We start from the raw sequence: 57,671 nt of genomic DNA, 5'->3' as shown, positions 1-57,671 counted from the left end.
CCGGAGCCTCATCGACGGCCGACACAGCCGCGTCAGGAGCAGCGGCGGGGATTTCTTCGGGAGCATCGGATCGCACCTCCGGTTGGAACGCCGCGCGATCGACAAACGCTTCGGCGCCAACGGCGTCCTCGATTCCAGGTTTGACGCTGATGGATTCAAGATCCGCGCGACCGGCATCGGTCGCGTCGGTTTCGGGCGCGGGCTCGACCGGCGACGGAATCGGCGGTTCGATCGCGGCGACCTTTTCGGGCTCGCTCACAGGAGTGACTGGAGCGGCCGCGAACGGGTCGGCCGCGGACGAATCCGCAAACGGTGAAGGAATCGGCGACGGAATCGGAAGTTGGTCCGCCGTTGCCGGCGCTTCCGGGACCGGGACAAATCCGATCGGCGCGCCGACGATCGTCGGCGACATCGACGGATCTTCATCGCTCGCAACGGCCACCGGTGTGAGCGTTATTCCGCAGTACGAACAGAAGGTATCTAGATCAGCGACTTTCTCGCCGCACTCTGGGCAATTTGGCATTGTTTTTTGTTGCGCCTGTTAAAATCAAAATCAATTCTGATTTGCACTGAACCTCAGGAATGTTTTGCCGACGATTATCTCGTCGCCGGTCCTGAGCACGTGCGGGTTCCCTGGAATCAAACGGCGTCCGCGATTGACATACGTTCCGTTCGTCGAGCCGAGGTCCTCGATCGAATAACTTCCGTTGCGAAAAATGATCCGCGCGTGGCGCCGCGAGATCTTCGCCTCAGGATCGAACGCATCGAGATCGACGTCCGGAAAAACTCCGTTGTCCGCATCCCAGCGGCCTATATACGATTCCTCTGCCGAAAGCTCAAACTCCTTGCCGACCGATGTTCCGCGCTCGATCGTGAGCGTCGCGTGGACACCCTCGGCGCGGTTTGGATCGCCGCCGTCGCCTGTGTGCGGCTGAACCTGCTCGATGATCGGTTCGACCCCGATCGAGGTCACGCTCGCGGCTTGAAAGGACGGTTCGGGAATCGGCGGCTGGTAGCTCGGCTGTACAAAGTTATTATTAATGCTGCTCCCCGTGCCCAAGCCGGTTCCGCATTCGTCGCAATAGAGCGACCCGTCAAGATTCTCGGTCCCGCAAGTTTGGCATTTTATCATCTCAGTTTTCCTTGCGATCAGTAAGTACTTAAAGCAAGTGCCATTTTACCCTTAAAACCGGAGTTCGTAAATCGGAAACCGAACCGAGTTTCGGGCTTTTGGCATTTTTTGATGCGGCGAAACGGGTGTCGCCTTGAAGTCACTTTTTTGAAACTTACGAAAATTTCCAGACGTAATACTGCCGAGACGCTGAGCTTTCAGGAAATTTGCGTTAACATCGAAGTTAATTTCAGTATCAACTACTTACAAGAGGAACTTTAGAAATGGCAGTCAGCCGAAAAGGAAAATTCATCATTGGCGGAAGCATCATCGCACTTTTGCTGATCATTGTCGTTGCCGGCGTTTTCGCTTCGCGAAAGGACACGCCCGAAGTGACGGTCGTGAAGATCGAAAAACGGAAGGAGTTGCGCTCGATCGTTACCGCTTCCGGCGAGGTCCGGCCGATTCAGTTCATCAACTTGACGAGTGAGGTCCAGGGGCGGATCGAAGAGATATATGTCAAGGAAGGCGACGCGGTTTCGAAAGGCACGCCGCTTGTGAAACTCGACCCGACACAGCTCAACTCAAGCACCGACGCGCAGTTGTCGGCTTTGCAGGCTTCACAGAGCGATGTCCAGATCTCGCGTTCCCAGATCATTGCCGCACAAAACCAGCTTTCACAATCGCAGCAGGGACTGACCGCATCGCTGGCGTCGGTCGATACGGCTCAGCAGCAGGTCAGTTCGGCGCGCCAGAACGTGGTCGCGGCCTCGACCGACGTCGAACGTGAAGAGGTCAGTTTGACAACGGCGAGCCGCGAGTTGAAGCGAACGACGGACCTTCTCGAATCGGGCGTGGCGTCACGTTCGGAATATGATGCGGCCAAGGACCGCGTCGACCAGGCCCAGGTTGCGCTGCGGAACGCGCAGTCGCGGCTCAAGTCCGCGCAATCGGCGGTCAAGGAAGCCGAACTTCGGGTGACGGAAGCGAAAGCGCGTGCGAATCAGCAGGAAGTTGCGGTGCGCGATGCGCGGCGAAGCGTCGAAACCGCGAATTTGTCCGCCGGTTCAAGCCAGAGGCGATCAGAACAACAGGCAGCGGTTTTCCGCGGACAGCGAACGCAGCGCGACAAAACGCTGCAGGTCGCGCCGATCGCCGGCGTGATCGCGAACATCCCTTCGAAAGTCGGCGAATTCGCGGTGGCCGGCCTTTCGACGACTTCCCTTCTGACGATCGCCGATATGTCGTCGATCAATGTTGAGGTGAAGGTCGACGAAACCGAGATCGACAAGGTCGAAGAAGGCCAAAAAGCGAAGATCAAGGTCGACGCGTTCGGCGAAAAGGAACTGATCGGCGAAGTGACGCAGAAAACTCCGCTTGCGGTCGGTAAATCGCAAACGACGGGCGGACTTTCAACCAACATCAACGTTCAGGAAGCAAAGGAATTCAAGGTCGTAATCCAACTCAAGGACATCCCGAAAGAACTCCAGGAAGGACTTCGTCCGGGTATGAGCGCGACGGCGACGATCACGACGAAGACGGCCGAAGACCTGATCGCGATTCCGCTTCAGGCGGTCATCGAAAAGAAACCTGAGGCCTCGCCTTCGCCGACGATTCAAGGTGACGTCCAGATGCCGGCCGAAAAGCCGAAGACCATCAAGGGCGTTTATGTCCTCGAAGGAAACAAGGCGAAGTTCGTCGAGGTCACGACGGGCATCACCGGCGAATCGGACATCCAGATCCTCAGCGGACTCAGCGAGGGCCAGGAGGTGATCACCGGTCCGAGCAGGATCCTCAATACATTGAAAGACGATACGGTCGTCAAGAAACAGGTCAAGAAGGAAGGCGAGAACGCGAACAAGTCGTAGCGATGTACAAGTTTATGGAAAACGAAAACGGGCACGGCGAAGAACAGAATCTGCCGCCGGTAGGCGAGGCGTTGATTTCTATGCGGAACATCTGGAAGACCTACCAGATGGGAACCGAGCAACTGCACGCGCTTCGCGACGTCTCGTTTGACGTCAAGAAGGGCGAGTACCTGGCGATCATCGGCCCGTCGGGTTCCGGAAAATCGACGCTGATGAACCTTATCGGCTGTCTGGACTCGCCTTCGAAAGGCCAATACTGGATCAACGGCCATCAGGTTTCTGAAATGACCGACGATGAACTGGCCAAGATCCGAAACAAGGAGATCGGGTTCGTTTTCCAGACTTTCAACCTGCTCGCGCGGGCGACGGCCCTGCACAATGTCGAGCTGCCGCTGATCTACGCGGGGCTGCGTTCGGTTGAACGCCACGACAAGGCGCAGGCTGCCCTCGCATCGGTCGAACTCGGCGACCGCGTGATGCATCGACCTAACGAACTTTCGGGCGGACAGCGACAGCGCGTCGCGATCGCCCGCGCTCTCGTCAATCATCCGTCAATTCTTCTCGCCGATGAACCGACGGGCGCGCTCGATTCGAAGACCAGCGTCGAGATCATGGCGCTTTTTGAGAAACTCCACGAAGAAGGAAACACGATCATTCTCGTCACCCACGAGCACGACATCGCATCCCGCGCGCACCGCATTCTGACGATCCGCGACGGCCGGATCGAAAGCGACGAGCGTGTAAAATAAGCCAAGTCCGGTCATAAGTTTCAAAAGCGTCCGTCTTGACGACATTGGTTTCGACCGGGCGCTCACATCAAGCATTTCCAAAGGGCGGCCGGAAACGAGAGGCTTCCGGCCCTTCTCTTTTTCCCGAATCGATTTCGTCGGGTTCTCACCGCGACCCATTTGCACCATCAATTCTCGCAGCGTCACCGTTTCCGCCCCGCGAGGCGCCCCCGATGAAACGTAAGTTTTTGTAAATCTCATACTGAAACTTAAACAATCGTTCGCGACTCGCGTAAGATTTGAGTATGGGGTTGTTTGCGGGCGTCACGCTGTTCAAGGAATCGTTCAAACTCTCGTTGTTGAGTTTGCGGAGCCACAAACTGCGCACGTTTCTGACCCTTCTGGGGATCATCGTCGGCGTCACGTCGGTAATCGCGGTGATGACGATCATCAGTGGTCTCGATCAAACGGTCTCAAGCGCGTTCTCGTCACAAGGTTCGACCGCATTCAGCGTTTCCAAGCGTCCGCTGGTGATCACCTCGCGTGAGGATCTGATCAAATACAACAAACGCCGGGATGTGACCCGCGAGGACGCGGAGGCGATAATTCGCCTGTGCCGCAATTGCTGGCGAGTCGGGATGGCGGTCAACGGGATGGGCCTCGTCAAACACGGCGAAAACCGCTCGGAAGGAGTTTCCGTCAGGGGGTTGACGCTGTCGATGTTCGATATCGAAAACGTCGTCATTCAATCGGGACGCCTCTGGACCGAAAATGAAGGAAATGCCGGGCGCAATGTCTGCGTCATCGGCACCGATATCATTGAAAACCTGTTCCCCGGCCGGACCGTCGATTCGGTCGTCGGTGACGAGGTGCGCGTTGACGGGATTCCCTTTTCGATTCTCGGGGTTGCCGCGCCGTTCGGAAAGGTTCTCGGTTTTTCGCGCGATAATTTTGTTTACGTCCCCTTCCAGTCGGCGCAGAAGATGTTCGGCGCGCGCGATTCGATCACGGTTCACGTCCAGGTCAGCGATTCCGATGTTTTCGAAACAGCCAAAGACGAGGTGCGGACGATAATGCGCACGCGGCGAGGCAAATCGTTCGGCGACGAGGACGACGGCGTATCGATCGAATCGCAGGACGCGTTCATCGGCATTTACCAAAACGCGACTTCGGGAATCTATTTCGCGACGTTCGGCGTGGCGGTCGTTTCGCTGGTCGTCGGCGGAATCGTCGTGATGAACATTATGCTCGTTTCCGTGACCGAAAGAACGAAAGAGATCGGGCTCAGGAAGGCCGTCGGCGCCCGGCAGCGCGATGTGATGCAGCAGTTCCTGATCGAAGCGGTGACGGTCACCGTACTCGGCGGCGCGATCGGAGTGGTGACCGGTTACGGACTGGCTTTTCTGCTGTCGTTCCTGATGGGTTTTCCGGTTCTGATCAGCATCAAGTCGGCCGTCCTCGGCGTGACGGTCTCATTCGTGGTCGGACTCATCAGCGGACTCTATCCGGCCTGGCGAGCGTCGCAACTGAGCCCGATCGACGCAATGCGCAACGAATAAAACGATAGGGGATTTGGGATGTGCGATTTGGGATTGGGGATTTGGGATTTGGGATTTGGGATGTGCGATTTGGGATTGGGGATTTGGGATTGGGGATTTGCGATTTGCGATTTGCGATTTGCGGCGAGTCAGTACCGCCTGCGTGAGCGGGCGGGCGGGCGTTGGGATTTGAGAGTTAGCCCTGGAATTTAAAATGACAACAATCCGAAATCCCAAATCCAAATTCCGAAATTGAGATGACTTTCGATGACCTGAAAGAATCCGCCGTTATGGCCCTTGCGACTTTGCGGGGCAACAAACTGCGTTCGAGCCTGACCATTCTCGGCGTCACGGTCGGCGTCTTGACCGTCCTTTCGATGGTCTCGATCATTCAGGGACTCAACAAGACCTTCGCCGAGCAGATCGAGTCGCTCGGATCGAACACGATCTTCATCTCGAAATTCAGCCCGAGTTTCGGCCGCCCGCCGGGACAGGAAGAGCGGCAGCGCAAAGAGTTGACGCTCGATGACGCCGACGCGATCCGCAACGAGTCACAGTCGATCATCGGAGTCTCGCCCTTGCAGCGCAAGATCGCGACCAACATTCGTTTCCGGGAAAAAGAGACCGAAACACCGATCCTCATCGGTGTCACGCCGTATTATGAATTCACGCATTCGCAATACATCGGTTACGGCCGATTCATCAGCGACACGGACGTCCGCGAACGCTCGAACGTCGTCATCCTCGGACGCGACGTCGTCAAGGCCCTGTTCGAGAACGAGGAACCGCTCGACAAGGAGATCAAGATCGCCGGCACGCCATTTCGGGTAATAGGCGTGATGGAAACTCTCGGTTCGTTCTTCGGCCAATCGCGCGACAATTCGGTCTTTGTTCCGATCACGACCTATCAGAAATACTATCCCGAGTTGAATCCGCCCGAGACGATCTTCGTTATCATCGTCCGCCCGAGAACCCGCGCCGAAGTTGCGAGCGCGATGGACGAGATCCGCGACATCCTGCGCCGCCGAAGACAAGTTCCGTCGGACCAACCCGATAATTTCGGACTTTCGTCACAAGACGCGCTGCTCGACGTTTATAACCAGCTCACCGGCGCGACATACCTTGTTTTGACGGCGATCTCGGCGGTCGCGCTGATGATCGGCGGCATCGGCGTGATGAACATTATGTTGGTTTCGGTGACCGAGCGGACAAAGGAGATCGGGATCCGCAAGGCGGTCGGCGCGACGAAGATCAGCATTCTCGCGCAGTTTCTGATAGAAGCGGTGATCCTGACCGGTATCGGCGGCATCATCGGACTGATCCTCGGCGAACTTCTCAGCTTTCTGATCAACGCATACTCGCCGCTTCCAGCGTACATTCCCGTCTGGGCGATCCTCGTCGGGCTCTTCGTCTCCGCCGGCGTCGGCATCGTCTTCGGACTTTATCCCGCCTGGAAAGCCGCGAAACTCAACCCCATCGACGCGCTGCGGTATGAATAGGTTTGGATTTGCGATTTTCGATTTGCGATTTGCGATTTGCGAGATTCCAGGGATTTCAGGGATTTCAGGGATTCCAGGGATTCCAGGGATTCCAGGGATTTCAGGGATTCCAAGGATTCCAGATTCCAGGGATTCCAGATTCCAGGGATTCCAGATTCCAGGGATTCCAGATTCCAGGGATTCCAGATTCCAGGGATTCCAGATTCCAGGGATTCCAGATTCCAGGGATTCCAGATTCCAGGGATTCCAGATTCCAGGGATTCCAGATTCCAGGGATTCCAGATTCCAGGGATTCCAGATTCCAGGGCTTCAAGGGATTTCGAAGATCACTCGAATCTCCTCGAATCTATCTGGAATATCTGGAATCTGGAATCCTTAATCCTGAATCCGGAATCCTGAATCCGGAATCCTGAATCTGGAATCTCCGGGATCCCAAATCAAGATAACTTTTCGTTCCGGGTTGCGTAATAGTCTACGGCTTCTCTAGGATTAGTTCAGAATGAATTTTTCGGAAACAATAAGGCTGGCCTTTGCGGCGATATGGGCGCACAAACTGCGGTCGTTCCTGACGTTGCTCGGGATGATCATCGGCGTCACGGCGTTTATGCTGGTTTTGTCGCTTCTGCAGGGTTTCAATGCCTATGTCGACGAGAAGATCGCCGGAATCGGTTCGAACTCATTCACAATTCGCCGTTTTAGCTTCGACGACTTCAAAAACACCGACACCATCGCCGAAGCCCAGCGCCGAAACAAAGAGCTCACGTTTGACGAACTCGATTACATCCGCGAACGTTCGCAGCTCATCGGAAAGATCGGCGCGAAAGCGCTCCCGAATTCAGCCGAACTCAAACGCGGCAACGAAATCTTGCGCGACGTCCAAATCGAGGGAATGGAGCCGGTCATCGGCGAGATCGCCAACGTCGATATCGCGTTCGGCCGTTTCTTTACCGAGGCGGAGAACACGAATGCCGTGCGTGTCGCGTTCATCGGTTCCGAGATCGCCGACAAGCTCTTTCCCAATGGCGACGTCATCGGTCAGGAATTCACGATGCGCGGGATTCCGTATCGGGTGATAGGAGTCCAGACGACGAAAGGAACGGTGTTCGGGCAGTCGCAGGATCTTTTCGTTTGGCTCCCGATCAAAACGTACGGCGCGAACTTCGGTGGGCTGACGCGAGGCCGCGGCCTTTATTTCGAAGCGACCGCCGCTTCGCCGAAACTCTTCAACGAGGCGGTCGAAGAAGTTCGTATGCTCCTGCGGGTCAAACGCAAACTTACGGGCAACGAGCGCGACAATTTCGGGATATTGACGCCGGACGCGATCGCGAGCCTGCGTGATTCGATCCTGCGGCCGATCTTCATCGTCATTCTCGCGGTCCCCGCGATCGCCTTGCTCGTCGGCGCGATCGTGATTATGAACATTATGCTCGTTGCCGTCACCGAGCGAACGAAGGAGATCGGCATCCGCAAAAGCCTCGGCGCGCGGCAGGCTGACATATTGAAGCAGTTTCTGATGGAAGCCGCGACGCTTGCGGCGATCGGCGGAGTCATCGGACTCGTGATGGCCAAACTTCTGGGTATGATCGTAACCGCCTATGTGCTTCAAACGGTGATTCCCTGGTATGCCGCGGTGATCGCGATCAGCGTTTCGGCGATCGTTGGAATTCTTGCGGGCATCTTCCCGGCCTGGAAAGCGGCGCGGCTTGATCCGATCGAAGCGTTGAGGGCAGATTGATATGTTTCTCATGACCAACGCGTTTTACGAAAACATGAAGATGGCCTTCCAGACCTTGCGGGCCAACAAACTGCGATCGTTTCTGACGATTTTCGGCGTGATCATCGGGGTCATCACCGTGATGCTTATCTCGTCGATCATCTCGGGCATCGATATGGCGGTCAAGAAACAGGTCGAATCGTTCGGTACCCGCTCGATCTTTCTTCGCAAATTCGATATCAAGGCGATCAACACCGGCCGGCGTTCGCAGGAAGAACGAATGCGAAAACCGTTGACGATGGACGACGCCGAGGCGATCAAGGGACTTTCTTCGGTCGATGTGTCGGTGCCGTTTCTCGACATAACGAACAACTTCTTCGGTCAAAAACTGCTCGTTTCGGGCGGCAACGGCAAGACCTCGTCGAGTGTGCGCCTGCAGGGAACCCTGCCCGACGTCGAGCGGACGAATACCGTTATTCTGCAGGAAGGGCGCTGGTTCACACGCAACGAATCCGAAGACAAAACGGACGTCTGCCTGATCGGATCATCCGTTGCCGAGGCGTATTTCCCGTTCGGATCCTCGATCGGCGAGACCCTTGAGGTCGGCGGCCGCGTTTTTCGCGTCATCGGCGTTCTCGAGAAGAGGGAGCAGCTATTCGGCGGCGGCAGCGGCAGCAACGATCAGAACAACGTCATTTATATGCCCATCGGATCGGCTCTGCGGCTCAAGCCGTTCGCCGACGACCTCTTCCTTCTGACCGTCGCGAAAGAGGGCCAACTCGAACTCGCCAAGGATCAGGTTCAGGATCTGATGCGTGTCCGGCGCCAGGTTCCGTTCGGCGAGCCGAACAACTTCGGGATGGAGACCGCTGCGGGGATCATCGAGCAGTTTCAGTCGATCACGGCCGGCGTCGCATTGGCGATGATCGTGATCTCATCGGTCGGGCTTTTGATCGGCGGCATCGGAGTGATGAACATTATGCTCGTGTCGGTCACCGAGAGGACGCGCGAGATCGGGATCAGAAAGGCGATCGGCGCCAAACAGTCGGACATCCTGCTCCAGTTCCTGATCGAGGCCGCGACCTTGACGGGTTTCGGCGGGCTCGTCGGACTACTGATCGGATGGAGTTTGACGTTTCTCATCGCTTTGGTCTTCCCGTCATATGTCCCCTGGTGGGCGCCGCCGCTCGGATTTGGCGCGAGCGTCATCATTGGCATCGTCTTCGGCCTTTTCCCGGCCTGGAAAGCCGCCCGCCTCGATCCGATCGAATCGCTCCGCTACGAGTAAGAATTCCAACCAAGCGCAATGTCCAAGAAAAAACACGAAGGACAATCCGTTCCTACGTGTTTTGATAATAGTGAGAAGTTGAAAGTCACAAATCCAACTATCACCTTTCAACCACCAGCTTTCATCTATTTCGAAGGATCGATTCGTTGTTTCGCACACCTTCATAAAACAACAACGACCAATCCGTTCCTTCGTGTTTTGAGAACAGACAGCAATTGAAAGTATTGAAAGGCGATAGTCACAAATCCGACTATCGCCTTTCAATTATCAACTTTCAGTTATTTCGTCGGACCAATTTGCCGTTTCGCGCACCTTTCGGTCATCGATGACACGATCGAATCCGCAAGCGTTTTCGCGAGCCCGCGGCAAGAACTAACCGAAGATCGCGACCCATCCGACGCGGATCGCAAGGAAGAACAAAGAGATCGTCAAAACGACCGCCCACCCTGCGCCGCTTGAGATCTTGGCAACGCGACTGAGTCCGATCGCCGCCAGAGCCAGCCCCCAGATCGCGAACAGATCGATCGCCGACAGGACCGAATTCAGCACCGGAGACTCTTTCAAGTCAAGGAACATCGTTGGATTTGCCGAGACGAGTCCCTGCTGGCTTGAACCGAGGTCGATGTCGTCGACCGGCTTCAGAAACAAAACAATGAGGTTTGCGGCCATCGAGACGATCGTTGGCGGCAGAGACGAATAGGTCCACACGGAAACGCTCTTGAGAAATCCCGCCTCGCCTCCCATCGCGTTGGCGCCGCCCCAGTAGAGCAACCCGCCGAGGAACATCCCGATGACTATCACGACCGGCGTCACACCGTAAGTGATGTACTTGGCGACCGTAGACGACTGCATTTCAATTTGCTGCGCCTTTTGATCCGCCGGCATTTGCTGAGCGCGGCTGCTCGCATCAAACTGCGCGGTGACGATCTTCTTCAGTCCGACCTTTTCGATAAACGAGATCTGAAAGGCGCTGATCGACAGGGCAATCAAAATCATCGCGAAAATAAACCGGGGCTTGCGTTTGAGATCATCGAAAGTCGAGCCGGGATCGAAAAAAACGTTGCCGAGCGTCGCAATCTCGGACATTTGCGCCGGTTCTTCGTGTTTGATCGTTTCGGGCAGCGGCGGTTCCTGCCATTCGTTGGTCGGTTCTTCCATTTTGTTCTCCTGATTTGTTTGAATTAGAAAAGCGTCTGAAAACCATACGAAAACCCCGCCGAAACCGTTTCAACTAATAGCCGTCCGTGCGAATGCAGGCGGCGAAATGCCCCGGCGAGATCTCGCGCAATTCGGGTTCGACCCGCGCACACTCGTCGGTCGCGATCGGGCAACGCGTCCGAAAACGGCAGCCGGACGGCGGATTGATCGGCGTCGGAACGTCGCCTTCGAGGACGATCCGTTCGCGTTTCTGTTTCGGATCCGGGATCGGGATCGCCGAAAGCAGGGCTTTGGTATAGGGATGAAGTGGAAGCTCGTACAGTTCCTTCGCGTCCGCGATCTCGACGATCTTCCCGAGATACATCACTGCGACCCGGTTTGAGATATGTTCGACGACCGCCAGTCCGTGCGAAATAAAGAGGTACGTAAGCCCGAACTCGGCTTGAAGATCCTGCAGAAGGTTCACGACCTGGGCCTGGACCGAAACGTCGAGGGCCGAGACGGGTTCGTCGGCGATGATCAGTTTCGGGTTGAGCGCGAGCGCCCGCGCAATGCCGATCCGCTGCCGCTGACCGCCCGAAAACTCGTGCGGATAGCGATTCATATAGTCCGGATCAAGCCCGACCTTGCGCAAAAGATCGGCCACCTTTTCGCGGCGGTCGTTCTTGTTCCCGATCTTGTGTATCAACAGCGGTTCGGAGACCGTTGCGAAGATCGACAGACGCGGATTCAAACTCGCGTAAGGATCCTGAAAAATGATCTGCATTTCGCGCCGCAGCGCCTGCATCTGGTCGTGCGGCAAATGCGTAATGCTCTTGCCTTCAAAGAAGACTTCCCCGCTCGTCGGTTCGTGCAAACGCAGCAGACAGCGGCCGACGGTCGATTTGCCGCAGCCGGATTCGCCGACGAGCCCGAGTGTTTCACCGGCCAGAATATCGAACGAAACACCGTCGACCGCGCGCACGAGGTCGTCGGAATCCTCGACCGGAAAATGCTTGACGAGGTCGGTGACGCGCACCAACTCGTGTTTTTGTGTTTTCGCTGAGCTTTCCTGCATTCGTTCCTAATTGACCGGAGTTGGGACGTCCGGCGCGACGCTGTACAACACACATCTGACGCCGACATCATTCTCCAGCCGGTAAAGCGGGATCTCGCCGCGCGTGCATTCGTCCTTTCGAAACGCGCACCGGGGCGCAAAATGACAGCCATCCGGCAGACTCGTCGGGCTCGGCACCGTTCCCTCGATCGTCTGCAGCCGCTCGACCTTTTCGAGATGGTCGGCGCTTAGTTTCGGGACGGAACGCAGAAGCCCCTGCGTGTAAGGATGCTTAGGGTTCTCGAAGATCTCGTCAACGCCCGATTCCTCAACGATCTTTCCGGTGTACATCACGGACACGCGGTCGGCGACCTCGGCAACAACTCCGAGATCGTGGGTGATCAGCAGAACGGCGAGTTTTCTCGATTGACGCAACCCGTGAAGCAGTTCGAGTATCTGCGCCTGGATCGTCACGTCGAGCGCCGTCGTCGGTTCATCCGCGATGAGCAGTTCCGGGTCGCAGGCAAGCGCCATCGCGATCATCACACGCTGGCGCATACCGCCCGAAAGCTGGTGCGGATAGTCCGAGACGCGCCGTTCGGGCGACGGGATCGAAACCTCTTTCATCGCCGCGATCGCCGCATCCCAGGCGTCTTTTTTATTGAGTTTCCGATGGAGCCGCAACGCTTCGGCGATCTGCTCGCCGACCGTATAGACCGGATTGAGCGACGTCATCGGGTCCTGAAATATCATTGCGATGTCGTTCCCGCGTATCTCGCGCATCCGCTCGTCGGACGCGGTCGTCAGTTCCTCGCCCTTGAAGGTCATCGAACCGGCGGCGATCTTCCCCGGAGGCGAGATCAGACGCATCACGGATAGGGCGGTGATCGATTTTCCGCAACCGGATTCGCCGACCAGTCCGAGCAGTTCGCCCTCATCGATATGGAAACTGACATCGTTGACCGCGCGCACCAAACCGGCGCGGGTCGGAAAATGTGTCTGGAGATTTTTGACTTCGAGTAAATGAGACATCAGCGGATCCGATTTTCGCGATCGAAACTCCCTTCAACGGGCGCAGACGATCCGAAGTAACCGTTTGCGCCGGCAAAAAAGTTGCACCGGCCCAGCTTCTAGCATGCAACTCTTTTCATCGCTTTTTCTTCCAACAGATGTTATCATTTTTTGCTAACTTTTGTAGTTCCCAGGGTAAATCAGGAGATTTTAGTAGTGAAAGGAAATTCGACTCTGCCAAGTGTCTTCATTCTCTTCGTTTTCTCAATTTCAAACGTTTTTGGACAAACCGGCGCGGTTACGAAAGTCAATCCGCGGCCGATCGAAGAATCGAAGACGGCGGCCAAGACGGTCAAACCGGTGACGGTCGAGAATATCGAAGCCGACTTTTCCGAAGCGCTTTCGATCATCGAGGCGAACCACGTCGACGGCAAGAAACTCGATTACAACGACGTTTTCAAATCGACCATCGATTCGATGCTGCACACGCTTGACCCGCATTCGAATTACTTCGACGCGAAGGAAAGCGAACAGTTTCGAACCGATCAGAGCTCGCGTTATTTCGGGATCGGCGCGACGATCGGTGATCTGACCGATGGCGACGGCAAGATCGTCGCGACATTCATCAAGGCGACCTTCGAGGGCGCTCCGGCACACCGCGCCGGGTTGCGTTACGGCGACAAGATCGTCGAGGTCAACGGCGTCTCGATGCTTGGAAAGCCTTTCAACGAAGTCCGCACCTTCCTGCGCGGCCCACGCGGAACACTGGCAAAGATGGTCGTTGAGAAATACGGAACGGGCAAACGAGAGACCGTCGAGATCATCCGCGACGCGGTGCCGCAGCCTTCGATCTCGGAAGCATATATGATCCGGCCGGGCGTCGGTTATATGAATCTGTCGGGCGGCTTCAATCAAACGACGTTCAACGAGTTTCGCGAAGCGATGCAGGACCTCAAATCCCGCGGAATGACGCAGCTTGTGCTCGATCTTAGAAACAACGGCGGCGGACTTGTCAATCAGGCTTACCGGATCGCGAACGCGTTTCTCGGCAAGGGCCAGACGGTTTTCACGCAAAAATCGCGCAACAACGGAATCGACACATACCCGTCGGAGAATTCGAACCCGGACGATTCGACGGTGGTTTTGCTCGTCAACCGAAATTCAGCGTCGGCCTCGGAGATCCTCGCCGGCGCGCTGCAGGACCACGACCGCGCCCTGATCGTCGGGGAAAACACGTTCGGCAAGGGGTTGGTGCAGAATCCGTTTCCGCTCGAATACGGTTCGATGCTTCTTCTGACGATCGCCAAATACGAAACGCCCGCGGGCCGCTTGATCCAGCGCGATTACTCCGATGGAAGTCTTTACGATTATTACACCAACGGCGGTACGTTTCGTGAGGAAAAGACGCCGGTCGCGCCGAAGGGAGAAGAACGAAAGACCGATTCGGGCCGGCTCGTCTACGGCGGCGGCGGAATTCTGCCGGACGTCGAGGTCAAAGCGGCGACGATCTCAGGCGACAAGGCTATCGTCCAACAGAAACTGATCAATCCCATACTTTTGTTCTCGTTCGAACTGGCGCACGGGAAACTGCCTGGATTCGAGGCCCTTAAGATCGACAAGCCGATCCAGTTCAATTACGAGATCACGCCGAAGGATTTCGTCATCACCGATTCGCTTCTTCAAGCGTTCAAGAGGTTCGCGTTTGAAAAGTACAAGATCGCGCCGACGGTTGTCGATAAAGAGAAGCAGTTCGTCGAACGCACGATCAGATCCGAGCTCGTCACGGCGGCGTACGGGTCGAATGCATCCTTTCAGGTTTTCAATGAATACGACAATCAGCTCCTTCGCGCCATCGAGCTGATGCCGAAGGCGAAGCAGCTTGCGTCGGAAGGCAAAAAAGCGAACGAGAAGAAGCAGAGCGTCAACACCGAACAATGAGTCTTGATGCGGAAAAAGGAAAAACGGGGCCGAATCGAATTTCGGCCCCGTTTTCATTTCACCGCGCAAATCGAATTCGACGGGAGTTGATCGTCAGAGCGCGAGACGCTGAGGTTGTCCGCATCAGAAGCGTGAACAACTAAGAGATCAGCCAGCGAACGAGAAAGTAGATGCCGGCCACAGCTCCAGCGACCAGCAAAACCAGCCCAAGGATCAGCGCGGCGATGACGAACTTGAACTTTCGGTATCGATTCTCGTCCGGCGGCGAGAGTTGGTTCTGCGGAAAGTACGGCGGTGGTCTGTTCATATTAAGAAACTAGCACTCGGGACAATCGTTCGGCAAGTCCGCAGGAATTTGGGAATTTCAGAATTCCGAGGTCCGGATTTGAGATTCGGGAACTTTGAAAAACCTGCTTGATCGAAGCGACAGGCTGTTCTTGACACAGTTGGACACGGATGGGTCGGGATGAAAACGATGATTTGAGACCAATTCGGCGCCATTACGGTCGAAAAGACATATGATCTTATCCCGCCGATCCGCGTTAATCTGTGGTTAAACGCCGCCGATTTCCTTCAACCTATTTCGGACTTTCGCGTCGGGCGGTCGCGGCAACGCGCCAACCCGACGATCAGCGAGTCAGTACCGCCTGCGTTAGCGGGCGGGCAACCGCGGCCGCACGACGCCTAAGTCCTAACTCGGGCGCTTGGAAAAACCGACATCAAGGAAGCAAATCGCGTTTCCTACAGAACACAGATTTGCGGGATGGAGCGGATTTGTTTCAACCCAAATTACGTAATTGAAAATTTCTTTCCCGCATCACGCCAAAAATGCGAAAAATGCGATTTTTGATGTTGTTTTTCGCGTATTTCGCGTATTTCGCGGGAGATTGCTTTTGATGAGTAATCCGGGTTCATCTGTGTCAAGAACGACCTGTCTCTTCAATCGATCAGGTTTTTCCAAGTTCAAAATTCAGGCTCCCGATTCAAGAATCCGGGATTCAGGATTCAGGATTCAGGAATCGGGATTTCAGGATATTCGATGTGCCAGAATCCAGGGCTAGCTCCCAAATCCCTGCCCGCCCGCTAACGCAGGCGGTACTGACTTGCCGCAAATCGCAAATATCGCAATCCAAAATCCAAATTCTAAAATCCAAAATCAAAAATCCAAAATCGAATTCACCTTGGCAGCGGTTGCTCGAGATTTGCCAAACCGTAAGCCAGAACCGCCATCAGTGAACAGTTTTCGGCGAGTTCCTTCGGATTTACCTTGTCGAAAGTGTCGGCTGCGGTGTGATGATAGTTGAAGTATGTCCGCGTATCGAACCACGGCCCGAATGACGGAACGCCTTTCGCCGTCAGCGTGCTGATATCCGAACTCGCGCTCGGCTGCCGGTCGATCAGGCCCGCGCCTTGATCGTTCAGGATTCTTGCCAGCGGCTGCAGAAACGGCATTGCCTCGTTCTTGCCGGCGAAGATGAACCCGATCGGATGACTTGCTCCGAGATCGCCTTCAATTGCCGCAAAATGCTTCGCGATGTCCGCCTCCTTCGCGTACGTTTCGGCGCCGACGAAGCCGTTTTCCTCGTTCATAAACGCGACCACGCGGATCGTCCGCTTCGGTCGGAGCTTGAGCTGCTGCAGAATGTACGGGACCTGCATCGCCATCGCGACGCCGACCGCGTCGTCAAGCGCGCCGGTCCCAAGATCCCACGAGTCGAGATGACCTCCGACGACAACGATCTCGTCCGGCTTTTCGCTGCCCCTGTAATCCGCGAGCACGTTGTAACTCGTCGTATCGGGCAGTTTCTTCGGCGTCAAGAGCATCCGCATCCGAACCTTGCCCATTGCCGCGAGTTGCGCGATCGTTTCGGCATCTTCGTACGGAACCGCTGCTGCCGGGATCTTCGGCACCGACTCGTCATAACGCATCGCGCCGGTATGGGCCAAACGATTCTGCGATCCGCCGGCCGATCGAACAAGCACTCCGACTGCCCCGAGTTTCGCCGCCGCTATTGCTCCGCCGCCGCGATAGGCGGCCACCTGACCGTACGCCGCACCGGCCTCGTTTCGTTCCGCCAACCCCTTGTCGAACTTGACGTTAAAAAGAACTATTTTCCCTTCGACGGCCGTTCGTCCCAGTTTTTCGAGCTCTTCGAAACTGCCGACAACGACGACCTCGGCGACCATTCCCGAATCGGGCGTCGCGACGCTACCGCCGAGCGCCGTCATAACGATCCTCTGCGTCGATTGAGGCGCCATTCCCTCAAACTCGACGAGTTCTCCCTTTTCCTCGCCGCGAACCCAATGCGGAACGGTGAGTTTCTGAATCGTGACCGTCAAACCAAGTTTGCGCATCTCATCGGCAACATATTGAACCGCGCGCTCCGCCTGCGCCGAACCGGTCAGGCGCGGGCCGATATTGTTGGTCAAATAGGCGGTCTGCTTATAGGCGTAGTCGCTCGCGAGCGAGGTACGCTGCAGCACACGAAGTTCCGACAATGCCGCCTCGGAGTAGATCGCGGGCGTGGGCGCCGCCTGCTGGGCCAACCCCTGCAGCGAAAAAACAACAATCAATAGAAAGGCCTTGAATTTCATAGCCAACATCATAGCGGAGAAGCCTGGAGTTCCAAAACTGTCCCGAGGTGTTCAAAAAGTTGGGTTTAGGTTCAGCCAGAGGCGCGCCGCGACTCGCGGCGCGGCGTTTGACTGTGAGATAATCGGGAGCGGAATTCTAAATTAAACTTCGGGGAAATAACGTATGAAACGAATCCTTTTCTTCTTCGCGATAGTCGCGTTTTGCTTCGCCGGCATCAGCGCGCAGACATTCAACTTCGATACGATGGTAAAGCAGCGGCGCGTTGGCGATCCGCAGCTTTCTCCGGACGGCCGAACGGTCGCGTTCACGATCGGCGACGTTGACAAGGCCGCGAACAAGTCCCTGACACATATCTATACCGTGTCGGTCGATGGCGGGACGCCGCGCCAGATCACCAAGGGCGACAAATCGAATTCGAGCCCGCGTTGGTCGCCCGACGGCAAGAAGATCGCATTCACCACCGGCGGACAGATCTGGACGATGGATCCCGACGGTGACGACCGCAAGCAGATCACGAAGATCTCGACCGGCGCCGGCGGACCTGTCTGGTCGCCGGACGGCAAGTGGATCGCGTTTTCATCGGAGGTCTATCCGGAATGTCCGGACGACAAATGCAACGCCGCCGAAGACGAGCGCGTATCGAACAGCAAGGTCAAGGCGATCGTCACCGACCGTTTGCTTTACCGCCATTGGGTGGAATGGCGCGACCGTAAACGGACGCACGTTTTTGTCGTTTCAAGCAGCGGCGGAGTTGCGGATGATATGACTCCGGACGATTTCGACTCGCCGCCATATGCCGCCGCGACGGGTGGCGACTATTCCTTCTCGCCGAACTCGCAGGAGATCGCCGTTCTTCGCAACCCCGACAAGATCGAGGCGATCTCGACCAACAGCGACATTTATCTCGTCCGGCTTCCGACTTACTCGCGCAAACCGACGGCCAAGCAATGGGCCGACGGCGACGTCAAGAACATCACCGTCGCGAACCGCGGTTACGACGTTTCCCCGATGTATACCCCGGACGATAAGTACATCCTTTTCCGTTCCCAGGCGCGCGAGGGATTCGAGGCCGACCGTTGGCGGGTGATGCGTTACGACCGGGCTTCAGGCGAGACGCGCGAGCTGACAGTCGGATTTGACCAGCAGGCCGATGAAGTAACGCTGTCGCCGGATGGCAAGACGGTTTACTTTACGGCCAACACACGCGGCAAAGAGCCGATCTACTCTGTTCCGCTGGAACCGGATTTCCGTCTACGCATCGCGACCCACGTCAAGATGGTCCGTGCCGACGGCTATTTCTCCGGTCTTTCGGTAACCAACGACGGCCGTTCGTTCATTGCGCTTTCGAGTTCGATGACCCGACCGGCAGAGATCTATCGCGTTTCGGCCACGGGCGGCGAGATGACGAGTCTCAGCAACGCGAATCAGGATCTCGGATTAATGAAGGCGGAAGAGACCGAATGGCGCGGCGCACTCGGCGCAAAGGTCCACGGTTGGATCGTCAAGCCGAAGGATTTCGACTCGACGAAGAAGTATCCGATGATCGTCCTAATCCACGGCGGACCGCAAGGCGCCTGGAACGACAACTGGGGATATCGCTGGAACCCGCAGATCTATGCCAACGCCGGTTATGTGGTCTTTATGCCCAATCCGCGCGGCTCGACCGGTTACGGTCAGAAGTTCGTCGACGAGATCTCGGGCGATTGGGGCGGCAAGGCGTACGTCGACATTATGAACGGCGTTGCCGAGGTGATAAAGCGCCCGTACGTCGACAAAAACCGCATTGGCGGTGCCGGCGCAAGTTACGGCGGCTATATGGTGGACTGGATCCTCGGACACAACACCGACGTTCGATTCAAGTTCAAAGCGCTCGTTTCGCATGCCGGCGTTTACAATCTCGAAAGTATGGCGGGTGCCACCGAAGAGTTGTGGTTCGTGAACTGGGAATTCAAGGGGATGCCCTGGCAGAATCGTGCAAATTACGAACGTTGGTCGCCGCATCGCTTTGCCGCGAATTTCAAAACTCCGACCCTCGTCACGGCCGGCGAACTCGACTATCGCGTTCCGGTCGATCAGTCGTACCAGCTTTTCACGGCGCTCCAACTCAACAAGGTGCCTTCGAAACTGGTCGTCTTTCCGGACGAGGGCCACTGGATCCTGAAGCCGCAAAACTCCGAACTCTGGCACAAGACGGTTCTCGGGTGGTTTGACGCACAGCTTCGCTGATGTTTTTCGCTGACAATTCCGGCGTGCGCCCGAATCTGAGGTTTTTGATTCCGGCGCACGTCGTCTTTTTGCAAAATGACTGACCTTTTTTCAAAACGGTTCGCCGCCGGCGCGCTCTTGCTGATCGCGTTGCTTGCCGCGATCCCGGCTTTATCGCAGGTTCCAAAACCTGATTTCAACCGCGTCCGGACGATCGACGTCGAAAACTATACTATCCGGACTAGTTTCGATCGCCGCAAGAAGACCGTCAACGGAGATACGACCGTCACCTTCCGCCCGCTCAGCGACGAATTCCGGACACTCGAACTCGACGCCGTCGGACTTCGCTTTGAGAATGTCGAAATCGTTCCTGGCGGCGGAAGCTTGGACTTTCGGACAACGCCGAATTCCGTGATCGTGACCCTCGACCGTCCGCGCGGCAAGGGCGAGAAGATCAGTGTCCGCTTCAAGTATTCCGCCAATCCGGCAAAGGGCGTCTATTTCGTCGACTCGAAACGCGATGGCTCGAAGTTGATCCGGGACGCGCAGATCTGGACGCAAGGCGAACCCGAAGAGACCCGTTACTGGATCCCGTCGTATGACTTTCCGGATGACAAGGCGACAACGGAACAGTTCATCACCGTCGATCGCGGTGAAACCGCGATCGCAAACGGCGAACTGGTCGGGGTAAATGAGAGCGGCCGTCAAACGACATTTCACTTCAAGATGGCCCAGCCGCATTCGATCTATCTGACGTCGTTCGTCGTCGGCAAATACGTCAAGATCACGGGCCGCTATAAGGATATTCCGCTTGCCTTTTATGTCTATCCCGGAAAGGAATCGGCGGCGCGGGACGTGCTCGCGAAAACGCCGGAAATGATGCGTATCTACGAAGAACTCACCGGAATTGGTTATCCGTACAACAAATATGATCAAATCGTCGTCGCCGATTTCAAGTTCGGCGGAATGGAGAACATCACCGCGACGACGCTCTCGGATGACGACGTCTTTCTCATCGAACAACCTTGGGGAAAGAACATCGTCGAGGATCTGGTTTCTCACGAACTCGCTCATTCGTGGTTCGGGAATCTTCTCACCTGTCGGAATTGGGCCGAACTCTGGCTCAACGAGAGCTTCGCGACCTTTATGGAGGCCGCCTACCGCGAGAAGAAATACGGCCGGTCGGATTATCTGCGCAAGATCCGGCAAGACGCCGACGAGTACTTTGCCGAAAACGCACGGCTCAAACGAAAGAGAGGCCTTTTCAATCAACTCGCGAAACCGGACGATTCGATTTTCGATGCGGTCACGTATCAAAAAGGCGGCGCGGTTCTCCACACTCTGCGCGAATACGTCGGCGACGAGATCTTTTGGCAATCCGTCAAAACCTATCTCAAGCGCCATAAATGGCAGAATGTCGAAACCGAGGACCTGAAGCGCGTTTTTGAGGAAGTTTCAGGTCGCGACCTCGGCCGCTTTTTCGAGCAATGGGTCTATGCCGCACGGCATCCGATCCTAAGATACGTGCGAACTTACGACGAGGGGGCGGGAACCCTGACCCTCGACGTCGAGCAAACACAGATCGTCGACGAAGTGTCGCCGGAGCCTTACGAGTTCGACGTCAATATCGACTTCGCGGAGGGAAACGCCCGTCGGTCCGAAAAACTGTCTATCAACAAGCGTCAGCAGAGTTTCACGTTCAAGGTGGCATCGAAGCCCGGCAAAATCCTCTTCGACCCTGAACTGAAGGTTCCGCTCCTGCAGGTTCGAGAGAAATAAAGGCTGTGAGAGCCGGTTTCGGGATCGCAATGAACCCGGTTGCGCTGCGATAGTTGTTTCAACGATCGCCCGCGAAATGCTCGAAAGAGTGCTGCGAATCGCCGAAATGCGGCGATTCATAAGTAATTCGGAAACAATTCGTGCTATCGTATTTCTCGACGAAAAGGTCGAAACGAACCTGATTTGAGGCCGTTTGAAACAAAAAAAGTTCCGTCGAATGACGGAACTTTTTTCTCTTTGAGAAGACGGACGTCTGTTTGATTCGTTGAAAAAATCAAAGGCACGAAGCACTTGGAAAATCGTACCTAAACAGGCAAATCTTTTTCGTAGCTTCTTCGCCCACCTACGAGGTTAGCTGTCGGGCTAGGAATGAAGAAGTTTCCCCGCATTCACGTGAATGCCTCGCCCCGTGTCCCGCAAAAGCGAAACGTTTGGTTCCCCCGCGCCGCAAAACAAAAAAAAACGGCTTCGGCGTCTCAATTTTCAACAAAGGCAATATAGCATTCAACCACTCGAAAAATCAAGGGTTTGCAAAAATATTTTACGCCGCCGGATAAAAACGGTAAACGAAGAGGTAGACCAGAACACCCGTGGCGGCCACATAGAGCCAGATCGGATAGGCGAATCGCGCGACCCTCCGATGATCATCGAAGCGTCCGTTCGCCGCAAAATACATCGCCCGCAGAACCAGCGGCAGGACGACGAGCGAAAGCGCGACGTGGGAAATCAGCGTGAAAAAATAAACATAGCGCACAAAGCCTTCGCCGTTGAAACGGTTCGACGGGTTCGTCAGATGATAGATGACGTAACAGACGAGAAACACTCCGCCAAGTCCGAATGAGAGCGACATCATCGCTTGATGCAGTTTTATCTTCTTGAGTTTTATGAAGATCAGCCCAAACACCAGAAGCGCGGTGGTGATCGAATTGATGGTCCCGATAACGTGCGGCAGCCCCTTGGTCCAAGCGCCGAGATCGACTTTTTGGGGCAATCCAAGCAGTATCGCGACCACGACCGGAACGATGACCGAGATCACGTTGATTATCAGATTCGACTGTTTCCGAGCCGCCGATAGAGTTTCCATAAAAACCTTTACTTCCAGAACCCGAGAAGCAGGAACAGAACGATCCAAAGGACGCCCATAAAATGCCAATACCAGCCGACGGCGCCGGCGATGTCCGTCACGCGTTCGACTGCCGCCTCAAACCGTCGGCGATCCCACGTCATCAGCACGACGTAACCGAGCGCAATGATCCCGCCCGCGACGTGTGCGGCGTGGAGCGCGGTCAGGATATAAAAGAACCCGGCGTACGGGTTGCTCTGAACGAATATGCCGAGTTTGACGAGTTCGAACCAGGCAAGGATCTGGGACGAAATGAACATCGCCCCGAGGATCGTCGTCGCGACGAGCCACTTCTTTGCCCTGTCCTGATTTTGCCGTCGAACGGCGCGCTCCGCCGCGACATATGTAACGCTCGATCCAATGATGATCGCGGTGCTTATCCAGACCTGTATCGGTAGATCGAAGGGGTTCCATTCGAGGACGCCGTTCGTCGCGATAACGACATAAGCGCTGATCACTCCGCCGAAGGTCATCAGAACCACGAGCATCAGGAACCAGGTCAGGATGCGCGGTTTGGAAAAACTCTTCTCGTATTCGGATTCTTCGACAGATTCAGGCCGGTCATCCGGACCGCGATCGCCCGAATCGTAAGAGCCCGGCCCGCCGCTCGAGATCGCGCGTCCGGGAACGCCCGTTCCCAACGTATTTTGCTTGGTGACCATAGACTATTGCCGGTTCAGAACCATCAAGGCGAAGATCAGCGGAAGATAAATCACCGAAACCAAAAGGAGACGCCGAGCCTTGGCAACCGATTTCGTGCGCGCCATATCAACGCTTGCCCAGAGAAACCAAATCCCGAGGAGCGACGCGCCGATAAGATAATAGACTCCCGCCAGCCCGATGAAAAACGGCGTCAAGCTGATCGGCAGAAGCATCAGCGTGAAGACCACGATCTGTCGCGCCGTCACGCGCCCGTCGCGCTCGACGACCGGCAGCATTAGAATTCCCGCCTTCGCATATTGATCCTTGTACATCCAGGCGATCGCCAGAAAATGTGGGAACTGCCATAGAAACAGAAGCGTAAACAACGTCCAGGCCGCGAGCGTAATATTGTCCGCGGCCGACGTCCAGCCCATCAATGGCGGCATCGCTCCCGGAATCGCGCCAATCGCGGTCGAGGCCGATGTCCGCGTCTTGAGCGGCGTATAGAGCAGAACGTATCCGACGATGACGACGAGTCCGAGAATCGCCGTCAAACCGTTTACCAGGATCCAGAGATAAAGTTCGGCCGTCGCGCATTGCGCCAAGCCGAAAACAAGCGCCTCGTTCGGAGATATCTTGCTTGTCGGCAAGGGACGCTTTGCGGTCCGGTCCATCAACGCATCGGTTCGACGTTCCAGATATTGATTCAAGGTCGCGACCCCGAACGCGAGAAGCGTGATCCCGATGACCGAATTTGTGAAGAGCACGAAGTCGAACCCGCCCGAACTGCCGAGATAAAATCCGGCGGCGGACGTCAGCACGAGCATGAATGCGATCCGCGGTTTCGTCAGTTCGAAATACGCCGCGAGTTTTTCACGCAAACCATATGACTTTGCGTCCTCAAGTTCTGCACCTATCGTTTCCATTTATTTACTTCGTGACAGTTTTATTCAATCAAGAATAACTTTTCGATTGGATTTTTCCAAACTCGTTCTAGTAGCAATATTGATTAATCATCTAAGGCGGACTAATTACTCCGTATGTGACAAAAGGTCCTCGCTGGGCTATCATTTCGATAAAAGGATAAGGCGGGATCAACTTCATACGGTCCCGCGGGATTTTACAAATAATGTCGTCAGCAGAAGAAACGATCAAACCAGAAGGTGTTTCCAAAGAGAAATCAACTTCCGTCGTCAACAGTTCGTTGGATTTCCTGAGTTCGGTGCGCTTCGGCGTTGTCGTGCTCTGCATTCTAGTTTTTCTGTCGATCCTGGGAATGGTCATCATCCAGCAGAACGTCCAGGGATTCGACGCCTATTATGCGACTCGTACACCGGCCGAGAAAATGGTGATGGGAGCGCTCAGCCTGTTCGACATCTACTACAGCTGGTACTACAACGTACTCCTGTTGCTGCTTTCGCTGAACATCGTTCTGGCTTCGATCGATCGTTTCCCGGGGGCCTGGTCGTACATTGCCGATGCCAAAAAGACGGCGACAAAAAAATGGTTGTTGAACCAGAAGCAGAACGCCGTTGTGAACGTCAATGGATCCGCCGAAGCGGACGTCGCGCACGATATTCGCAAGGTTTTCGAGAAAGAAGGCTGGAAAACGACGGTCACCGAGGATGAAGTTTCGAGCTACGCCACCGACGAGACAGGGAAAAAGGACTTCAGTCGCATCGAAAAACAGAACTTCTTTTATGTCTTCGGCGAGAAAGGGCGATTCAACCGCATCGGAGCCTATATCGTCCACGTCTTTTTGCTGATTCTCTTTCTTGGCCACTTCGTCGCGCACCAATTCGGATTTGACGCCGATGTGCGGCTGACGCCCGACACGAATCCCCAGGTACTGAGCGATTTCAACCTGGTACAGAAATCGAACACGATCCAGCTGATCAAATTCAAGCTCGACAAACAGGAACGGTTCAACGTCGAACTTCCCTTCACAATCACGTGTCTCGAGATCGAGCAACGCCTGATCGACACCGGCGGACAGATCGAGATCAACAACACGATGGACTGGCGAACGAGGATCAAGATCGACGACCCCGGCTACGGTGAGACGATCGCCGACGTGAGTTTGAACAATCCGTACACTTACCGCGGCTACCGTTTTTTTCAGGCTAGCGCGATCACCATCGGCAGCGCGAGTTCGATGACCTTCCAGCTGACGCCCGAAGACGCGAATGAACAGCCGGTAACGCTGACTCTCAAGCGAAACGAGTCGGCGGTCCTGCCGAACGGGACAAAGGTCGAATACGAGAATTTTTTGCCGGATTTCGTGATGCGTGGCAACCAATTCACGACGCAGAGCGCCGAATACAATAATCCGGTCGCGGTTTTGCGCGTCACCACGCCGGCCAAGGCGGACAAGCCTGAAGAAACGATCAAGGTGTTCGCGTTTGCGAACAAACTTCCCGACAACGCCCCGGTCGCCGCGCCGAAAGCCGGCTATCGTTGGCATATGTCTCAGTACACGAAGTCACCGCTGGCGCACGTTCTTTCGATCAAATACGATCCGTTCAACGCCGCGTTCATCGCTTGGTACATCGGCGGCTTCGGACTTATGGGCGCGCTGATGTTCGTCTTCTTCACTTCGCACCGACGCATTTGGGCGATGGTCGAGAAGAAATCGGACGGAAAGTTCGAAGTGGTGTTCGGCGGCGATGCAAACCGCAATCATTTGGCGTTCGAGGACAAGTTCCGCTTGTTGGTCGAACGATTTTCATCAAATTCAAACAAGTAACCTAAAGCAAGGGGTAAATTTATGGAAGAAGCAACGAGATTACATGGCGAAGCCTTTACGACGCGGGAATTGTCGGACTCGATAGACTCCGCGAGTTGGAAGTCATTCATACCGGCGATCTTCGCGATCGTCGGATCGTTCCTGATGGTTGGCTTGCGGGTCCAGATCGGATCCGGCTTTGTTTCCGATACGGCGCTGATGATGCTCGCGCTCGCGTGCTACATTCTCGGCGCGCTTTTCGAATTGACGAACCTTTACGCGCCGTCGGGTATGGCGAAACGGATCGGTTTGTGGGGAGCGACACTCGGAGTTTTCTTCAACTTGTCGAGTTGGCTCGTTCGTTGGGTGAACGCGTACGACTTTGAACTCATTCAGCTTCAGCAGAGCGGGAATATGGTGAAACCTTGGATCTTCAGGTATATCCCGTTCGCCAATCTTTACGATCTGAGCATCGCCTTCGCGTTCGGCGCCGGCATCACGACACTGTTGCTGATCCATCGCAAGAACTTTCAGTTTTTGAGCGCCTTCACGCTGCCGTTAGCAGCATTGATCCTGACGCTGGCGCGTTTCATCGGCGGCGAACACTCGAATCTGATGCCGATCCTTGATTCATATTGGCGTCCGATCCACGTCGGCGTCGCATCGCTGAGTTACGGCATCGCGCTCGTCTGCTTTGCGATCGCTGTCATCTATCTGCTCAAGGACAATGTCAAGGTTGAGGGAATGGCGATCTGGGCGAGCATCTTCGCGCTCTGTGTTTTCGCGTCGCTTAGCGGATTTTCGATCTTTACCGAGGGTGTCTATCGTGCCGGCACGTTTATGCCGAACCCGATGGGCGGAAAGCCTTTCAACGCGTTTTTCCGCGTCGAGATCCCGTATGTCGGTTGGGCACTGGTCGGAGCGGGTGTTTTACTGGTCGGGGCGATCGCGCTGTTCCTGGCATATCTTTACAAATCCGACGAGACGGCAAAAAAATTCGGGCACATACTGCTCAAACTCTCGCTCGTCGCGCAAATCCTGGCGGTTGTCTTCTGGGTTAGCGGCGTGAAGGCGGCATCGGACGTCCCGGCGCGGCTCCAAACGCAGCTCGAAGCGAACGTTTCGCAATACGTCGGCGTGGGACGCGAACTTGCGTCGCGTGAAAATCTCTCGGCCCAGGAGTTCGCGGCCATCACGCCGAAGCAACTCGAAGCCGCCGGGCGCCAGTTTTTCCAGAGCAACGGGAGCAAGCTTTTCACGAGTTTGAATACGAACCCGGTTGAGTTCGCGGGACTGCTGACGGCGCTCGCCGGAACGTTCTTTGTCATCTTGTTCTCCTTCCGCACGGAGACGATCCGTGAACGGCTCCCGAGTCTCGACGCGCTCGACAGCCTGATGTACAAGACGGCCTGTCTCGCCTTCGCGGGACTCGCGATGCTGCTCATCACGGGCGCGATCTGGGCAAACGAGTCATGGGGAAGGCCTTGGGGCTTTGACTCTAAGGAAACCGGTGCTCTCGTCGCGTGGCTGACTTATGCGGCGTTCTTGCACACTCGGATTTCCCGTGGCTGGCGCGGCCGAAGCTCGGCGTATTTCGCGATCGTCGGATTCCTGCTCGTGATCTTTACCTATCTCGGGGTCAGTTATCTGCTGCCGGGACTTCACAGTTACGCGTAGGATTCGTTTGATCAAAAGGAAAAGTCCGGTAAGGAATGAATTCATTTCTCACCGGACTTCCCTCTTTCTAAAGGACATCACGTCTTACAAACGAGCTTATTTCTTCGTGTGAACCTCGTGTGCCTTCGCGGATGATAGAACCGGCATTTATTGAACCACGAAGCGACACGAAGATCACACGAAGAATTTTTTGGCTGATTCGTCTACCCGCCGGGCTTGTCCGCGATCTGCGGTTTTTGCTATGCCTTCGTGTGCCTTCGCGGATGATAGAACCGGCATTTATTGAACCACGAAGCGACACGAAGATCACACGAAGAATTTTTTGGCTGATTCGTCTACCCGCCGGGCTTGTCCGCGATCTGCGGTTTTTATGCCTTTCGTGCCTTCGCGGATGATAGAACCGGCATTTATTGAACCACGAGCGACACGAAGATCACACGAAGAATCTTTGGCGTTCGTCTACCCGCCGGGCTGTCCGCGATCTGGTTTTTGCCTTTGTGCCTTCGCGGATGATGGAATCGGCATTTATTGAACCACGAAGCGAAACGAAGATCACACGAAGAATCTTTTGCCTGACCCGTTTCCACGCCGTGCGTGTCCGCGATCTGCGGTTTTTGCTATGCCTTCATGTGAACTTCGTGTGCCTTCCCGGATGATAGAACCGGCATTTATTGAACCACGAAGCGACACGAAGATCACACGAAGAATCTTTTGCCTGACCCGTTTCCACGCCGTGCGTGTCCGCGATTTGCCGTTTTTGGTCTTCCTTTTCGTGTGAACTTCGTGTATCTTCGTGGATAAACTAGGCTCCAACCTCAAACAGCGGAGCAAATTCTTACAATCAGGAGACTCACAAAATGGATAAACTTCTCTATCGCGAAGAGGTATATGCGATCGTCGGCGCCGCGATCGAGGTTCACCGCGAACTTGGAAACGGATTTCTCGAACCTGTTTATCAGGAATCGCTTCAACTCGAACTCGCCTCTCGCTCAATCGATTTTGACCCAAAACGGAAGCTCGAACTGTTTTACAAAAATCAGCTTCTCGAGAAAGAATACATCCCGGACTTTGTCTGCGATGACAAGATCATCGTCGAAATCAAAGCGCTTTCACAACTGACGTCGATTGAGACCGCCCAAATCATCAACTATCTCAAGGCAACAAAACTCCGGGTCGGTCTTTTGATCAACTTCGGCAGCAAGGGACGCCTTGAATGGCAGCGTTATGTTCTGTAACCGCAAAGCCACGCTAAGTTCAGACGCACTTCCATTTCCCGGTTTCCAATTGAGCGACGCAACCGAGCGTTTTCGGTGTTGATTTTCAGCCGGTCGGCAGGTACCAAATCCCGCGTCGCCTCGAAACCGGGTGAGACTTGAGTCGTCATTCGATCGTCATCTTGGCGACGTCGAGGATCGAATATCGGCCGATCGAGCCGTCTTTGTGGATGATCGTCAGAATTCCCTTGTCGACGCTCACCTTCACAACATCGCTCATCGGGCGCTCGATCCGGGCGCCGTCCTTAAAGAGAACGATCAGGCGAATGCTCTCAAGCGGATTCGGTTCTTTGGGAGTCTCAACCGCTTTTGGAACGACCTTGGCCGGAGTCTTTGTCCGCGGCGTTTTGGGTTTGACGGTCGCCGTCGTCTTTGGCGACGCTTCCTTCGGCAACTTATCGGTGACGACAACTTCAGGCTTCGCGGACGGTTCGGCGTCGGGGAGTTTCTCGGTCTTGGCTTCGGCCGGAGATTTCGTTTCCGTTTCCTGTGGCCTGACATCGGTCTTTGCGGATTGATCGTCCGCTTTCTTGGACGGCTTTTCGATCTTGCGCTCGACCGGTTTCGGCGTCGGCTTTGGCCTGACGGCGACGATCGTCCCGACCGAATTCACGGTGACGTCGGAATCGCTCTTCGACTTAACTTCGGGATCCTTCGGGTCGTCGGTCAAGGCGATGTCGTTCGACGGCGCGAAACTTCCGGCAAACTTCAAGCGATATGTCGCCGGTTCGTCATTCGGCGTCCGTCCTTCGACTCGCAGAATCAGTTTCTGTGATTGGCGCAGATAGATCACGCGGCCCGTTTCGTTGTCCGAAGCGTCCGAATAAACGACGATCTTCGTCAGCGGCTTGAGAGTATCGGCCGTAAAGACATCGATGTCGCCGTCGAAGTTCTTCGTCACGACATTGATGAAGATATCGCCCTGATTTCCGTTGAATGCATAAAAATGCGTCGTCAAACGCGCATCCCCGATGTCACGCGCCGGAATCGATCCGCTGACTTCATTGGCCCTCAGCGGAGTCGGAAAACTCTGATTTCCGGATTGCCCCAAAACCACCGGACACAAGATCAGAAACGCACAAATGATCCCAAAGACAAATGCAATTCCCGAGTTTGGGTTTCGTCGCTTTTTCATCGTCAGTCGAGTTCCTTTCGAAGATGGACCAGTTGGGAAGTGACTTCGTAGCCGAGTTTCAGATGCGCTTGCAGACTGAGATCGTTGCCGACCTCGGAATCGGACGCCATTTCGGTGCAACCCTTCCCGCGCGCCCAGCTTTCGGCGGCGCTGACAAGTTCTCGCCCGACGCCGCTCAAGCGATGCTCCGGCTCGACAAACCAACCCTCGAGATACCCGACATGATCGGTTTCGCAGTCTTCGACAAACGGTCTGATGCTCGCTTCGAGAAATCCCCCGAGACGTCCGTCATCTACCTCGCAGACGACGACGAACTGCGAATCGGAGTGCTCGTAAATCTCGAGCATTTCGCTCTTGTGATCCTCCTCCGACAATTCGTCCCAGAGATTCCGCCGCAGACGAAGCCACTCGGAGAGATCCGATTCCTTGAACGGGCGCACGGTGTAGGGGTGGTCGGCCATTGTCTGCGATGATTCTAGCAATCTTCGCGGTTTACGCCAAACTGTTTGCCTTCGCGCGCGTCAGATCTTGACCAGCGCCGGCAGATCCGGAATCTCGTTGAGCCAATTGCGTGTGATCTCGGCCAGTTCGTCGCGGCTGACATAGTCGCTCGTTGCCGGGAATGAGGATCTGTAGAGCAGCGTTGTCGGGATCTTTTCGAAAACCTTCTGAAGAATTATCAGTTCGGCATTGTTCAAGGGCGGAATCTCCTGGCCGGCGGCAAAAACCTTCAAGAGCCTGTCCGCGGCGATCGCGTATTCGCCGTCAAAGTCTTTTTTGGCGAAATGCGAGATCAATTGAACGATGTTCTCGCGTAGCAGCAGCAATATCTTCCGGAAACTCGCACGCGCTCCGGCGATAGTCTCCTCCAGTTTTTGCGGAAGTCGCTCCCACTCGCGAATCTGCGCGAGATTGAACGAACAGGCGCAAAACGGATGCGTCTTGAGCATATCGCGGACGCTGAAACGGCAATCGAGTTCGCGAAACTGCCGGCAAATCTCCTGCGCCTGACGCCAGTAATGATTCGGGAACACGGGGAGTTTTGAAAGGTTCTCGAATTCCCACCAATCGTCGCCGCGCATTATCTCGTCGAACCGTTCCTGAAGATGATGCGATTTCATCACCATATCGTGCTTGCTCGCGAAATGTTCGGAGTACCGGGTGTGAAACGACTGCCAAAAGTTTTCCATTTCGCGGTTCACGAGTTGGTTCGGATTGTTGATCGTTTCACCGATCACCGCCAGTAGCTTTTCACGGAAGAATTCGATCTTTTCATCCTCGGTGGTTTCGCAAACTGCCACATAGGACCAGATCTCCTCGCGGCGTTTCGTGCCGCTGATAAAATCCTCAAGAACCACCAGATCCTGAGTCCGTGCGAAGAACTCTTCCTCGGAATCGGTAAACGCATCGGCGGTTCGCTGAAGTCCGTCGTCAAGCGTGATCGAGCCTTCAATGACCGCCGTAACCGACCGTGCGACCGAGCCGAAACTCTTCTCCGCGAGGACCGAAAGCCGCCAGATTCGCGTGTTAAGGATCTCGTCGGGAAGTTCTTCGAAACGGTCGAGCAACCTTGCCGACTGCCAGTCGGCGAGCCAGACCTTGAGCGCATCGACGGCGACGGCTCGATCTGCCTGATCCTCGATCGAGCGAATCCGATCGTTGGTCGTGACGAGTTTCGCCCATTTTGTCAGTCGTTCGGATGTGTACGCGACCCCGGACGGCTTGGCGATACCCTCGATGTCGTCCCAGATGATCCTCAGATCGAGCGAACGCCGGTTGATGCGGTCGCCTTTGGTCGTTACGAATTCGATCTTGCGGTTGGCGACGAGCGCGGCCAGAACCAGATGCTGCGCCTCGCGCACAAGTCCGATGGGCGGGCGTTTGAGCGTTTCGTAGATCGATCTCAGCAGAACCGTTTCGTTTCCGGCGTCTTCGACGAGTTCCAGCACTTGCCTCGCGAGCGGCAATCCGAGAATCGCGTCCTCCGTCTCCGGAACGAACTGCGATCCGCGCTCGGTCACCAATCCGAGCGGGTAAGCGAATACTTCGGCAAGGTGCTGAACCTCCGGCAGATTCTGACGGGCGCCGCTGAAAAGATCGTGAACCAGCGATGAGACCTCGGTCATCCCGAGCGTTTGGGTGAAACGCGGATGCGCCGGAAACTCCAGTTCGAACAGCGGTTCGAGCATTTCCGAGAAGATCTCCGTCAGCGCTCCGGCGTTTCGCGCCGTCTCCGTGAAATTGTAGTCCAGCCCTTGAATTACAAGCTTGCCATCCTCAAGGAAGATACGTTTCCAGATCTTCTCAACCGCGTGGCTATGCGAATGACCGACGGTTCGGAGTTGGTCTCCGTAAGATTCTCGCAACGCCCGGTCGTTAAGAAGAACGAAATACCGTTGGATCGTCTCGATCTCGTCCGGACGCAACGGCGCGTGCTGCCAGTAAACTTCGGGAATCGATTTGCCGGATGCCACGGCCGGGATCGGCGAATTCTCGGCGGTAATGAAAACGATCCAGTCGATGAATTCCGAGTTCAACGGCAGTGCGTCGGCTGCCGCCCCGGGATGGTCGATGTTCCAGCAGATCCGACCGCGGCGCAAGCCTCCGCGCCAGGCGATCTGGGCATCGGTCCAGTTCACCGTCTTGAGTCCCGGATCCTCGTTGAATGTCCAGTCCGAGAAACTTTCGCGCGCGACTTTGCGGAGGATCTGCGGAACCACGTCGGTCGCGATTGTCGCCACGGCGTCGGCCAGCGCGTTGTTGAGATCGTCGGTGACGCTGACCTTGAGGCTGTAACGGACCTCGCGTCCGTCGTCGGCCTTTCTTTGGATCCGCTCCGGAAGCACCGAAACGAATTTCTCGAGCAGATCTTCAACGGCTTTTGAACTTGAGAGCGGATTCGATTCGTCAAAGATAAGCATCGCCGCGCTGATCTCACCCGCCGTCGTGCCGTTTCCGTCGAGCGACAGCAGCAGCAGGCCTTTCAAGATCAATTTCGCCTGCAGTCGCTGCATCACCGGAATGTGCGCTACGACCTCCGCATTCAGTTTGTCGTACGCGGCGAACGCGTCGTTCAGGTCATCGACCTTGCGCAGATCGGACTCGGCGCAATCGAATACTTCGTCGAGGGCGATCAGCGAATTGGCGGGACGGCCGAGGACACGGTTTCCGGCTTCGGAGGCGAATCCGAGAAGCGCGAATTCCGGCGCGTAGAATCTGATGTACGGCGAGACTTCGAGAATGATCGGATGAAGCGGATAGAGCGCGCTGAAGCGTTGTTCGCTCCAGCGAAAATGGGGCAGCACCTCGCGGAAGTAACCGTAGATATCGTGGATCAACGACTGCGTCTGCCGGGTCTTCGGAAAAACGTGCGTATCGACGATCCGGTAAAGGTGCTCCTGGTCGAGATAGTCGATGGCGAACGACCTCGAGATCGCGAGATTGACGCCATCGGCGCCGGCGATGTCGTCGTCGAGCGCGACGCCGACGAAGATGTTGAGATTCTTGCAATGTGTGGCGATCGAACCGAGTATCTCGCCATCATTCCGCGCAACGCGTGCCGAGCGCTCGAGAGCGGTGTCGATGATCAGGATGAACGGCATTTCAACCGACTTTTCGGCGGCCATCGATAGGAGTTCGAAAAGATCCTGTGAAACCTCGTTGGCCGGAACCGAGAACGTCGCCGCGATCGCTGCGCGCAGTTCGTCAAGCAGCGTCGCGGCAGTTCCGCGCTTGACGAAAGTCACCGGATAGCGGCGGCGCTTGAGCCTTTGCGTGCTCGCCGAAACGTGGTGGTTCGAAATGCGTGAACGCAGTTCGGGTTGGCCGAGGATCGCTCCGAGAGTTGCCAGAAAATGACTCTTGCCGACGCCGCGATAGCCCGCAAGCGCGAGTGAATGCCCGCCTTCGGGCTGGACGTCCGATACGCGGTCGAGCCACTTCGACATCATATCGGCGGTCGTGTCGGTAAACTGATAGGCAGTCAGGGTTTCGGCCGGGTCCTTGAAGAAATCCTGCAAGCTTCTGAAGTTTCTGACCTCGACTAAATCCTTGACCTTTTCATTGATCCGTTTCATCTGATTCTGACGGTTGGCGCGGAATGGGTATAGCAAAAGCGGGGCCGAAAAAGAGTTCGGCATTAATACTCTAGCAGTTTTTTTGGTTTTAACAAACAGTTTTAACAATCATTCATTGATTTTTTTCTGATCAGGCACCGCATTTGCCAACTTCCGCAGTCGCACGTGCATCAAAGAGGCATTGATTTCAGACCGACGAAAACGTTAGAATTCGTAATCTGCCAAAGATCAAGGAGCAAGGAATATGCAAACAACATTGACCCGGAAGCTTGGAGCGTTTTTTCTGCTGATCGCGTTCTTGATGAGCGCGACCGCGTTTGTGCCGTTGACGGTCAACGCCCAAACCACGGATGACAAAACGTCCAAGGACGGCAAGAAAGAAAAGAAGCCGACGCCGACGCCGCAGACCGACGGGAAAAAGCCGCTCTCGACGAACGAGAATCCGGAAATGATCGGAAAACGCAATATCAACGGCGGCGGGGACAAGTTTTGGGGTTGGCTCGGCGGATCGCAGGAAAAGGAAGTGCAGATCGGACGGCAGCTCGCGCTTGAAGTCGAACAATCCGCGAAGATGATCGAAGACGACATGGTGACCGAATACGTCAATCGCGTCGGGCAAAACATCGTCCTTCATTCGGATGCGAAGATCCCGTTCACGATCAAGGTCATCGACAGCGACGAAGTCAACGCGTTCGCGCTTCCCGGCGGGTTCTTTTTCGTCAACAAGGGTTTGATCCTCGCGGCGGACAATGAATCGGAATTAGCCGGCGTGATGGCGCACGAGATCGCGCATGTCGCCGCGCGTCACGCGATGGAGAACGCCGGCAAAGGCCAATTCATCGGCTACGGAATCCTCGCCGGCATCATCTTTACGGGCGGCATCGCCGGTTCGATCCTTCAGAACACGGCCGGAATCGCGCAGGCGCTCGCGTTCTTCAAATTCAGTCGCGGGGCGGAAGAAGAGGCTGACAAACTCGGCGTCCAGTATCTTTATGCCGCGGGCTATGATCCGCAGGCAATGGCATCGATGTTCGAAAAACTCGCTTCGCAGAACCGCAAAAAGCAGAACGCGCTTTCGAAGCTGTTTTCGACGCACCCGCAGTCGGTCGAGCGGCGTGACGCCAGCCTATTGCTGCTCGGACGGTTCCCGGAAAAAGAAGAATACATAATCAGCACGTCCGAATTTCAGCGCGTCAAGGCCCATCTGATGAGGCTTTCGAACATCAAGGCGGGGGTCAACGTCGATGTTGACGACACCGAGGTCAACAAGCCGACACTTAAACGCCGTCAGCCCGACCAGGACTCGCCGTCGACGACGACGCCCGGCGACAACCCCGACAAACAGGAAGGCCCGCCGCAACTGAAGAAGCGAACCGAACCTACCCCGATCCCGACCCCGACCCCGGATCAGTAATTCCGGGAGAACTTGTAGGTTTCGACCGATTGGAAAGCGTCAATCAAAAAAGTAAGCAGGCCGCGCATCAAGCGCCGCCTGCTTCTTTTTTCCCTTTGCTTTTCCCCTTTTTCACTTTTCCGCTTTCAAAAGCGTTCCCCTAATGCCGACCGGCAGTCTGTAAACCGCTAGATTTGTAGCGACCAGCATTTCGCCTTTCCTTGTAAAGCAAAGTCCGACGACGTTGTTGCCGGCAACAAAGACCTCTGCGGATTCGCCGGCTTCGGTGATCTTGACGATCCCGCGCCTACCGCCGAGGCACGCCGCGACGTAGAGATCGCCGTGCTCATCGAAGGCCAGGCCTTGCGGACGTCCGAGTCCCCGGAAATACTTGGTTTCGAAACCGCTTGACTCGACCGCGTAAACCGCGTCGAAACTCGACAGGCCCGGTGCCGTGACATATAGCCGCCCGTCGATTCCGAAAGCCATATGATATGCCGCGACGGATGATTCGAGCGTCGCGAAGACCTCCGGATTTCCGAAATCGGAGACGCGATAGATGGTTCCGGCGCGGTCGCCGACGTACATCGTTCCGGCCTGATCGAACGCGAGTCCGGTTGCGGTTCCAAGTCCGGTCGAAAACGTGACGATCTCTTCATCGCGAACCACACGGCAGACTTCCCCATCGGCGCGGTTCGTGACGAACATATCTCCTTTGGCGTCAAACGCGACGGACGTCGGGTTCAAAACGTCGGCGGCCATATCGGATATGAACCCGTCGGAATCGAGCCTGAACAACGTCACCGGAAGTTGCTGCCCTCGTGAACCCGACCGTGTCACGATCAACGCGTCGTCCTTCGGGTCGACCGCCGGATTGGCGACGATATGCATCTCGTCAACCAGTTTCGTCCCGACAGTCATCGAAACCGGGGCGCTCCGGTCGCCGCCTGACTCGAGGCGGACGGAAACGTCCGTCGACGTCAGCCCCTCGGGTACGGAGACGATCAAACGGCGCGACGATGCCGCCAGAATTCTCCCGGCAATATCGTCGAAATAGACGGCGCGGTCGCCGGCCTCGTCGATTTGAAAATCAGCGCAGTCGATGACGATTTCGCCATTCGGGATCGCGCACTTCGGACTAATTGAGATTATTTCCCCAGCTTTGTTCATGATTTTATGAGTTGTCCGTATCGTATAATTTTCGGCCCGCAAAAACAAACAAACAGCGGCCACCGGATTTTGCGTTCTCGCCCTCGCTGGGCTAAACTCTTTGAAACTTTGAACTAACTTTGGAGAAATTATGATGAAATTTGCGAAACTTCTGTTTGTAACCGTGGCGTTTGCGATTCTTGTTGCCGCGTGCGGCAACACGGCGAACAACTCGACGACTTCGACGACCAACACGGCGAAGAACACCGCCCCCAGCGCATCCCCGACCGCGGCGGTGCCGACCCCGGATGAACTCGCCGCCGCCAAAAAGATCTTTTCCGAAAAGTGCGTCGGATGTCATAAAGAAAACGGCACCGGCGGCGAAAAAGACGTCGACGGCGTTAAGATCAAGGTCCCCGATCTGACGTCCGAGAAGATGAAGAACGAGCCCGACAACGATTTTATCGACATCATCAACAACGGCGACAAGGAAGAAGGAATGCCGGCCTTCAAAGGCAAGATATCAGAACAGGAGATCAAGGATCTCGTCAAGCTGATCCGCAAAGAGATCCAGAAGAAATAGAGGGGCTTTCGATTTGGGATTTGGGATTTGGGACTTGGGATTTGGGATTTGGGATTTGGGATTTGGGATTTGGGATTTGGGATTTGGGATTTGGGACTTGGGATTTGGGACTTGGGACTTGGGATTTGGGACTTGGGATTTGGGACTTGGGATTTGGGATTTGGGACTTGGGATTTTGGATTTTGGAATTCGAGTTCGATCTTAAATCTGGAATCTCGAATTTGGAATCCGGAATTTGGAATCTGGAATATCTGGAATCTCGAATTTGGAATCTGGAATCTGGAATCTGGAATCTGGAATCTCGAATCTGGAATCTCGAATCTGGAATCTCGAATCTGGAATCTCGAATCTGGAATCTCGAATCTGGAATCTCGAATCTGGAATCTCGAATTTGGAATCTGGAATTGCATTCGCCTCCCCAACCGACTAAAATCAAACCCGTGTGCACCTGTAGCTCAGCTGGATAGAGTATCTGGCTTCGAACCAGAGGGTCGCAGGTTCGAATCCTGCCGGGTGTACCAAAATTTTCAGTTAACCAGAAAAGGTGAGCCCCAAGCGGTTTGCCTTTTTTCTTGCTCGCAATGCGGAACCCAGCACGGAGTATGGGGGTACGGCCGCAGAGCGGTTGCGGGCCGTGGGCATACGCCGAGATGGTCCGTTTCGGCGCGGGCTACGTGCGAACCGTGCCCAAGCGCGCCGACCGCTCTGCGGCCGTACCGCCTTACTTCATGCGGGTTTCTGCATTCTCACGACCGTAACCCCTTACTCCGTGCTGGGTTCTGCATTTAGTTGATGTGAAACGATCCGAATTTGTTGGCGAGGACCAGGCTGATCGCGCCCATCAGGGTTGGGTAGGTGCCGAGCGTCGAAGGGATGATGTTGACCGACGGGTATCCCTGGCACATTCCGCCCTCGGCTCCTCTCTGGATATCGTCGGAGATAAGCGACCAGGCCCTGACGATCGTGCCGATGACGATCGTCACTTCGGGCGACAATCCCTGAACGAGATTCGAGATTCCGACGCCGATATAGTGCGCCGTTTCCTTCAAAGCCTTGACCGCGTTCTCGTTTCCGGCCAGCGCCAGGCCGACAAGCTGCTCGAAGATGATCTTGGCGTCGCCGTTGACGCATCCCTGCAGTTTCTCGTATCGTGCAAGCGCCGAACGTTCCGACGCGAATGCCTCCCAGCATTCGTAACGACCCGCGGCGCACGCGACGGGCGCGTTGCTGCCGATCGTCATATGCCCGAACTCGCCGGCGACGCCGCCTCGGCCGCGATAGATCTGGCCATCGATGACGATTCCGGTACCGATACCGCGATGGATCAAAACCACCGCAAAATCGCGCACGTTGCTGATCTCGGGACGTCCGAGCCAAAGTTCCGCAAGCGCCGCGGCGTTCGTGTCGTTCTCGACCAAGACGGGCAAACCGGTGGCTTCGCGGATACGTTCGGCAATCGTCGGATAATGCCATTCAAGATGCGGAACGTTAATGACGCTGCCGTGCCAGGATTCGACGAGTCCCGGGACGGCGATGCCGATCGCCTCGATCGCGCCGCCGCCCTGTTGAATGAAATACTTGGTGTTCTCGATGATGCGTTCGATCATCCGGTCTTCATCGAGATCGGTCGGAAACGCGCGCGTCTCAAGTAGGCGGCCGCTGAGATCGCTGGTGCCGATCGTCGTGATCTTACGGCCGAGGTCGATGCCGATCGCGACCGGCTTGAACGTTTTCAACGAGAGAAGTTGCGGCGGCCGCCCTCCCGAAGACTCGCCTTCGGTTTCTTCGATCAAGTCGGCTTTGAGGAGTTCATCGACAATCAGAGAGACGGTTGACCGCTGCAACTCGGTGATCGCGGCGATATCCGCTCGCGAGACCGAACCGTTCTCGCGAATGTAGTTGAGGATGATCTGACGATTGATGTCGCGTATCGTATTCGACCTGGCGACATTAATGCTGGTTAAGTTAATTCGTCTTGCCATAGGCATTCGTTATGGTTCGAGCCGACGCCCAATTATACGGATTTTCGGATTCTTGCTCAAGATTCGCGGAGTGGGCATTTATCTCGGATTCCGCGTAGAAGAATCGTTATCAGGTTTATCCACGGAGGGCCACAAAGTTCACACGAAGATTTCTTCAGGTCACTTTGCGCGAATCGCATTTCGGACGCGAGCGAACGCGCAGATTCGGTAGGCTTACGTCGTACGCCTTTCTGCATTTGGCTAGTCTACGCCCAAAAGAACATCCATCGTCAGCTGGTCCAATCGTTCGTACTTCAAGCCCTTTGCCGAAAGCGCTTTTCGATCGAACGTCTCGGCCAGCAGCTTCGCTGAACCATCGGCGCTGAATCTGCCGACCTGGCCTCCGGCGTTCGTCGCTTCGATCTCGGCGAGGATCGACTTGATCTCCGCGTTGTTGTTCCATCGTTCCGCTTTTTCTTTCAGGATCAGGTAAGTCCGGATGCAGCCGCGCGCAAAATCCTTGACGCCCTCGTAGTCTTCGGTCCGATAGGCGTGCGCGTCGAAATGACGCATTCCCTCGTAGCCGACGTCCTCGAGGAACTTGACCAGCCAAAACGCGGACTTCGGATTCGCCGAGCCGAAGCGAAGATCCTGATCGTAACGGCCCGGAACCTGATCGTTGAGGTCGATGTGAAACAGTTTCCCTGCTTCCCAGGCCTGCGCGACGGCGTGCATCATATTCAGCCCGGGCATCTGCTCGTGCGCAACCTCCGGATTAACGCCGACCATTTCCTTGTGATCGAGCGTCTCGATCAGTGCGAGATACGAGCCCGTCGTCGGAAAATAAATGTCCGCACGCGGTTCGTTCGGCTTCGCCTCAAGTGCGAATTTATAGCCGTAGCCCTGGGAAATGTTGTATTCGCAAAGATAATTCAAGGCTTCGCGGTATCGCTTGATCGCCTCGTCCGCGCGCCGGCACGCGTCTGTCTCGACGCCGTCGCGTCCCGTCCAGACGACGAAGATCTTCACCCCGAATTCGGCGCCGAGATCCATCGCCCGCATCGTTTTCTGGACCGAGTAGGCACGGACGCGCGCGTCGTTGGCTGTGAATCCGCCGTCGCGAAAGACCGGATCGAACGTCAGATTGACCGTCGCCATCGGAACTTTGATATCGTTCGCATCGCACGCTTTCTTGAAATTGCTGACGATCCGGTCGCGCTCCGCCGGAATTGCGTCAATCGGAACAAGGTCGTTGTCGTGGAAATTGACGCCGTAAGCGCCGACTTCGCCGAGCAGATTGACGATCTCCACCGGCGAGAGTTTGCCGCGGACGCGATCGCCGAACGGGTCGCCGCCGCGATTGCCGACAGTCCAAAGTCCAAAGGTAAATTTATGTTCAGGTTTAGGTTCGTATTTAGTCATTTGTGCTCCGAATTTCCGTGATGATCTCCGTCGCCTGACGAAGACCCGAATAAAGCGATCTGTAAGCTTCGTAATTCTGATCCAAGCGCCGCGACGATTCGGGATCGGGCTCGATGGTTTCGACGACGCGAATCGCATTCTCGCACGCCCCTTCCACGGTTGGCCAAGCGCCGACACCGACGCCCGCGAGGATCGCCGCTCCGAGCGCAGCGCCTTCGTCGCTGTCGATGACCTCGACCGGGCTGCCGTAAACATCGGCCTGGATCTGACGCCAGAGACGCGACCGGGCACCGCCGCCGCCGATCCGGATCGTGGACGCCTCAACCCCGACCCCGGCGAAGATCTCAAGCGAATCACGCAGCGAGAAAGCGACGCCTTCGAGAACCGCCCGCACAAGATGAGCCTTGGTGTGGCGCGCCGTGATTCCGACAAACGCGGCGCGTGCGTTCGGATCGAGATGCGGCGCGCGTTCGCCCATCAGATAAGGCAGCCAGATCGCTCCGTCGGATCCGCTTGGAACCCGTTCGGCGTCTGCGACGAGTTCGTCATAACTTCGTCCGTCGCCGAAATTCTCCCGAAACCACTTTAAGGACAATCCGGCGGCGAGAGTGACGCCGGTGTTGTGCCAGCGTTGCGGCACGGCGTGGCAGAGCGTATGAATCCGGCCTTTCGGGTCAAGCCGCGGAGCGTCAGTCGCGGGAAAGACGACACCGGACGTCCCGATCGTCGCCGATATGCGGCCGTTCTCCGCGATACCCATCCCGATCGCGCCGGCGGCATTGTCGCCCGCCCCGGCGACGATGGTTGTTCCGGCTCTCAAACCCGTTTCGGCGGCGCCGCGGAACGAAACCTCGCCCGTGATCTCGATCGACTCAAACGCTTTCGGCATCAAGCCTACATCCAGATCGAACGCCGGGAACATCTCGGTGGACCATTTTCGATTCCGGACGTCGAAAAGCAAAGTCCCGGACGAATCCGCGACATCACTTGCTTTCACTCCCGAAAGCCGAAGCCGGACGTAATCCTTGGGAAGCAGAACCGCACGCGTACGGCGCCAGTTTTCGGGTTCGTTCTCGCGAACCCAGAGCAGTTTCGGCAACGTGAACCCGGTGATCGCCGGATTCGAAACAAGATCGATCAATCTCTCTTTGCCGATCGCCCGCGTGATCTCCGCGCACTGTTTTCCCGTTCGCTGATCGCACCAAAGGAGCGCCGGACGGATCACCTCGTCCGACTCGTCGAGCAAGACCGAGCCGTGCATTTGTCCCGAGAGCCCGACCGACGCGATGTCGTCGGCGCTCACGGTATCGAGAACTCCGCCGATCGCTTCGCACGCCGCGCGCCACCAGTCCCCTGGATGCTGTTCGGCCCAACCGATCTCGGGCGACGCGAAATCTTCGTGCACGGACGTCGCCGACGCCACGACCGCGCCGCTCTCGTCGATCACGACGGCGCGCGAACCGCCCGTTCCGATGTCGATTCCAAGGAATTTCATATCGCTAGTTGCCGCCAACCTTAAGCGTCTGCGACGTCAGATCGACCGAACTCGGGCCGACCATTGGCCCCCCCCGCCCCGCCCCCCCCCCCCCCGGCGGGGGGCCCCCCCCCGGCCGGCCCCCGCCCCCCCCCTCTTCCCGCCGGGCCGGGCCCCCCTTCCGCCCCCCGCGGGCCCCCCCCCCGGGGCCGGCCGGGTTCGCGCCCGTGGCCGGGCCGCCGGGGCCCGGCGGGCCCCGTTTTCCGGCGGCCGCCCGCCCCCGGCCCCTCCGGCGCCGGCGCGGGCCGGGCCGGCGGGCCCCGCCCCCGGCGCCGGCCCCCCCCCCCCCCCTTCTTTTCTTTTTCCCCCCCCGCCGGCGCCCCTCGCCCCCCTTCCCCCCCCCGCGCCCCCCCCCCCGGGGCTTCTTTTCCCCCCCCCCCGCGTCCGGGGGGTTTGGCCGCCCCCCTTCCCCCCTTCTCTTTCGTGCCTCCCCCTCCCCGGGGGGCGCCGGCGGCGCGGGCGCGGCCGCTTTTCCGGCCCCCCTGGGGGGCGGCGGGGCGCGCGGCTGGGGCCGGTGGCCCCCGGCGGCCGCCCGCCCGCCGCCTGTTCCGGCGCCGGCCCGGTTTTTCTGCCCCCCGTCCCCGGGGGCGCCGCTGTGCTCCTTCTCGGCGGCCGCCGGCGCCGGGCGGCCGGCTCGCCCCCCCGCCCCCGGCCCGGGCGCGCGCGCGGCCGGCGCGCCCCCCGCCCGGCCCCCGGGCCCCCCTCCGCGCGCGGCCGGGCCGGCCCTGGGGGGGGGCCCGCCCCCCCGCGGGCGGCCCGGCCCTCGGGCCCCTGCCCGCGCCCGGGGGGCCGCGCGCCATTTCCCCCCCGGCCCGGGCGTCCGCCGTCCAGTCCGGCTCGAGCGCCTGTTTCGCCGCGTCTTCCGGATTTGCCGCTACTTTATGACGCGCTTCGAGTCCCGTCATTGCGTAGTCGGAAAACGACCGTACCCTCGAATCGCCATTCCTTGCGGAGCACCGAATCGAGCATCCATTTGTTGGCGTGTACCGGAACGCCGTCGATCTCGTGGTAAGCGGGCATAATGCTGAAGAGGCTTGCCTCTTTGACGGCCGCTTCGAACGGCACGAAATGTGTTTCGCGAAGCAGCCTCTCGGACAGGTTGACCGGCCCGATGTTCGTCCCGTTCTCCGGTTGACCGTGCCCGGCGAAATGCTTTCCGGTGGCGATGACGTGCGCCCCGTCGATCAGGGGGTTCGCATAGGTGGCGTTGCCCTGGATCGATCTGACGAGCGCGACAATCATCCGGGACGTCAGATACGGATCCTCGCCGTAAGTCTCCTCGGTACGGCCCCAGCGCGGATCGAGCGCGAGATCCATATTCGGCCCGAGAACGTGGTGCGAACCGCGATATCTCGTTTGCCGCGCCGCGACGGCGAAAACCCGCGTGATGAGATCGGGATCCCAACTTGACGACAGCGAAAGCGGAACCGGAAAGACGGTCGAACCCGCCGACATATTGCCGTGCAGGATCTCGTCGTGAAAAACGGCCGGAATACCCAAACGCGTATTGTCCTTGAGCCATTTCTGGACAGCGTTCGCATATTCGGCCGACTCTCTTGGACTCAGCATTTCGCGCTGCCGTGCAAACTGGCCGATACCGTTCGGCATCTTCTGCTTCGCGAGTTCGGGTGAGAAAACACCGCCGAAAGGCATCTGATCCTTCGGGACACGGCTGTTGTCGTTCGGCTTTTCCATCCAGACGCACATCATTTGCGCGACCTTTTCATCGAGCGTCATCCGCCCGAGCAGATCGCGGACGCGTTCTTCGATCGAAAGCTTCGGATTCTGAAACGGCAGCGGCGAAGTGGCCGAAGCGGGATCCGCATTGATGCCGACCGAATTGAAAACGAGACAAAATGCCAGCCCAAGAACAGCGACAAAACGTTTTCGCGAGTAAGTATTAATCATATGTCGTTTCCCGGCGGTTCTATTTGAATGCGTCGATCAGCGAGCGCTCCTTGAGTTTTCCGCGAAACTCTTCGATGCCGATCTTCTGCTTTGTCCGGAACTCGATCTCGACGGTTCTGCCCGGTATCAGATTGAAATAATTGTCCGAAAAGGCGCCGTCGCCAACGCCCGAAAGATAAACGGATCTCGCCAGTTTGTCGGTCGCGAGCACTATCCTGAATCCGTCGGCCGACTTGGTAACGGTCGTCGCGATGTTCGGGCGGAGAATGTTCAATTCCTTGAACGGCTTGAAGAAATACTCGTTCTGCGAAACCGTTCGGCCGTCAATTTCGAGTTCGGCCAGCAAGAACGAGTTCTTGTCGTCGGCTCCGTTCAGGAAATCGGCGGCCGCCTGCGTGAAGTATGATCTCCCCTTGAGCGGCTCGATGTTGATGTCGATTGCCTTTGAATTGAGCGCTTTCCCGGCAAAGTCCATCAGGGTCAGCGTCATCCGCGCCTGTTTCGGATGCGGAGAGTCGGAAACAACCGTCACGTTGACGTTGCCTGCATCGTCGACCGTCGGCGAGATCAGCATCGGCGCGTAAAAGCGTTTGGTGTAATACATCAGAGCTTTCCAGCGTCCGAAATAATCCATCCCCGACCAGGACGCGACCGGCCAGACATCGTTGGCCTGCCAGTAGAGCGATCCCATATTGCGCGGCATTATCCGGCGGAAATGCTCGGCGCCGATCTTGATCCCTTCGGCCTGCAGAACCTGGCTGACATACAGAAACGACTCGAAATCCTTAGGCTGATCGTATTCGCGGAGCATGTATTCGCGGATCAGTTGATTCCCGCGCGGATGACGCTGATGCGCGAGCATCACCGGAGTTTCGATGCTGGCACGGTCAGCTTCGGTCGTGTAGGTCTTGACGGTCTCGAGTTCCGGAAACGACTGGAAGCCGTACTCGCTCATAAACCGCGGGAACTGTTTCTCATACTCCTTGTAGGGCTTTTCGGCATGCCAGACCTGCCAGTAATGAACGTCCCCGATTCGCTGTGAATCAGGATCGTCCTGAAAGTTGGAGCTCGGGCTGCTCTGCCAGTACGGCCGCGACGGGTCGTACTCATCGAGAACTTCAGGCAGAAGCCGCGCAAAGAGTTTCAGATAATCATCCCAGAGATGATTCGGCAGGCGTTCTTTCCAGCCCCAGTGGAGCCAGGCCGTTTCGATCTCGTTGTTGCCCGCCCAGATGACGATCGACGGGTGATTTCTGAGCCGCTTGACGTTGTCGATTGCTTCCTGCCGAACGTTCTCGAGAAACGCCTTGTCGCCGGGATACATCGAACACGCAAACATAAAATCCTGCCACACGAGAATTCCCATCTCGTCCGCCAGATCGTAATAGTAATCGTCTTCGTAGATCCCGCCGCCCCAGACGCGGAGCATATTCATATTGGCGTCCCTGAGCGACGTCAGCAGTTCCCTGTATTTTTCTTTGGTGACTCGCGTCGGAAAAATGTCCGCCGGGATCCAGTTCGCGCCGCGGCCGAAAACCGGGATGCCGTTGACGATGAATTCGAAGCTGATGCCGTATTGATCCGGCTTTCGGCGAAGTTCGAGCGTTCGAAGTCCGGTACGACGTGATCTTTGATCGATCGACTTGCTCGCGACGTTAACGAGCCGGACTTTGAAGTCGTAAAGAGCCTGCTCGCCGAGCCCCGCCGGGTACCAGAGTCGCGGGTTCGCGATCTTCAGAGGCAATTCGTACTTTTTGACGCCGGGCGCCAGCTTAACCACCACAACGGACTGATTTTCGTTTCCAGCATTGACGACGATTTTGATTTCGACGGCACTTGACGCGGCGATCTCGAGGACGGCAGTCAAGTCAGCCCTTTCGGTGGAAACGCGATCCTGCCGAATATAAAAGTCCTCGACACGTGCGGCGTCCCAAACATGCAGTTTTACCGGCCTCCATACTCCGCTCGTGACGAATCTCGGTCCCCAGTCCCATCCGAACTGATAAGGCGCCTTGCGTGTGTAGGGCGACGTTTTCTCGCCCTGATCATTCGATGCCGGCAGCTCGTAGTCGAGTTTTTTCATTATCGGCAGGATCTCATTGATCGGCGATCTGAATTTGATCCTGAGCGTATTTGATCCGACGCGGAGCTTGTCTTTGACCGGCACCCGCCACGTGCGGAACATATTGTCGGCACTCAGGATCGGAACTTCGTTGAGATAGACCTCGGCGTAAGTGTCGAGACCGTAGAAGACCAAATCGAGATTTTGACGCCCGAGCGATGCCGCCGTTACGTTGATGTTCGTGCGGTATTCCCAATCGGTCTTCCCGATCCATTGGAGGTTCTTTTCGTTGTCGCGATAAAACGGATCATCGATCTTCCGGTTAGCCAACAGATCCGTATGAACGCATCCGGGAACGGTCGCATTCATCCATTCGACTGTTCCGGCTTGACGAAATTCCCATCCGGCGTTGATCTCCGTTTCAGTCGGCGGAATCGAACTCTGACTGATACCGGCAATCGAAAACAAGTTCAGGACAAAAACCAGAATGAACGCTCTTCTTATCATAAAAACCGCCACCTCAGACCGTGTTAACGTTTATAAACCCGAACGTAATCGACCATCATCGTCTGCGGGAAAACCGACGTGTTATCCGGGCTTCCGGGCCATTGGCCGCCGACCGCAAAGTTCAGGATCATAAAGAACGGACGATCGAAGGCCCACGTCGCGCCCTGCGGGAGGTCGGCCGGCGTGATCGTTTTGAAATGGACCCCGTCGACGTAGAAACTGATCTTGTTTTGGCTCCATTCGGTCGAATAAACGTGGAAATCGTCGGCGAACGCGGCATTGTTCGGGAGACTGTACGGAGCGCCAATGCCGTTTCCTCCGGAATAACCCGGACCGTGAACGGTGCGGTGGACGATCGTCGGCTCGCGACCGATGTTCTCCAAAATGTCGATCTCGCCGCAGTTCGGCCAGCCAGCGGTGTCGATGTTGTTGCCCAACATCCAGAACGCGGGCCACATTCCCTTACCGCGTGGAACCTTGATCCGCGCCTCGATCTTTCCGTACTTTTGTTCGAATTTGCCCTTGGTTATGAGGCGCGCCGAAGTGTAGTGACACGGGCCGTACCAACAGGTCAAACTCAGCGGCTGATTCAGTTTGACGGCTTTGATGACGAGCGATCCGGCGCCGTCGATATAAGCGTTGTCGGTCGAATTCGTATAATACTCGAGTTCCTGATTGCCCCAGCCGCCGCCGCCGACCTCGGCTGTCCATTTGGTCGTGTCGATCGCCGAATTCGCCGCGCCGTTGAATTCGTCCTTGAAAGCCAGTTTTCGGTATCGCACCTGGCCCTGCGCCGACGAATCGGCGAACAGCCCGGTAAAAAGCACGAAAAGAAATAGGACGCCCACAAATCTCTTACTCATATGGCTTTACTGGTTTCACAAAATGCCGCGGCCACCCGGCCGGTCACACCGTCGCCTGTATGAACTTCAGACAAACCGGCGCCGGAACCGACGTTGAAATGCCGGTCGAAGTCAATTTCCCCGTCTTCAGATCGCGTCGAAAGACGACGATCGAATCCGACTCCTGATTGGCGACGAGAAGGAACCGGCCGTCGGGCACGATCGCGAAGTTCCGTGGTTTCTTGATCCCGGCCGTTGCGTGTCCGAGATACTCCAACTTTCCGGTCGTTTGGTAGACCCGGTAGGCGACGATGCTGTTATGGCCGCGGTTCGAGCCGTATAAAAACTTTCCGTCGGGCGAAACGTGTATGTCGGCACAGGAAGCGCCGGCGGTCGACGCGTTTGCCGGCAATGTCGGCACGGTTTGGATCTCTTTGAGCGTTCCGCGCTCTGCGTCGTAGGAGAGCGATGTGATCGAAAGATCGAGTTCGTTGATGAGAAACGCCAGCCTTCCGTTCGGATGAAACGTAAAATGCCGCGGTCCGGCGCCCGGCTTGCATTGAAAGTATGCCTGATTATCGTTCGGCTTCAACTGGCCGGTCTGCGAGTCGAAGGCGTAGATCATCAACCGGTCGATGCCGAGATCGGCGGCGAAAGCGTATCGATTGGCCGGATCCAGATTGATGGAATGGGCGTGCGCCGCTGCCTGCCGATCCTTTCTCGGACCCGAACCCGAATGTCGGGCAAGGGCGACCGACGCGCCGAGTCGTCCGTCCTTTTCGATCGGAAAAACCGAAATGTTCCCGCCAACATAATTCGCGACCAGCGCGAATTTCCGATCATTGCTCGTCGTGATAAAACACGGCGCGCCGCCGAGGCTCGGTTGTTTGTTGAGAAATGTCAGATCGCCGGTTTCCGGATCGATCGCGAACGCGCTCACGGCTCCGCTCTTCTGCCCGTCATATTCGACAAGTTCATTGACGGCGAATAGATGTTTCCGGTCATTCGAGACCGTCAGATACGACGGATCGGCGACATCCTTCGCAATATGTAGCCGTTGCAGATTCCCCGTCGCGGCGTCGAATCTGAACACATAGATTCCTTCGCTTTTGGTTTTGGAAGTGTAGGTACCGACATACAGAAGCATTGTTCGTGATTTCCCTTTCGTTTGCGCCCGGCCGTTGCCGGTCAGCATAAGTGCGGCGGCGAGTCCTGTTCCCAAAAATTCGCGTCTTGTAGGTTTGTCTCCAGCCATTTTACATTGTCCCGAAACCCTGTTTAACGGTTCGATTCCTCGAGCGCGCGCCGCGCGAGGATCAACGCGCCGCAGACTCCGCTTTCGCTACCGAGAGACGCCGCCAGGATCTGAACCTTGTCTATCGCGATGTCGATGCCGGCAATCACGCTTTCAGTCATTCTCAGTTGTGCCCGACTCCTTACCGCAAAACCTACTTTCCGGCGGTCGCGTTTATCAGCGCTTTCATCGACTCGATGATTTGAAACTCGACGCCCCCCTTTTGGACGGCGATCTCGTCGAGGCTCTTTGTCTGCGCCGCGCGCCGAACAGGGTCCGAGCCTTTACCGGAATCGAGATGCCGCAGGGCCTCAAGCCCGATCGTGCCGAGTCTTTCAAGATCACCCACGAGTGGTTTGGCTTCGGCGAGAGCCGGCGCCTTCTCGATCTGCCGCACGAGCGTTTCCGCGTCGGCGATCCAAATTCCGAATGTCAATCTCAGGTCCCCGAAACCACCGCCCGCGAGGGCCTTTCGCACATCTTCATTGAACCGTCGAGCGCCTTCGGCGTCGGCCTGGGCGACATCGATCAGTCCCGTCAGCGGAGAAAGCATCGACTGCGGACGGACCTGGTATCGGCGATATTGCTTCACCGGTTCGACCAACTCCGTCAATCTGCGCAGGGCGCCGATTCCCTGATTGTTCGCCAATCGGCGCAACAGCACTTCCCGATTCTTGATATGCGTCATTCCGAGTTCTTCGAAGAGCACGCTTACTCTCTCGAGCCGGCGGTACATATCGTCAACCTGATTTACCTCGCGCGGTGACCAGAATCGTTCGGCGATCGCCGCCGTCCGGGGCCAGATCCGAGAATCGATCGTTTCCGGCGAGACCCATTCGCTCCACATCGTCGCCTCGCCGCCGAGGATCCGCTTTTGCTCTTCGGCAGTAAGCGTCGTATCGGCGGGGATCGGATCGACGACGTAGTGATTCGACGCCGGATACATAAGGTCGATGTAATAGCCGTTCGACAGCACGCCGGTGAATCCCTGGCGCGCCGCGTCGGCGAGCGCTTTTTGGCCGCGCCACGAATGGATGACGACGTTCTTCGGCAGGTCGGGCTGAAAGATCTCGTCCCAGCCCATCATTATTTTGCCGTTTTTCTCGAGGAATTTAAGCAGGCGTTTGTTGAAATAAGTCTGAAGCTGATGGTTATCCTTGATGCCGTTCTTCTTCATAAACGCCTGGATCTTCGGGTTGGCGTTCCATTGTTTGCCCTCGTTCTCGTCGCCGCCGATGTGCATATACGCGTCCGGGAAGAGCGCCGACATTTCGGCAAAGAATACTTCCAGGAGCTTGTAAGTCGCCTCGTTCGTCGGATCCATCGTCGGGTCGAAAATTCCCGGTTGGCGCTCGATCTTGAAGGGGCCGGGAGCGCTGCCGATCTCGGGGTGACTGACGAGCCACGCAGTCGCGTGCCCCGGCATATCAAACTCCGGCATCACACGGATCCCGCGGTCGGCCGCATATCGAATGATCTCCCGGATCTCGTTTTGCGTGTAAAAGTCGCCGTCCGAGCCCATCTGGTGGAGCTCCGGAAACTTCTTGCTTTCAACGCGAAATCCTTGATCTTCGGTGAGATGCCAGTGGAAGACGTTCATCTTGACCGCGGCCATCGCATCAAGATTTCGTTTGATCACTTCCATCGGCTGAAAATGGCGCGCCGAATCGATCATCAGTCCGCGCCAGGGAAAGCGCGGTTTGTCCTCGATCGTAACGGCCGGAAAATAGAAACCGTCTTTGTCGCCTTCGAGGAGTTGCAACAGGGTCTCAAGACCGCGCATCGCGCCGACGGTCGTCGCTGCCGAGAGCTTCGCCTGCGTTTCACCGATCTCCAGCCGATACGATTCATCGTCGCCCAGTTTCGGGACCGGGCTTCCGGTCGATGCCGCCGAAACGAGCAAACCCGCGTTCGATGCGTCGTTCACGAGATCTCTCGGAAACTCGAAAAGAGTTCGTCCTTCGAGACGCCGCATCGCACGCGAAACGTAACTCCTCAAACGATCGTCGATCCTTCCGGCAAGCGCGACGCTGAAGTTCTTCGCAAGCCGCATTTTTCCTGGCTTCCAAACGACATTCGCCGGCACGGGCATCAGTTGGCGACGCTCGGAACCGAGGTCTTGGGCGCGGGCCAAACCGAAACACATCGAAACAAACACGAGACTCAGAAACAGCTTTTTCATTGTGGTTTTTTGGACTATTTTGACGAACCGTAGGAATCGATCTCCGCGCGCATGCAATCGGCGATCTTCGAACCATCGGGATCGAACATATTGAACCCGCCGTCCCAGTCACACCGGGCGTTGGGTATCTGCAGTATTCCAAGCGCGGAGTAAACCGTCTCGGCGTAACGGCAACGATCTTCAAGCTTGGCCGCTTTCGTGAACGCTCCGAATTCACCGAGGAATATCGGGACGTGCTGAAATTTTGAAATTATCTTCGCAAGCGCCTTGAATCCTGAGGACAACGTATTTGGCGGCGAGTCTCAAGACATCCCCATCCCGCATCGCGTTGAGATGGGGTTGTCCAACACGTCCATAATCGCTTGCAAGTCCGGTTTCGACTAAACGGTCGGCGGTGCGCAACCGACTGCAACCGCCGCCCAAACCACTGAAGACCGACCGTATGGCCCTTCACGATCATTCCCGCGAGTCTAAATATCCGGAACCCAATAATCGCGGCCGCCGGATGACGATTTTTTCAGTCCGAGTCCGGAAAGTTCACTCGCCTTGACGCCGAGATACGTGAAGTGCGGCAGATCGGAGATCACCGTCTGAAACCAGCCGTGATCGGCAAGAACCGCCCGCACGGCGCCGTTATCGTTCTGCTCGACGTCGAGCGCGAGCAACGAAATATGCTGCGACATTCCCGGAGGCGCGACCGAATAGATGATCGATTTCGAAAGGTCCTTTGAAAAGTAAATGCCCTGCGATTCGAGTTTGAATATCTCCGGAACCTGATCGGGCGGCGATAGCGCCGTGATGCGGTCGGCGTCGGCCTTCGTGATCCGGCCCTTCGAAACCCAATGTTTAAGGCCCGGATCGACGCGGCTCTTCCAATTATCGACGGTTTGGGAATAGCTTCGTTTCGACGAATCGGCGTTGCGCGGAGTGATGTCGAGCCCCTTGGATCGAGCGTCGGCAATCGCTTCCTTGAGCGCGGTCATCGCGGCCGATTGAAGCTGCACCGAAAATCCGCCGACATTCTCGGTCGAACTCTGTACCGACGAATGGAACGATGAAACTTCAGATTCGCTCGTGAACGCGAGTTTGCTTGGCGGCGTCACTCCCTTGGCGACGAACATCGCGCCGTATTCGCGCATCATCTTGCGTCCGACCTCATCCTGAGGCTGCACAAAACCCGACGGAAGATTCGATGCGAATCCGCCGGACTTGGGCTTGTTGTTGGAGTTTTCCTTCATTTCATTGCTTGCCGTCGGAGTTGCCCCGGACGGCGAAGAATCGGCCTTCGAAGGCGTCGATGTTGGTGTCGTGCGACTCCGGTTCGTGCCGGAATCGACGGAAAAACAGCCGGCGGCGATGGCCGCGGCAAAAAGACACAAAGTTGTTTTCCAGATTAGATTGCTCATAAGTTCACCTGATGAAGGCCGCATAGACCCATCCGCGCTTGCCGCTCTCGGTCTGGACGTATGCATAGTTGGAATTGAGTTCGCGGCCGTCCCTGGTAATGAAAGTTTCCCAGTCGTCGGAGTAGTCGAGAACGTAAAGCTTCTGTCCCATTCGCAAACTCCCGAGCTTTCCGGATGCCTGCGTCGGCCCGGATCTGAGAACGACGTTCCCGGCCTGACAGTAAACGGCCTTTGAATTTGGCGGCGGTTCGATCGTCTTCTCGGCTTCGACCGTCTTTTCCGCCGAAGCGGTCGGCGACGGCGATGCTGACTTCGACTTGCGGTCGACCGTCTCCGATTTCACCAGATCGCCGTTGTCCTTTTTGTTTCCGGCTTTGACCTCAAAGGGCCAGAAGCGATGTTTGCCGTCCTCGAAATATCCGTCGAACAGAACGAACGCGTATCGGATCGCGGCGAGGTCCTCGTCCACCCAGATTCGTTTCATTTCGGGCTTGCCTTCGACCGTCGCCGCCTTGAACTTGACTTGCCGGAGCGTGCCGTCATCCTTGATCGAATCGACTTCAACCAATCTCAGCTCACTCACCGGGATGTCCTTGCCGTCGGAATAGAGGACGATGTTCGGGCGCGGTTCAAGTACCGTCAGCGATCCGTCCTCTTTTATTTCGTCACGCGCGGCGACCCCGTCCTTGAAGTCAAGTTTCTTGATCTCCGTAACCTCGCTCTTATCCGCATTTTGAAAGTACAACCCGAGGCTCGCCGGAAGTTTCTCGGTCGTTTTGGGCTTGAAATCAACAAAAAATACGATCGCGGCGATCCCGCCCACAAGCAGCAGAAGAAACACCGCCCCGATGCCGATGAAGAGACCGATGCGGCTCTTCTCTTCTGCCTGCGCCGGCGGGATCATCGGAAACGATTGCTGAAACGCGCCGAACGAAGCTTGGAAACTCGGAGGCGTGTTCGGTTGGACCGGCGGCGGGACCGGCGCGTGAAAAACGGTTGGCAGGCTCGGATTGGAAAGTCCACCGGTCTGACCGCCAAATGTCCCTGGCGACATTATGGTCGGGGACGATTCCGACGGCGCATAAAATGTCGCGCCGCAGTTTATGCAAAAGGCGTTGTTGTCTTCGTTGAACGAGCCGCATTTGTGACAGATCATCTTTGCGTTCTCCGTGAAACGTCTGGTCAAATCATTTTCTTTATATTACTCCCAACAATGATTTTTTTCCATTTTTGTCCTTTCTTCCCAAACGGGCGCTCCGTGTGTCACAATACCGCGCAAAATGAACATTCGCGCCATCGTTTGCTGTGTCCTTCTTCTCGCTTTTTCGGCGACCGCGCAGGAACGGGTTCTCGTCGCCGACGGAACCAAATCGCAAATCGGCAGTTTCTATTTGCTTGAAGAGGAAATGAAACTGGTCCGTTCGGCGATCGGCCTTTCGACGTTTCAACTTCCCGTTCCTTCCGGCGCATCTACGCCTTGCGGGCCGACCGATCTGGAGGTCAAGGACGTCGCCGACGGAAGGTTCGCGGCCCGATCGGGCCGTGCGGTCCTGTACTGGCGATGCGAAAAAGCTTCGGACCGTTTGTTGTCCGGCATCGTCGTCCTCGCCGGGAGGACCGTCGTCGCGCATTTCGTTTTCGACTTCGGTTCCGAAACCAAACTCGGAGCCGTTCGCGATCTCGACGGCAACGGATCGGATGAACTCGCGATCTACGGCTTTTCCGAGTTGAGCGACAGCAAGGTGCGTTCGCAGGTGCGGATCGTTGAACCATCGGCCGCGGGAGCCAAGAAATTCGGCCTCTTCGACGTTCATTCGGCCGATGCCGTGCGCGGCGACGAATTCAGCTTTTCCGCGCAGAGGATCTTCGCCGACCCCGGGCCGAACTTCTTCGCCGAAACCCTCGTGCTGGAAAATGCGCCGCTGGCGACCGTCTTCGACGAAAAGAAGCTGTCGGCCGCCGGCAAAAATTGGCGCCGGTCTCGCGATGCGATGCGTCTCGAACCCGCTCCTGACGTGACGAACTATGTGGCCAATTCGTGGCGATTTCGATTGACGGATATTGCGGCCGCTGTCATCGCTATCGCCTCCGTTCTTTTCATACTGCTGGTCCCGGTGACGATTTACGCATTCTTCAGGTCCGCGGCGTTTCGCACGGCGCGATCCAAAAACAAAGGCAAGAAGGACCGGGCAAACGGACCGGTCGCAATGCCGGAGAGCGCCCACCTAGTTCCGCTCAACTGTCCGAACTGCGGGGCCGGCACGCCGCTCGCCGATCCTTTGCGGTGTCCCCGGTGCGGGGCTGAATCCCCGGCTCCGGCCGAATACTCGGCGATCGGCAAACTGCGTGCGCTCGCGTCCGAAAGACTCCGCCGGGCGGAGTCGTATCTGAAGTGGGCCAAGGTCCTGACGTCGAACTCGTTTGTTATCGCGACGTCGATCTTGATGGTCATCGTCGCGGCGTCGCTGCTTACGTTGCTCATAACCGGAGGACGGGGAAGCCTGATCTTTTACAGGGTGTTTTTTGCGACCGGACTCTTTGGATTCGGTGTCCTCGCGGCGATCTATTGGTTGTTCGCTTTGTTTCTGGTCGTCCCGATCCGTTCGCCCCGCGTCCGTTCGATACTCCCTGAGGTCGCGGCGGTCGCCGGGTCGGAAGCCGGCGCGGCGGAATGCACGCGGTGCGGCGGAACGGTCGCTTTCGGCGATGGCGCAATTGGCGGGATTTGCGGGTATTGCGGCGTCGAAACGTATCGCGCGCGCGTCGCCTGGAAGATCCGAAATCTCTCGAACGAGGTCAACGAAAACGCTACCTTTTCGCTGATCGAAGCCGCCGAAGCATATTCCGAAGCCGTCTCGAACATCGTTTACACGCCGCTCGCGATAATGCTCGTGATGCTCATTCCGGCGATCGCCTGCGTCGCCGCGGGCGTGTTTATGTGATCCCGGTTTCTATTGGACCGGCCCTGATCGCGGTTGGCGTGACCACCAAAGGTCACCGCGAAATCCTCGGCAAAAGCGTCTCGCTGAGCGAGGCCGAAGTGCATCGGTGCGAGTTCTTCGCATCGGTGCAGGCCCCTGGGATGTACGGGTTGCGAATGATCAACTCGGATGACCACGCGGAAAAGCGGCCCGTACGGCCCGCTTTTCCGGCGTCCAACGGTTGCCAAACCCGCAGAAGTCAACCTTGCTGCCATCGTCCGCGGCGCGCCGCGATCATATCTTCGGTATCCAGAACTTCTGTCCGCCGACGGTGACCGGTACAAGACCGAGCCCGGGCAGTTCTGCTTCCTCGACGCCGAGGTATGTAAAATGCGGCATATCGCTTTTGACGGTCTGAAACCATCCGTGCCTGGCAAGAATGGAACGCACTTTCGGATTCCCAAACTGCTCGACGTCGAGCGCGAGCATAAAAACGTGCTGCGAGGCCCCCGGCGCGGCGACCGAATACAAAATCGACTTCGACAGGTCCTTGCTGAAGAAGTAGCCCTTTCGCTCCCATTCCAGAACCTGCGCGACCTGCGGGACGATCGCGAGCGATCGTGCATTGTCGGCGTCACGGCGCGATATCTTGCCCGTTGTCGTCCAATGTGCGAGCCCCGGAAGAAACCTCGAATTCCAGAGCCGAACCGTGTCTTCGAAATTGCGTTTCGCGGCGATCGAACCGCCGCGCGGCGTGATGCTCAATCCCTGCCTGGCGGCGTCTTTCTGCGCAGCGACAAGCGCGTCCATCGCCGCCGCCTGCAGTTCGATCGTCGTCCCGCCGACGGTCAGAGCCTTTGCGGCAATGTTCTGATGATAGAGCGAAACCTCGGATTCGTTCTTAAAGACGCAATTCGCGAGAAAACGGATCGAGTTGCCGTTGATTCCCTGTTTGAAGGCCGCGAAGACATCCGCCTTGCTGACCCACATCGCGCCGTATTCGCGAAAGACGCGAGCCGAAACAGGATCCGACAGATCGCATATTTCGCTGAGAGCGATGCCAGTTTTGCTGATCCTCTTGCCGTTCTCGATCACGGTTTTCTTTTCGAGCGCGAGCCGCTGCGCGAGAACCGTCTCGATGTTTTCAGATTGGGCGAGCGTGCCGACGGCGAGACCGACGACGAAAAGCGCTGAAAATAGGACTTTACGTTTCATAATTGCGCATTATACAAAGGTGCGCTCGCTCAACGAAAGCGTGAGATCGCTTTCCGCGACAACGACGCTCGAGGAACGCGTCCCGTAAACCGGAGTTTCGATAAAGATCGCCGACAAGAGCTTTTCTTTTTCGTAACCGATTCCTGTGTCCGGAAGCAGTTCGTCTGCGGCCGTTTCTTTGTCGCCGAGAAGTTCGAAATAGTTGTCCGCATTTCCGGCGCCCGATTCGATCAACGCCGCCAACCTCGATTTTCCAACGCTAACCTTCGGCCACGGCGTGTCGAGCAAATGATTGCTGAGGCCGTAGATCCCCGGTTCAAGAATCCTCGGGTCGCCCTCGCGGTTCGAGTAGTAGCCGATTTCGACGGATCGGTCCGAGAATTCGCCGACAAGAAGATTGAACCCGGAAAAACGCCCCGAACGGGTGTTGAGGCCGGCGAGGAAATCCGTTGGAAGATCATCCCCGGTCAGGAATTCGCGGACGAGTTCGCCGCGCGATATGTCGCCTTTCGGTGCCGAAGGCTGCCGGAAGTTGGTCACCGCCGCAAACCGTCCGCCGTTCGTGATTCCAAGCCACGTCCCGCCGCGAACGAGGTCGCGGCCGGCGAAAACTTCCGGATGATCTTCCCAAAATGCCGCGCGGACCGTCGGACGCCCGTAATACTCGTCGCGGTTCGCGAGCAGGATCAAAGGCCTCGCGGGATCTACCTTGTACGCGAAAAGTATGATGCACATCTCGTCATTATCCTCCGCCAAAAACCATCTTCAGAAGTTCGCGAACCGTTGCCGGCCGAACGCCGAGTTCGCGATTGCGGACACCGATCTCGAAGGCGATCTCCCATTGACGGAAGAGTTTACGGTAAGCGTCGCGGAGGGTGTACTTCGGATCGTAGATGTTCGTCGCCTCGCTCGTGACGCCGTTCAGTTCGACGATCCTGAAGCTCTCGCCGCGGCTGAAGTCCTCGAAGGATCGCACGCGAATGTCGAATCGTCCGAAGTTGAAACCTTCGATACCGCGGCAGATGCGGTCGATCACTGACTCCAGTTCCGGCGTCCGCAAGCGCTCGCCGTCAAGAAAGATCGCGCCTCGCGAGTGTGTGCCGATGTCGATGATCGCGACCTTTTCACCGGGCAACGGAACGTCTTCGAGCCGCGCGTCATTCTGTTCGAG

General features: G+C 56.6%; 47 protein-coding genes and 1 tRNA gene (2 of these 48 only partly in view). 18 read left to right on the top strand and 30 right to left on the bottom strand.

Annotated features, from left to right (window positions below; all coding sequences use genetic code 11):
- On the bottom strand, positions 1 to 523 hold the 5' end (the start) of the coding sequence (locus IPN69_10980; GenBank protein MBK8811238.1) for a protein kinase. It extends 2,048 nt beyond the left edge of the window; only the first 523 of its 2,571 coding nucleotides appear in the window; it begins with the start codon at positions 521 to 523; the stop codon falls past the left edge of the window.
- 30 nt (positions 524 to 553) lie between these two features.
- Positions 554 to 1,132: an FHA domain-containing protein gene (locus tag IPN69_10975; protein ID MBK8811237.1), complete on the bottom strand. Its 579-nt coding sequence runs from the start codon at positions 1,130 to 1,132 to the stop codon at positions 554 to 556.
- A 263-nt stretch (positions 1,133 to 1,395) separates the two neighbouring features.
- Between IPN69_10975 and IPN69_10970 the strand changes: the two genes are divergently transcribed.
- The 7 genes from IPN69_10970 (at position 1,396) to IPN69_10940 (ending at position 9,746) form a co-directional block, all read left to right on the top strand.
- Positions 1,396 to 2,979, top strand: coding sequence for an efflux RND transporter periplasmic adaptor subunit (locus IPN69_10970; GenBank protein MBK8811236.1), 1,584 nt, complete (start codon positions 1,396 to 1,398; stop codon positions 2,977 to 2,979).
- Between the two features lie 71 nt (positions 2,980 to 3,050).
- Positions 3,051 to 3,728 carry an ABC transporter ATP-binding protein gene (locus tag IPN69_10965; GenBank protein MBK8811235.1) on the top strand — a complete coding sequence of 226 codons (678 nt, stop codon included), beginning with the start codon at positions 3,051 to 3,053 and terminating at the stop codon, positions 3,726 to 3,728.
- A 284-nt stretch (positions 3,729 to 4,012) separates the two neighbouring features.
- The gene (locus tag IPN69_10960; GenBank protein ID MBK8811234.1) at positions 4,013 to 5,266 is read left to right on the top strand and encodes an ABC transporter permease; all 1,254 of its coding nucleotides are present in this window, start codon (positions 4,013 to 4,015) and stop codon (positions 5,264 to 5,266) included.
- A gap of 236 nt (positions 5,267 to 5,502) precedes the next feature.
- Positions 5,503 to 6,744, top strand: a complete 1,242-nt coding sequence (locus IPN69_10955) for an ABC transporter permease (GenBank protein ID MBK8811233.1) — start codon at positions 5,503 to 5,505, stop codon at positions 6,742 to 6,744.
- Positions 6,745 to 6,773: 29 nt separating this feature from the next.
- Positions 6,774 to 7,157: a hypothetical protein gene (locus IPN69_10950; protein ID MBK8811232.1), complete on the top strand. Its 384-nt coding sequence runs from the start codon at positions 6,774 to 6,776 to the stop codon at positions 7,155 to 7,157.
- Between the two features lie 86 nt (positions 7,158 to 7,243).
- Positions 7,244 to 8,479, top strand: coding sequence for an ABC transporter permease (locus IPN69_10945; GenBank protein MBK8811231.1), 1,236 nt, complete (start codon positions 7,244 to 7,246; stop codon positions 8,477 to 8,479).
- Between the two features lies 1 nt (position 8,480).
- Complete coding sequence (locus IPN69_10940) at positions 8,481 to 9,746, top strand: ABC transporter permease (GenBank protein ID MBK8811230.1); 1,266 nt, start codon at positions 8,481 to 8,483, stop codon at positions 9,744 to 9,746.
- A gap of 372 nt (positions 9,747 to 10,118) precedes the next feature.
- On the opposite strand, the gene IPN69_10935 is transcribed toward IPN69_10940, so the two are convergent.
- The 3 genes from IPN69_10935 to IPN69_10925 form a co-directional block, all read right to left on the bottom strand.
- A complete protein-coding gene (locus tag IPN69_10935) occupies positions 10,119 to 10,904 on the bottom strand; it encodes a YIP1 family protein (protein ID MBK8811229.1) in 786 nt (261 codons plus the stop codon).
- 73 nt (positions 10,905 to 10,977) lie between these two features.
- On the bottom strand, positions 10,978 to 11,961 hold the full coding sequence (locus IPN69_10930; GenBank protein MBK8811228.1) for a dipeptide ABC transporter ATP-binding protein: 984 nt from the start codon (positions 11,959 to 11,961) through the stop codon (positions 10,978 to 10,980).
- 6 nt (positions 11,962 to 11,967) lie between these two features.
- Complete coding sequence (locus tag IPN69_10925; GenBank protein MBK8811227.1) at positions 11,968 to 12,972, bottom strand: ABC transporter ATP-binding protein; 1,005 nt, start codon at positions 12,970 to 12,972, stop codon at positions 11,968 to 11,970.
- A 195-nt stretch (positions 12,973 to 13,167) separates the two neighbouring features.
- Here IPN69_10925 and IPN69_10920 point away from each other — a divergent pair, with 195 nt between their 5' ends.
- A complete protein-coding gene (locus IPN69_10920; protein MBK8811226.1) occupies positions 13,168 to 14,889 on the top strand; it encodes a S41 family peptidase in 1,722 nt (573 codons plus the stop codon).
- Between the two features lie 139 nt (positions 14,890 to 15,028).
- Here IPN69_10920 and IPN69_10915 read toward each other — a convergent pair whose 3' ends face one another.
- Together IPN69_10915 and IPN69_10910 are read right to left on the bottom strand one after the other, a co-directional pair.
- Positions 15,029 to 15,196, bottom strand: coding sequence for a hypothetical protein (locus tag IPN69_10915; GenBank protein ID MBK8811225.1), 168 nt, complete (start codon positions 15,194 to 15,196; stop codon positions 15,029 to 15,031).
- A gap of 869 nt (positions 15,197 to 16,065) precedes the next feature.
- Positions 16,066 to 17,484 (bottom strand): M20/M25/M40 family metallo-hydrolase, encoded by a 1,419-nt coding sequence (locus tag IPN69_10910; GenBank protein MBK8811224.1) that lies wholly within the window; start codon positions 17,482 to 17,484, stop codon positions 16,066 to 16,068.
- A gap of 163 nt (positions 17,485 to 17,647) precedes the next feature.
- Between IPN69_10910 and IPN69_10905 the strand changes: the two genes are divergently transcribed.
- The gene (locus IPN69_10905) at positions 17,648 to 19,711 is read left to right on the top strand and encodes a S9 family peptidase (protein ID MBK8811223.1); all 2,064 of its coding nucleotides are present in this window, start codon (positions 17,648 to 17,650) and stop codon (positions 19,709 to 19,711) included.
- Between the two features lie 75 nt (positions 19,712 to 19,786).
- On the top strand, positions 19,787 to 21,469 hold the full coding sequence (locus tag IPN69_10900; protein ID MBK8811222.1) for a hypothetical protein: 1,683 nt from the start codon (positions 19,787 to 19,789) through the stop codon (positions 21,467 to 21,469).
- A 541-nt stretch (positions 21,470 to 22,010) separates the two neighbouring features.
- Here the strand turns inward: IPN69_10900 and IPN69_10895 are convergent.
- From IPN69_10895 to cyoE, 3 genes are read right to left on the bottom strand one after another with little or no spacing between them, the layout of a single operon-like run.
- The gene (locus IPN69_10895) at positions 22,011 to 22,553 is read right to left on the bottom strand and encodes a DUF420 domain-containing protein (GenBank protein ID MBK8811221.1); all 543 of its coding nucleotides are present in this window, start codon (positions 22,551 to 22,553) and stop codon (positions 22,011 to 22,013) included.
- Between the two features lie 8 nt (positions 22,554 to 22,561).
- On the bottom strand, positions 22,562 to 23,254 hold the full coding sequence (locus IPN69_10890) for a heme-copper oxidase subunit III (GenBank protein MBK8811220.1): 693 nt from the start codon (positions 23,252 to 23,254) through the stop codon (positions 22,562 to 22,564).
- 3 nt (positions 23,255 to 23,257) lie between these two features.
- Positions 23,258 to 24,160, bottom strand: coding sequence for a protoheme IX farnesyltransferase (gene cyoE, locus IPN69_10885; protein ID MBK8811219.1), 903 nt, complete (start codon positions 24,158 to 24,160; stop codon positions 23,258 to 23,260).
- A 203-nt stretch (positions 24,161 to 24,363) separates the two neighbouring features.
- Here cyoE and IPN69_10880 point away from each other — a divergent pair, with 203 nt between their 5' ends.
- The 3 genes from IPN69_10880 to IPN69_10870 all read left to right on the top strand — a co-directional run bounded on the left by IPN69_10880 (position 24,364) and on the right by IPN69_10870 (position 28,871).
- Positions 24,364 to 25,980 (top strand): cytochrome c biogenesis protein ResB, encoded by a 1,617-nt coding sequence (locus IPN69_10880; GenBank protein MBK8811218.1) that lies wholly within the window; start codon positions 24,364 to 24,366, stop codon positions 25,978 to 25,980.
- A gap of 21 nt (positions 25,981 to 26,001) precedes the next feature.
- Positions 26,002 to 27,636 carry a cytochrome c biogenesis protein CcsA gene (gene ccsA, locus IPN69_10875; GenBank protein ID MBK8811217.1) on the top strand — a complete coding sequence of 545 codons (1,635 nt, stop codon included), beginning with the start codon at positions 26,002 to 26,004 and terminating at the stop codon, positions 27,634 to 27,636.
- A gap of 857 nt (positions 27,637 to 28,493) precedes the next feature.
- Complete coding sequence (locus IPN69_10870) at positions 28,494 to 28,871, top strand: GxxExxY protein (protein ID MBK8811216.1); 378 nt, start codon at positions 28,494 to 28,496, stop codon at positions 28,869 to 28,871.
- Between the two features lie 145 nt (positions 28,872 to 29,016).
- Here IPN69_10870 and IPN69_10865 read toward each other — a convergent pair whose 3' ends face one another.
- From IPN69_10865 to IPN69_10855, 3 genes are read right to left on the bottom strand one after another with little or no spacing between them, the layout of a single operon-like run.
- A complete protein-coding gene (locus tag IPN69_10865) occupies positions 29,017 to 30,045 on the bottom strand; it encodes a hypothetical protein (GenBank protein ID MBK8811215.1) in 1,029 nt (342 codons plus the stop codon).
- A 2-nt stretch (positions 30,046 to 30,047) separates the two neighbouring features.
- Positions 30,048 to 30,506 carry a GNAT family N-acetyltransferase gene (locus IPN69_10860; GenBank protein ID MBK8811214.1) on the bottom strand — a complete coding sequence of 153 codons (459 nt, stop codon included), beginning with the start codon at positions 30,504 to 30,506 and terminating at the stop codon, positions 30,048 to 30,050.
- Positions 30,507 to 30,566: 60 nt separating this feature from the next.
- Positions 30,567 to 34,121, bottom strand: coding sequence for a hypothetical protein (locus tag IPN69_10855; GenBank protein ID MBK8811213.1), 3,555 nt, complete (start codon positions 34,119 to 34,121; stop codon positions 30,567 to 30,569).
- Positions 34,122 to 34,365: 244 nt separating this feature from the next.
- On the opposite strand from IPN69_10855, the gene IPN69_10850 reads away from it, so the two are divergent.
- The gene (locus IPN69_10850) at positions 34,366 to 35,535 is read left to right on the top strand and encodes a M48 family metalloprotease (protein ID MBK8811212.1); all 1,170 of its coding nucleotides are present in this window, start codon (positions 34,366 to 34,368) and stop codon (positions 35,533 to 35,535) included.
- Positions 35,536 to 35,646: 111 nt separating this feature from the next.
- Here IPN69_10850 and IPN69_10845 read toward each other — a convergent pair whose 3' ends face one another.
- The gene (locus IPN69_10845; GenBank protein ID MBK8811211.1) at positions 35,647 to 36,684 is read right to left on the bottom strand and encodes a gluconolaconase; all 1,038 of its coding nucleotides are present in this window, start codon (positions 36,682 to 36,684) and stop codon (positions 35,647 to 35,649) included.
- Positions 36,685 to 36,817: 133 nt separating this feature from the next.
- Here IPN69_10845 and IPN69_10840 point away from each other — a divergent pair, with 133 nt between their 5' ends.
- On the top strand, positions 36,818 to 37,246 hold the full coding sequence (locus IPN69_10840) for a cytochrome c (GenBank protein ID MBK8811210.1): 429 nt from the start codon (positions 36,818 to 36,820) through the stop codon (positions 37,244 to 37,246).
- Here IPN69_10840 and IPN69_10835 read toward each other — a convergent pair.
- The gene (locus IPN69_10835; GenBank protein MBK8811209.1) at positions 37,212 to 37,682 is read right to left on the bottom strand and encodes a hypothetical protein; all 471 of its coding nucleotides are present in this window, start codon (positions 37,680 to 37,682) and stop codon (positions 37,212 to 37,214) included. The two genes, IPN69_10840 and IPN69_10835, sit on opposite strands and share 35 nt — an antisense overlap.
- Positions 37,683 to 37,690: 8 nt before the next feature.
- Here IPN69_10835 and IPN69_10830 point away from each other — a divergent pair.
- Positions 37,691 to 37,767: transfer RNA gene (locus IPN69_10830), tRNA-Arg, on the top strand.
- A 264-nt stretch (positions 37,768 to 38,031) separates the two neighbouring features.
- Here IPN69_10830 and IPN69_10825 read toward each other — a convergent pair.
- The 12 genes from IPN69_10825 to IPN69_10770 form a co-directional block, all read right to left on the bottom strand.
- Complete coding sequence (locus IPN69_10825; protein ID MBK8811208.1) at positions 38,032 to 39,228, bottom strand: ROK family transcriptional regulator; 1,197 nt, start codon at positions 39,226 to 39,228, stop codon at positions 38,032 to 38,034.
- Positions 39,229 to 39,468: 240 nt separating this feature from the next.
- Positions 39,469 to 40,629: a xylose isomerase gene (locus IPN69_10820; GenBank protein ID MBK8811207.1), complete on the bottom strand. Its 1,161-nt coding sequence runs from the start codon at positions 40,627 to 40,629 to the stop codon at positions 39,469 to 39,471.
- On the bottom strand, positions 40,622 to 42,124 hold the full coding sequence (gene xylB / locus IPN69_10815; protein MBK8811206.1) for a xylulokinase: 1,503 nt from the start codon (positions 42,122 to 42,124) through the stop codon (positions 40,622 to 40,624). Before xylB ends, IPN69_10820 begins: the two co-directional genes overlap by 8 nt.
- 918 nt (positions 42,125 to 43,042) lie before the next feature.
- Positions 43,043 to 44,071 (bottom strand): glycoside hydrolase family 3 protein, encoded by a 1,029-nt coding sequence (locus IPN69_10810; GenBank protein ID MBK8811205.1) that lies wholly within the window; start codon positions 44,069 to 44,071, stop codon positions 43,043 to 43,045.
- 19 nt (positions 44,072 to 44,090) lie between these two features.
- Positions 44,091 to 46,640 (bottom strand): glycoside hydrolase family 2 protein, encoded by a 2,550-nt coding sequence (locus IPN69_10805; GenBank protein MBK8811204.1) that lies wholly within the window; start codon positions 46,638 to 46,640, stop codon positions 44,091 to 44,093.
- Between the two features lie 23 nt (positions 46,641 to 46,663).
- A complete protein-coding gene (locus IPN69_10800; protein MBK8811203.1) occupies positions 46,664 to 47,503 on the bottom strand; it encodes a glycoside hydrolase family 16 protein in 840 nt (279 codons plus the stop codon).
- A 43-nt stretch (positions 47,504 to 47,546) separates the two neighbouring features.
- Positions 47,547 to 48,737: a lactonase family protein gene (locus IPN69_10795; GenBank protein MBK8811202.1), complete on the bottom strand. Its 1,191-nt coding sequence runs from the start codon at positions 48,735 to 48,737 to the stop codon at positions 47,547 to 47,549.
- A 23-nt stretch (positions 48,738 to 48,760) separates the two neighbouring features.
- Positions 48,761 to 48,898, bottom strand: coding sequence for a hypothetical protein (locus tag IPN69_10790; GenBank protein MBK8811201.1), 138 nt, complete (start codon positions 48,896 to 48,898; stop codon positions 48,761 to 48,763).
- Positions 48,899 to 48,930: 32 nt separating this feature from the next.
- Positions 48,931 to 50,958, bottom strand: a complete 2,028-nt coding sequence (locus IPN69_10785; protein MBK8811200.1) for a family 20 glycosylhydrolase — start codon at positions 50,956 to 50,958, stop codon at positions 48,931 to 48,933.
- A gap of 14 nt (positions 50,959 to 50,972) precedes the next feature.
- A complete protein-coding gene (locus tag IPN69_10780; GenBank protein MBK8811199.1) occupies positions 50,973 to 51,242 on the bottom strand; it encodes a hypothetical protein in 270 nt (89 codons plus the stop codon).
- A gap of 186 nt (positions 51,243 to 51,428) precedes the next feature.
- A complete protein-coding gene (locus IPN69_10775; protein ID MBK8811198.1) occupies positions 51,429 to 52,364 on the bottom strand; it encodes a hypothetical protein in 936 nt (311 codons plus the stop codon).
- A 4-nt stretch (positions 52,365 to 52,368) separates the two neighbouring features.
- Positions 52,369 to 53,520 (bottom strand): hypothetical protein, encoded by a 1,152-nt coding sequence (locus IPN69_10770; protein MBK8811197.1) that lies wholly within the window; start codon positions 53,518 to 53,520, stop codon positions 52,369 to 52,371.
- A 124-nt stretch (positions 53,521 to 53,644) separates the two neighbouring features.
- Between IPN69_10770 and IPN69_10765 the strand changes: the two genes are divergently transcribed.
- Entirely contained in the window at positions 53,645 to 55,306 is a 1,662-nt protein-coding gene (locus IPN69_10765) for a hypothetical protein (GenBank protein MBK8811196.1), read from the top strand.
- Positions 55,307 to 55,344: 38 nt separating this feature from the next.
- Positions 55,345 to 55,620 carry a hypothetical protein gene (locus IPN69_10760; GenBank protein ID MBK8811195.1) on the top strand — a complete coding sequence of 92 codons (276 nt, stop codon included), beginning with the start codon at positions 55,345 to 55,347 and terminating at the stop codon, positions 55,618 to 55,620.
- Here IPN69_10760 and IPN69_10755 read toward each other — a convergent pair.
- The 3 genes in view from IPN69_10755 to IPN69_10745 are tightly spaced (at most 9 nt apart) and all read right to left on the bottom strand, a layout consistent with a single transcriptional unit that may run on beyond the window.
- Positions 55,580 to 56,500 (bottom strand): hypothetical protein, encoded by a 921-nt coding sequence (locus tag IPN69_10755; GenBank protein ID MBK8811194.1) that lies wholly within the window; start codon positions 56,498 to 56,500, stop codon positions 55,580 to 55,582. The two genes, IPN69_10760 and IPN69_10755, sit on opposite strands and share 41 nt — an antisense overlap.
- 9 nt (positions 56,501 to 56,509) lie before the next feature.
- Positions 56,510 to 57,235 carry an NRDE family protein gene (locus tag IPN69_10750; GenBank protein MBK8811193.1) on the bottom strand — a complete coding sequence of 242 codons (726 nt, stop codon included), beginning with the start codon at positions 57,233 to 57,235 and terminating at the stop codon, positions 56,510 to 56,512.
- A 7-nt stretch (positions 57,236 to 57,242) separates the two neighbouring features.
- A protein-coding gene (locus IPN69_10745; protein ID MBK8811192.1) for a VTT domain-containing protein crosses the window boundary here: on the bottom strand, positions 57,243 to 57,671 show its end. 1,293 nt of this gene lie beyond the right edge of the window; only the last 429 of its 1,722 coding nucleotides appear in the window; its start codon lies off the right edge, out of view; it ends in the stop codon at positions 57,243 to 57,245.

The sequence above is a fragment of the Acidobacteriota bacterium genome, from assembly GCA_016715115.1.
GTDB lineage: Bacteria > Acidobacteriota > Blastocatellia > Pyrinomonadales > Pyrinomonadaceae > JAFDVJ01.
This window is presented reverse-complemented; position numbering and strand designations above follow the sequence as displayed.

Bases quoted from the DNA above. Each gene is read 5' to 3' on its own strand.
- IPN69_10750 (MBK8811193.1), bottom strand. From the start codon at position 57,235: ATGTGCATCATACTTTTCGCGTACAAGGTAGATCCCGCGAGGCCTTTG.
- IPN69_10905 (MBK8811223.1), top strand. From the start codon at position 17,648: ATGAAACGAATCCTTTTCTTCTTCGCGATAGTCGCGTTTTGCTTCGCC.
- IPN69_10870 (MBK8811216.1), top strand. From the start codon at position 28,494: ATGGATAAACTTCTCTATCGCGAAGAGGTATATGCGATCGTCGGCGCC.
- IPN69_10810 (MBK8811205.1), bottom strand. From the start codon at position 44,071: ATGATTAATACTTACTCGCGAAAACGTTTTGTCGCTGTTCTTGGGCTG.
- IPN69_10795 (MBK8811202.1), bottom strand. From the start codon at position 48,737: ATGGCTGGAGACAAACCTACAAGACGCGAATTTTTGGGAACAGGACTC.
- IPN69_10840 (MBK8811210.1), top strand. From the start codon at position 36,818: ATGAAATTTGCGAAACTTCTGTTTGTAACCGTGGCGTTTGCGATTCTT.
- IPN69_10935 (MBK8811229.1), bottom strand. From the start codon at position 10,904: ATGGAAGAACCGACCAACGAATGGCAGGAACCGCCGCTGCCCGAAACG.
- IPN69_10825 (MBK8811208.1), bottom strand. From the start codon at position 39,228: ATGGCAAGACGAATTAACTTAACCAGCATTAATGTCGCCAGGTCGAAT.
- ccsA (MBK8811217.1), top strand. From the start codon at position 26,002: ATGGAAGAAGCAACGAGATTACATGGCGAAGCCTTTACGACGCGGGAA.
- IPN69_10940 (MBK8811230.1), top strand. From the start codon at position 8,481: ATGTTTCTCATGACCAACGCGTTTTACGAAAACATGAAGATGGCCTTC.
- IPN69_10960 (MBK8811234.1), top strand. From the start codon at position 4,013: ATGGGGTTGTTTGCGGGCGTCACGCTGTTCAAGGAATCGTTCAAACTC.
- IPN69_10850 (MBK8811212.1), top strand. From the start codon at position 34,366: ATGCAAACAACATTGACCCGGAAGCTTGGAGCGTTTTTTCTGCTGATC.
- xylB (MBK8811206.1), bottom strand. From the start codon at position 42,124: ATGAAATTCCTTGGAATCGACATCGGAACGGGCGGTTCGCGCGCCGTC.
- IPN69_10790 (MBK8811201.1), bottom strand. From the start codon at position 48,898: ATGACTGAAAGCGTGATTGCCGGCATCGACATCGCGATAGACAAGGTT.
- IPN69_10915 (MBK8811225.1), bottom strand. From the start codon at position 15,196: ATGAACAGACCACCGCCGTACTTTCCGCAGAACCAACTCTCGCCGCCG.
- IPN69_10895 (MBK8811221.1), bottom strand. From the start codon at position 22,553: ATGGAAACTCTATCGGCGGCTCGGAAACAGTCGAATCTGATAATCAAC.
- IPN69_10755 (MBK8811194.1), bottom strand. From the start codon at position 56,500: ATGAAACGTAAAGTCCTATTTTCAGCGCTTTTCGTCGTCGGTCTCGCC.
- IPN69_10955 (MBK8811233.1), top strand. From the start codon at position 5,503: ATGACTTTCGATGACCTGAAAGAATCCGCCGTTATGGCCCTTGCGACT.
- IPN69_10880 (MBK8811218.1), top strand. From the start codon at position 24,364: ATGTCGTCAGCAGAAGAAACGATCAAACCAGAAGGTGTTTCCAAAGAG.
- IPN69_10910 (MBK8811224.1), bottom strand. From the start codon at position 17,484: ATGAAATTCAAGGCCTTTCTATTGATTGTTGTTTTTTCGCTGCAGGGG.
- IPN69_10900 (MBK8811222.1), top strand. From the start codon at position 19,787: ATGACTGACCTTTTTTCAAAACGGTTCGCCGCCGGCGCGCTCTTGCTG.
- IPN69_10860 (MBK8811214.1), bottom strand. From the start codon at position 30,506: ATGGCCGACCACCCCTACACCGTGCGCCCGTTCAAGGAATCGGATCTC.
- IPN69_10800 (MBK8811203.1), bottom strand. From the start codon at position 47,503: ATGAGTAAGAGATTTGTGGGCGTCCTATTTCTTTTCGTGCTTTTTACC.
- IPN69_10890 (MBK8811220.1), bottom strand. From the start codon at position 23,254: ATGGTCACCAAGCAAAATACGTTGGGAACGGGCGTTCCCGGACGCGCG.
- IPN69_10785 (MBK8811200.1), bottom strand. From the start codon at position 50,958: ATGAAAAAGCTGTTTCTGAGTCTCGTGTTTGTTTCGATGTGTTTCGGT.
- IPN69_10820 (MBK8811207.1), bottom strand. From the start codon at position 40,629: ATGACTAAATACGAACCTAAACCTGAACATAAATTTACCTTTGGACTT.
- IPN69_10865 (MBK8811215.1), bottom strand. From the start codon at position 30,045: ATGAAAAAGCGACGAAACCCAAACTCGGGAATTGCATTTGTCTTTGGG.
- IPN69_10925 (MBK8811227.1), bottom strand. From the start codon at position 12,972: ATGTCTCATTTACTCGAAGTCAAAAATCTCCAGACACATTTTCCGACC.
- IPN69_10945 (MBK8811231.1), top strand. From the start codon at position 7,244: ATGAATTTTTCGGAAACAATAAGGCTGGCCTTTGCGGCGATATGGGCG.
- IPN69_10970 (MBK8811236.1), top strand. From the start codon at position 1,396: ATGGCAGTCAGCCGAAAAGGAAAATTCATCATTGGCGGAAGCATCATC.
- IPN69_10975 (MBK8811237.1), bottom strand. From the start codon at position 1,132: ATGATAAAATGCCAAACTTGCGGGACCGAGAATCTTGACGGGTCGCTC.
- IPN69_10770 (MBK8811197.1), bottom strand. From the start codon at position 53,520: ATGATCTGTCACAAATGCGGCTCGTTCAACGAAGACAACAACGCCTTT.
- IPN69_10765 (MBK8811196.1), top strand. From the start codon at position 53,645: ATGAACATTCGCGCCATCGTTTGCTGTGTCCTTCTTCTCGCTTTTTCG.
- IPN69_10805 (MBK8811204.1), bottom strand. From the start codon at position 46,640: ATGATAAGAAGAGCGTTCATTCTGGTTTTTGTCCTGAACTTGTTTTCG.
- cyoE (MBK8811219.1), bottom strand. From the start codon at position 24,160: ATGGAAACGATAGGTGCAGAACTTGAGGACGCAAAGTCATATGGTTTG.
- IPN69_10855 (MBK8811213.1), bottom strand. From the start codon at position 34,121: ATGAAACGGATCAATGAAAAGGTCAAGGATTTAGTCGAGGTCAGAAAC.
- IPN69_10930 (MBK8811228.1), bottom strand. From the start codon at position 11,961: ATGCAGGAAAGCTCAGCGAAAACACAAAAACACGAGTTGGTGCGCGTC.
- IPN69_10845 (MBK8811211.1), bottom strand. From the start codon at position 36,684: ATGAACAAAGCTGGGGAAATAATCTCAATTAGTCCGAAGTGCGCGATC.
- IPN69_10775 (MBK8811198.1), bottom strand. From the start codon at position 52,364: ATGAGCAATCTAATCTGGAAAACAACTTTGTGTCTTTTTGCCGCGGCC.